The organism is Rhizobium sp. R339 (genome assembly GCF_002211395.1).
In the GTDB taxonomy this organism is placed as follows: Bacteria; Pseudomonadota; Alphaproteobacteria; order Rhizobiales; family Rhizobiaceae; genus Rhizobium.
On record NZ_LOKV01000023.1, the window covers coordinates 502139 to 558240 of the forward strand.

General features: G+C 61.1%; 55 protein-coding genes and 2 tRNA genes (1 of these 57 cut by a window edge). 38 read left to right on the forward strand and 19 right to left on the reverse strand.

The features are described from left to right. Together ATY76_RS21745 and ATY76_RS21750 are read left to right on the forward strand one after the other, a co-directional pair. A protein-coding gene (locus ATY76_RS21745; RefSeq protein WP_088676761.1) for a 3-hydroxyacyl-CoA dehydrogenase NAD-binding domain-containing protein crosses the window boundary here: on the forward strand, positions 1–970 show its end. 1247 nt of this gene lie to the left of the window's left edge; only the last 970 of its 2217 coding nucleotides appear in the window; the start codon falls outside the window, past its left edge; it ends in the stop codon at positions 968–970. Between the two features lie 308 nt (positions 971–1278). Then, positions 1279–1488, forward strand: coding sequence for a cold-shock protein (locus ATY76_RS21750; protein WP_003545273.1), 210 nt, complete (start codon positions 1279–1281; stop codon positions 1486–1488). A 240-nt stretch (positions 1489–1728) separates the two neighbouring features. On the opposite strand, the gene ATY76_RS21755 is transcribed toward ATY76_RS21750, so the two are convergent. Then, the gene (locus ATY76_RS21755; protein ID WP_088676762.1) at positions 1729–2172 is read right to left on the reverse strand and encodes a MarR family transcriptional regulator; all 444 of its coding nucleotides are present in this window, start codon (positions 2170–2172) and stop codon (positions 1729–1731) included. 115 nt (positions 2173–2287) lie between these two features. Here ATY76_RS21755 and ATY76_RS21760 point away from each other — a divergent pair, with 115 nt between their 5' ends. Together ATY76_RS21760 and ATY76_RS21765 are read left to right on the forward strand one after the other, a co-directional pair. Then, positions 2288–2692, forward strand: a complete 405-nt coding sequence (locus ATY76_RS21760; protein ID WP_088676763.1) for a GFA family protein — start codon at positions 2288–2290, stop codon at positions 2690–2692. A 107-nt stretch (positions 2693–2799) separates the two neighbouring features. Next, positions 2800–3243 carry a nuclear transport factor 2 family protein gene (locus ATY76_RS21765; RefSeq protein ID WP_088676764.1) on the forward strand — a complete coding sequence of 148 codons (444 nt, stop codon included), beginning with the start codon at positions 2800–2802 and terminating at the stop codon, positions 3241–3243. Between the two features lie 14 nt (positions 3244–3257). Here ATY76_RS21765 and ATY76_RS21770 read toward each other — a convergent pair whose 3' ends face one another. After that, positions 3258–4460, reverse strand: coding sequence for an MFS transporter (locus ATY76_RS21770; RefSeq protein WP_088676765.1), 1203 nt, complete (start codon positions 4458–4460; stop codon positions 3258–3260). A 188-nt stretch (positions 4461–4648) separates the two neighbouring features. Here ATY76_RS21770 and ATY76_RS21775 point away from each other — a divergent pair, with 188 nt between their 5' ends. Continuing rightward, positions 4649–5206, forward strand: coding sequence for a TetR/AcrR family transcriptional regulator (locus ATY76_RS21775; protein ID WP_088676766.1), 558 nt, complete (start codon positions 4649–4651; stop codon positions 5204–5206). Positions 5207–5215: 9 nt separating this feature from the next. Here ATY76_RS21775 and ATY76_RS21780 read toward each other — a convergent pair whose 3' ends face one another. Further along, entirely contained in the window at positions 5216–8719 is a 3504-nt protein-coding gene (locus ATY76_RS21780; RefSeq protein WP_088676767.1) for a PAS domain-containing hybrid sensor histidine kinase/response regulator, read from the reverse strand. Positions 8720–8940: 221 nt separating this feature from the next. On the opposite strand from ATY76_RS21780, the gene mscL reads away from it, so the two are divergent. The 6 genes from mscL to ATY76_RS21810 all read left to right on the forward strand — a co-directional run bounded on the left by mscL (position 8941) and on the right by ATY76_RS21810 (position 16341). Next, positions 8941–9378 (forward strand): large conductance mechanosensitive channel protein MscL, encoded by a 438-nt coding sequence (gene mscL, locus ATY76_RS21785; RefSeq protein ID WP_088676768.1) that lies wholly within the window; start codon positions 8941–8943, stop codon positions 9376–9378. Between the two features lie 122 nt (positions 9379–9500). After that, entirely contained in the window at positions 9501–10667 is a 1167-nt protein-coding gene (locus ATY76_RS21790; RefSeq protein ID WP_088676769.1) for a pyridoxal phosphate-dependent aminotransferase, read from the forward strand. A 196-nt stretch (positions 10668–10863) separates the two neighbouring features. After that, positions 10864–11898: a UDP-glucose 4-epimerase GalE gene (galE, locus tag ATY76_RS21795; protein ID WP_088676980.1), complete on the forward strand. Its 1035-nt coding sequence runs from the start codon at positions 10864–10866 to the stop codon at positions 11896–11898. Positions 11899–12021: 123 nt separating this feature from the next. Then, on the forward strand, positions 12022–13983 hold the full coding sequence (locus tag ATY76_RS21800) for an EAL domain-containing protein (protein WP_088676770.1): 1962 nt from the start codon (positions 12022–12024) through the stop codon (positions 13981–13983). A 124-nt stretch (positions 13984–14107) separates the two neighbouring features. After that, positions 14108–15160, forward strand: a complete 1053-nt coding sequence (locus ATY76_RS21805) for an enoyl-CoA hydratase/isomerase family protein (protein ID WP_088676771.1) — start codon at positions 14108–14110, stop codon at positions 15158–15160. 242 nt (positions 15161–15402) lie between these two features. Continuing rightward, a complete protein-coding gene (locus tag ATY76_RS21810; RefSeq protein ID WP_088676772.1) occupies positions 15403–16341 on the forward strand; it encodes an MBL fold metallo-hydrolase in 939 nt (312 codons plus the stop codon). A gap of 122 nt (positions 16342–16463) precedes the next feature. On the opposite strand, the gene ATY76_RS21815 is transcribed toward ATY76_RS21810, so the two are convergent. Both ATY76_RS21815 and ATY76_RS21820 read right to left on the reverse strand, forming a co-directional pair. Next, entirely contained in the window at positions 16464–18524 is a 2061-nt protein-coding gene (locus ATY76_RS21815; RefSeq protein ID WP_088676773.1) for an ATP-dependent helicase, read from the reverse strand. Positions 18525–18630: 106 nt separating this feature from the next. Continuing rightward, on the reverse strand, positions 18631–18897 hold the full coding sequence (locus ATY76_RS21820; RefSeq protein ID WP_088676981.1) for a membrane lipoprotein lipid attachment site-containing protein: 267 nt from the start codon (positions 18895–18897) through the stop codon (positions 18631–18633). A gap of 167 nt (positions 18898–19064) precedes the next feature. Here ATY76_RS21820 and ATY76_RS21825 point away from each other — a divergent pair, with 167 nt between their 5' ends. Further along, complete coding sequence (locus ATY76_RS21825; protein WP_088676774.1) at positions 19065–19331, forward strand: hypothetical protein; 267 nt, start codon at positions 19065–19067, stop codon at positions 19329–19331. Between the two features lie 220 nt (positions 19332–19551). Here the strand turns inward: ATY76_RS21825 and ATY76_RS21830 are convergent, their stop codons facing one another. Further along, positions 19552–19794 (reverse strand): DUF982 domain-containing protein, encoded by a 243-nt coding sequence (locus ATY76_RS21830; RefSeq protein ID WP_088676775.1) that lies wholly within the window; start codon positions 19792–19794, stop codon positions 19552–19554. A gap of 265 nt (positions 19795–20059) precedes the next feature. Between ATY76_RS21830 and ATY76_RS21835 the strand changes: the two genes are divergently transcribed. Beyond that, on the forward strand, positions 20060–20500 hold the full coding sequence (locus tag ATY76_RS21835; protein WP_088676776.1) for a hypothetical protein: 441 nt from the start codon (positions 20060–20062) through the stop codon (positions 20498–20500). 154 nt (positions 20501–20654) lie between these two features. Here ATY76_RS21835 and ATY76_RS21840 read toward each other — a convergent pair. Continuing rightward, positions 20655–20729 (reverse strand) — tRNA-Thr (locus ATY76_RS21840). Between the two features lie 156 nt (positions 20730–20885). Between ATY76_RS21840 and ATY76_RS21845 the strand changes: the two genes are divergently transcribed. The 17 genes from ATY76_RS21845 (at position 20886) to ATY76_RS21925 (ending at position 34320) form a co-directional block, all read left to right on the forward strand. After that, the gene (locus ATY76_RS21845) at positions 20886–21080 is read left to right on the forward strand and encodes a hypothetical protein (protein ID WP_088676777.1); all 195 of its coding nucleotides are present in this window, start codon (positions 20886–20888) and stop codon (positions 21078–21080) included. Between the two features lie 90 nt (positions 21081–21170). Further along, on the forward strand, positions 21171–22463 hold the full coding sequence (gene murA, locus ATY76_RS21850) for a UDP-N-acetylglucosamine 1-carboxyvinyltransferase (RefSeq protein WP_088676778.1): 1293 nt from the start codon (positions 21171–21173) through the stop codon (positions 22461–22463). 94 nt (positions 22464–22557) lie between these two features. Further along, on the forward strand, positions 22558–22989 hold the full coding sequence (locus ATY76_RS21855; RefSeq protein ID WP_088676779.1) for a DUF2948 family protein: 432 nt from the start codon (positions 22558–22560) through the stop codon (positions 22987–22989). Between the two features lie 58 nt (positions 22990–23047). Then, entirely contained in the window at positions 23048–24346 is a 1299-nt protein-coding gene (gene hisD, locus ATY76_RS21860) for a histidinol dehydrogenase (RefSeq protein WP_088676780.1), read from the forward strand. Between the two features lie 4 nt (positions 24347–24350). Then, the gene (locus ATY76_RS21865; protein ID WP_088676781.1) at positions 24351–24824 is read left to right on the forward strand and encodes a UPF0262 family protein; all 474 of its coding nucleotides are present in this window, start codon (positions 24351–24353) and stop codon (positions 24822–24824) included. Then, positions 24821–25306 carry a low molecular weight phosphatase family protein gene (locus ATY76_RS21870; RefSeq protein WP_190233707.1) on the forward strand — a complete coding sequence of 162 codons (486 nt, stop codon included), beginning with the start codon at positions 24821–24823 and terminating at the stop codon, positions 25304–25306. Before ATY76_RS21865 ends, ATY76_RS21870 begins: the two co-directional genes overlap by 4 nt. Before the next feature lie 123 nt (positions 25307–25429). After that, positions 25430–25648 carry a translation initiation factor IF-1 gene (gene infA / locus ATY76_RS21875; protein WP_003545338.1) on the forward strand — a complete coding sequence of 73 codons (219 nt, stop codon included), beginning with the start codon at positions 25430–25432 and terminating at the stop codon, positions 25646–25648. A gap of 37 nt (positions 25649–25685) precedes the next feature. Continuing rightward, entirely contained in the window at positions 25686–26306 is a 621-nt protein-coding gene (locus tag ATY76_RS21880; protein WP_010028866.1) for a Maf-like protein, read from the forward strand. 32 nt (positions 26307–26338) lie between these two features. After that, a complete protein-coding gene (gene yacG / locus ATY76_RS21885; RefSeq protein WP_088676783.1) occupies positions 26339–26551 on the forward strand; it encodes a DNA gyrase inhibitor YacG in 213 nt (70 codons plus the stop codon). A 169-nt stretch (positions 26552–26720) separates the two neighbouring features. Further along, a tRNA-Phe gene (locus ATY76_RS21890) sits at positions 26721–26796 on the forward strand. Positions 26797–26996: 200 nt separating this feature from the next. Further along, positions 26997–29087, forward strand: coding sequence for a carboxy terminal-processing peptidase (locus tag ATY76_RS21895; RefSeq protein ID WP_088676784.1), 2091 nt, complete (start codon positions 26997–26999; stop codon positions 29085–29087). A 230-nt stretch (positions 29088–29317) separates the two neighbouring features. Next, positions 29318–29707: a cytochrome c family protein gene (locus ATY76_RS21900; RefSeq protein ID WP_088676982.1), complete on the forward strand. Its 390-nt coding sequence runs from the start codon at positions 29318–29320 to the stop codon at positions 29705–29707. A 144-nt stretch (positions 29708–29851) separates the two neighbouring features. Then, positions 29852–30670, forward strand: a complete 819-nt coding sequence (locus tag ATY76_RS21905) for a cytochrome c oxidase subunit II (protein ID WP_088676785.1) — start codon at positions 29852–29854, stop codon at positions 30668–30670. Positions 30671–30739: 69 nt separating this feature from the next. Then, entirely contained in the window at positions 30740–32518 is a 1779-nt protein-coding gene (gene ctaD, locus ATY76_RS21910) for a cytochrome c oxidase subunit I (protein WP_088676786.1), read from the forward strand. Then, complete coding sequence (locus tag ATY76_RS21915) at positions 32515–33228, forward strand: cytochrome c oxidase subunit 3 (protein WP_088676787.1); 714 nt, start codon at positions 32515–32517, stop codon at positions 33226–33228. Before ctaD ends, ATY76_RS21915 begins: the two co-directional genes overlap by 4 nt. A gap of 11 nt (positions 33229–33239) precedes the next feature. Next, entirely contained in the window at positions 33240–33959 is a 720-nt protein-coding gene (locus tag ATY76_RS21920; protein WP_088676788.1) for a heme-copper oxidase subunit III family protein, read from the forward strand. Positions 33960–33966: 7 nt separating this feature from the next. Beyond that, a complete protein-coding gene (locus ATY76_RS21925; protein ID WP_088676789.1) occupies positions 33967–34320 on the forward strand; it encodes a cytochrome C oxidase subunit IV family protein in 354 nt (117 codons plus the stop codon). Positions 34321–34334: 14 nt separating this feature from the next. Here ATY76_RS21925 and ATY76_RS21930 read toward each other — a convergent pair whose 3' ends face one another. Beyond that, positions 34335–35033 (reverse strand): GntR family transcriptional regulator, encoded by a 699-nt coding sequence (locus tag ATY76_RS21930; RefSeq protein WP_088676790.1) that lies wholly within the window; start codon positions 35031–35033, stop codon positions 34335–34337. Positions 35034–35205: 172 nt separating this feature from the next. Here ATY76_RS21930 and ATY76_RS21935 point away from each other — a divergent pair, with 172 nt between their 5' ends. From ATY76_RS21935 to ATY76_RS21960, 6 genes are all read left to right on the forward strand, one after another. After that, complete coding sequence (locus tag ATY76_RS21935) at positions 35206–37143, forward strand: ABC transporter substrate-binding protein (RefSeq protein WP_088676791.1); 1938 nt, start codon at positions 35206–35208, stop codon at positions 37141–37143. Between the two features lie 75 nt (positions 37144–37218). Continuing rightward, positions 37219–38205, forward strand: a complete 987-nt coding sequence (locus ATY76_RS21940) for an ABC transporter permease (RefSeq protein WP_088676792.1) — start codon at positions 37219–37221, stop codon at positions 38203–38205. 59 nt (positions 38206–38264) lie between these two features. Beyond that, the gene (locus ATY76_RS21945) at positions 38265–39356 is read left to right on the forward strand and encodes an ABC transporter permease (RefSeq protein WP_245310028.1); all 1092 of its coding nucleotides are present in this window, start codon (positions 38265–38267) and stop codon (positions 39354–39356) included. Positions 39357–39358: 2 nt separating this feature from the next. Further along, positions 39359–41053: an ABC transporter ATP-binding protein gene (locus ATY76_RS21950; protein ID WP_190233712.1), complete on the forward strand. Its 1695-nt coding sequence runs from the start codon at positions 39359–39361 to the stop codon at positions 41051–41053. A 3-nt stretch (positions 41054–41056) separates the two neighbouring features. Further along, positions 41057–42265 (forward strand): D-mannonate dehydratase ManD, encoded by a 1209-nt coding sequence (gene manD, locus ATY76_RS21955; protein WP_088676795.1) that lies wholly within the window; start codon positions 41057–41059, stop codon positions 42263–42265. Positions 42266–42279: 14 nt separating this feature from the next. Next, positions 42280–43434, forward strand: coding sequence for a mandelate racemase/muconate lactonizing enzyme family protein (locus tag ATY76_RS21960; RefSeq protein ID WP_088676796.1), 1155 nt, complete (start codon positions 42280–42282; stop codon positions 43432–43434). A 119-nt stretch (positions 43435–43553) separates the two neighbouring features. Here the strand turns inward: ATY76_RS21960 and ATY76_RS21965 are convergent, their stop codons facing one another. The 4 genes from ATY76_RS21965 to ATY76_RS21980 form a co-directional block, all read right to left on the reverse strand. Continuing rightward, the gene (locus tag ATY76_RS21965) at positions 43554–44102 is read right to left on the reverse strand and encodes a nuclear transport factor 2 family protein (protein ID WP_088676797.1); all 549 of its coding nucleotides are present in this window, start codon (positions 44100–44102) and stop codon (positions 43554–43556) included. A 69-nt stretch (positions 44103–44171) separates the two neighbouring features. Continuing rightward, positions 44172–44975 (reverse strand): SDR family oxidoreductase, encoded by an 804-nt coding sequence (locus ATY76_RS21970; protein WP_088676798.1) that lies wholly within the window; start codon positions 44973–44975, stop codon positions 44172–44174. Positions 44976–45016: 41 nt separating this feature from the next. After that, the gene (locus ATY76_RS21975) at positions 45017–45418 is read right to left on the reverse strand and encodes a heme-binding protein (RefSeq protein ID WP_088676799.1); all 402 of its coding nucleotides are present in this window, start codon (positions 45416–45418) and stop codon (positions 45017–45019) included. 154 nt (positions 45419–45572) lie between these two features. Beyond that, complete coding sequence (locus ATY76_RS21980) at positions 45573–46463, reverse strand: AraC family transcriptional regulator (protein ID WP_088676800.1); 891 nt, start codon at positions 46461–46463, stop codon at positions 45573–45575. A 302-nt stretch (positions 46464–46765) separates the two neighbouring features. On the opposite strand from ATY76_RS21980, the gene ATY76_RS21985 reads away from it, so the two are divergent. Further along, positions 46766–47914: a NosD domain-containing protein gene (locus ATY76_RS21985; protein ID WP_088676801.1), complete on the forward strand. Its 1149-nt coding sequence runs from the start codon at positions 46766–46768 to the stop codon at positions 47912–47914. 43 nt (positions 47915–47957) lie between these two features. On the opposite strand, the gene ATY76_RS21990 is transcribed toward ATY76_RS21985, so the two are convergent. From ATY76_RS21990 to ATY76_RS22000, 3 genes are read right to left on the reverse strand one after another with little or no spacing between them, the layout of a single operon-like run. Further along, positions 47958–49076, reverse strand: a complete 1119-nt coding sequence (locus ATY76_RS21990) for an acyltransferase (protein WP_088676802.1) — start codon at positions 49074–49076, stop codon at positions 47958–47960. Next, a complete protein-coding gene (locus ATY76_RS21995; RefSeq protein ID WP_088676803.1) occupies positions 49063–50418 on the reverse strand; it encodes an O-antigen ligase family protein in 1356 nt (451 codons plus the stop codon). The genes ATY76_RS21990 and ATY76_RS21995 overlap by 14 nt, the downstream gene beginning before the upstream one ends. Before the next feature lie 39 nt (positions 50419–50457). Further along, complete coding sequence (locus ATY76_RS22000; RefSeq protein WP_088676804.1) at positions 50458–51192, reverse strand: GDSL-type esterase/lipase family protein; 735 nt, start codon at positions 51190–51192, stop codon at positions 50458–50460. A gap of 219 nt (positions 51193–51411) precedes the next feature. Between ATY76_RS22000 and ATY76_RS22005 the strand changes: the two genes are divergently transcribed. After that, positions 51412–52215, forward strand: coding sequence for a Ku protein (locus ATY76_RS22005; protein ID WP_088676805.1), 804 nt, complete (start codon positions 51412–51414; stop codon positions 52213–52215). A 4-nt stretch (positions 52216–52219) separates the two neighbouring features. Here ATY76_RS22005 and ligD read toward each other — a convergent pair whose 3' ends face one another. The 4 genes from ligD to ATY76_RS22025 are packed head-to-tail and all read right to left on the reverse strand — an operon-like array spanning position 52220 to position 56076. Continuing rightward, positions 52220–54691: a DNA ligase D gene (ligD, locus tag ATY76_RS22010; protein WP_088676806.1), complete on the reverse strand. Its 2472-nt coding sequence runs from the start codon at positions 54689–54691 to the stop codon at positions 52220–52222. 1 nt (position 54692) lies between these two features. Then, on the reverse strand, positions 54693–55532 hold the full coding sequence (locus ATY76_RS22015; RefSeq protein ID WP_088676807.1) for a Ku protein: 840 nt from the start codon (positions 55530–55532) through the stop codon (positions 54693–54695). A gap of 17 nt (positions 55533–55549) precedes the next feature. Next, on the reverse strand, positions 55550–55780 hold the full coding sequence (locus ATY76_RS22020; protein WP_088676808.1) for a DUF2188 domain-containing protein: 231 nt from the start codon (positions 55778–55780) through the stop codon (positions 55550–55552). Positions 55781–55815: 35 nt separating this feature from the next. After that, positions 55816–56076, reverse strand: coding sequence for a hypothetical protein (locus tag ATY76_RS22025; protein ID WP_088676809.1), 261 nt, complete (start codon positions 56074–56076; stop codon positions 55816–55818). Between the last annotated feature and the right edge of the window lie 26 nt (positions 56077–56102).

The following is a 56102-nucleotide window of genomic DNA, read 5'->3' on the forward strand; positions in this document are numbered from 1 at the left end:
AGATCGCGAAGTGAAGAAATCGGTCATCGAGGCGGTTGAAGCCGTGCTGCCGGAAGGGGCGATCTTCGCCTCCAATACCTCGACCCTGCCGATCACAGGTCTTGCGAAGAATTCCAAGCGCCCGGCCGATTTCATCGGCATCCACTTCTTCTCGCCCGTCGAAAAGATGATGCTGACCGAGGTCATCCTCGGCAAGGAGACCGGCGACAAGGCGCTGGCCGTCGCGCTCGATTATGTCGCGGCGATCAAGAAGACGCCGATCGTCGTCAACGACACCCGCGGCTTCTTCGTCAATCGCTGCGTGTTGCGCTACATGTCGGAAAGCTACGACATGCTGATCGAAGGCGTTCCGCCAGCCATGATCGAGAATGCCGCCAAGATGGCCGGCATGCCGGTCGGCCCGCTGGCGCTGAACGACGAAGTCGCGATCGACCTGTCGCTGAAGATCCTCAAGGCCACCGTCGCCGATCTCGGCGACAAGGCCATCGACCCCCGGCATATGGAGTTGATCTCGCGCATGGTGGAAAAGGAGGGCCGCTTCGGCCGGAAGAATTCCAAGGGCTTTTACGACTACCCGCCGAAACCGGCGAAGAAGTCCCTCTGGCCCGAGCTCAAGGATTTCTATCCGCAGAAGAAGGCGGACGAGGTCGATGTCGCCGTGCTGAAGCAGCGCTTCCTCGTCACCATCGCGCTCGAAGCCGCCCGCGCCGTCGAGGAAGGTATCGTCACCGATCCGCGCGAAGCCGACGTCGGTTCCATCCTCGGCTTCGGCTTCGCGCCCTATACCGGCGGGGCGCTGAGCTATATCGACGGCATAGGCGTGAAGGCCTTCGTCGAGTTGGCTGAGAAGTTAGCATCGGCTTACGGAGATCACTTCAAGCCGACGGCGCTGCTGAAGGAGATGGCCGCCAAGGGCGAGACGTTTTATGGACGGTTCGATCCCTATGCGAAGATAGGGGCGGCGGCGTAGGGCTGTTTCTCGCTCTTGGTTTGAGGGGACTATCTTTACCGTTGTGCCGTGTAAGCCTCTCTGCCCGGCAGGGGGTTACACAGCACAACGGTGGTGAACACCCGCCAAGCCGATTTCGACTTTCCCTTGCGGACGCCTTGTCGCGGACACAATTCCCGATTAAACGTTCTCGCATCGATCTTGCTAGATGAACTTTGAAACGGCGTTCGCGTCGTTCCTGGCGACCTTCCTCCAAAATCGGTTTTCATCGCCGCTTGGGCTTTGCCCGGGCTGCAATCTTCTATGAGCGATTCGAAAAGGATATCGTCATGAGCACAGGTACCGTTAAGTGGTTCAACGCAACCAAGGGCTTCGGCTTCATTCAGCCGGATGACGGCGCTGCCGACGTTTTCGTCCACATCTCGGCCGTTGAGCGCGCCGGCATGCGTGACCTCAAGGACGGCCAGAAGCTGTCCTACGAGCTCGTCCGCGACAACAAGTCCGGCAAGATGTCGGCAGACCGCCTCCAGGCGGCCTGAGCCATTATAGCGCCGCGCGTCTTTTAGACGCGCAAAGGACGCTGTAACACTTTGACTTGCTGCATAATTTTGTCCTTAAATCGATTCCGTTTTAAGGAATTATGCAGGAAGGCTTTGAATATCATCTCCGGATCGTGACCACGGATGTACTGGCACGGTTCGTCGAGATGGCAGGGAAGGTCGGGTTAGCCCGGCCTTTTTTTGTTTTGGCTTCGGTCGCATCCACTCAAGGCGAATTGCTCAGCCGCCCGACGCCTCATCCGCTTCCAGCAGCCCCATCACCCGCGCCATCACGGCCCGTGCCGCATCGAGCTCAGCCGATGTAAAGGCGGCGCCGAGCCCATCCGCCCATCCGGCCTGCGCCACCTCGATCATCCCCAGCCGCGCTGCCCCTTCCGTCGTCAGCCGCACCAGCTTGGCGCGTTGGTGCTGCGGATTGTCGGTATAGGTAATCAGCCCCTCGTTCTCCAGCACGTCGGCAAGCCGCTGCACACCCTGGCGGGCAAGGCCGAGCGCACGGGCGATCTGCGCCACCGACATGTCGCCGCTTCTCGCAGCCGCCAGCACCTGCCAGCGCGCGCTCGTCTGTCCCGCGGGCTTTGCCAGCCGGTCGCCCGCCGCGGTCAGATGTCCGGCGAGACGAAGGGCCGTCATCGCGAAAGCGGAAAAGGCATCCCCTTCCATCGTTCGCTCCGGTCGATTTTGTTTGACAACATGTTGTCTATTTTGTATCTCATCCATAATGACAATATATTGTCATATCGAAGGCCTTGATGCAACGCCGATAGAGGAGATCACCGTGAAGAAGACCTACAAGGGAAGCTGCCACTGCGGCAAAGTGCACTACGAGGTGGATATCGACCTCGAAGCAGGCACCGGCCGCTGCAATTGTTCGATCTGTGCCAAGCGGCGCTATTGGGGCGCCAACGTCGAGCCGGAGGATTTCCGGCTGATGTGCGACGAGGCGGAGATGTCAGACTACCAGTTCAACACGATGAGCGGCCATCACCGCTTCTGCCGCACCTGCGGCGTGCCCGCCTTCGGCGACGGTTATGTCGAGGCGATCGGCGGGGCCTATGTCTCGATCAACATCGCCTGCCTCGACGATATCACCCCTGAGGAACTGGCGGCCTTGCCCGTCCGTTATTCCGACGGCAGGCACGACGCCTGGTGGAACGAGCCGGCGGTGACGAGTTATCTCTGAAGCAATTCCAACGGTTTTGCGTTCGGAATTGCGCTAGCGGAATGCACCCTTGTCGGATCGTCGTCCTCCCGTTCGTCCTCTGTCCATAACGGAAAAGGAGAGCGAGCGTGAAAGACGAAGCGAATGTCAGAATTGAGGAAGAGGCGATCATCGCCATGCTGATGATGCGGGCCAAGGCGCTCGGCGAAAAAAACGCCGCGGAGGCGCTTTCCTATGAGGCCGAGGATTCCGTCGAGTTTTCGCTGGCGCCGCCGCTCGTCTCCACCGGCAAGGACGAGGCGGGCCTGCAGGCGTGGTTCGACACGTGGGAAGGCCCGATCGGCGGCGAAGTGCGCGATGCCAAATTGACGGTCGGCGGCGATGTCGCCTTCTGGAGCGGTCTCCTGCGCATGACCGGTACCAAGACCGATGGTACGGAAGTCGATCTCTGGTTCCGCCAGACCTTCGGCCTCGTCAAGCAAGACGGGCACTGGATCGTCGCTCACCAGCACGCCTCCGTGCCTTTCGCCATGGATGGCAGCGGCCGCGCATTGCTCGATCTCGAGCCGTGACGTGGCCTCGGATGTCAGGCCGCATTCTCCGCCATCTGCCGCCGGCCGGCGCGCACGGCGATGAGCCCGGCGCCCATCAGAAGCAGGATTACCGTCGCATAAATATCCGTCGTCACCTGGTAGCCGGCCGATTTCGCCAGGAAACCGGCAAGGATCGCCGGCAGACTGAAGGCGAGGTAGCTCTGGACATAGAAGGCGGCAAGCAGACCGGCCCGCTCCTCCGCCTTGGCGTGCGGCATGATCGTGCCGATCGAGCCCAGGAAATTGGTGCCGAAGCCGGCGCCGGTGAAGACGGTGCCGATGAGAAGCAGCGGCACATTGGCAAGATGCACGCCGGCGACGACGGTCAGGATGCCGAGCGTCTTGGCCGTCACGCCGAAGTTAAGGTTGGCCGAGACAGACTTGCCGCGCCTGAGATAGACTGTGACCGCTCCGCTCACCATCAGCGCCGTCACCACCGCCCCGCCCGTCAAGGGCGCGGTGCTGCCGGTGGTGCCGGCGACCAGCGAGGGGACCAGCGAAAGATAGAAGCCCGCGAGCGTCCAGTTGGCGATGTTGATCGGCGTTACCAGCGAGAGCGGCCGTTTCGCCTGCGGCGGAACGGAAACCCGCGGTACCAGCGAGCCGAGCGCGCCCGGCCGTGTGCCGCCCGTCTCGCGGGTAAGCCAGATAGCGCCCGCTTGCAGCGTGAAGGCCACGAGCAGCAGCGCATAGATGAGATGCATCTGAAAGGGACCGTATTGGATCAAGGCGCTGGTGCCGACCGCCCCCACCGCCATGCCGGAAAGCGGCGCGATCGAGTTGACGATCTGTCCCTTCGCCCTGTCGACATCAACGAGCGCTGCTCCGAGCGACGCTCCGGCAATTCCGGTCGCGACGCCCTGCACGATCCGCGCCGCGATTAGCCAGCCGGGGCCGCTCGCGACGACGAAGAGCCCCATGGCGGCGATTTCGAGCACCAGTGCGAAGAAGATCACCGGCTTGCGGCCGAGATGGTCCGAGAGCGAACCGGCAATCAGCAGCGCCGCCAAAAGGGCAAAGGCATAGACCGCGAAAATGACGGTGATCAGCACCGGCGAGACCGCAAAATTTTCCTGATAGATCCGATAGAGCGGCGTTGGCGCGGCGGAAGCGCCGAAGAAAGTGGCGAGTGTCAACGCGTGAAAGCCGATGGAGGGGCGCGGCGAATTCTCTGTGGCTTTGGCTGCGGCGAACATGTATAAGCCCCTTAAAGCTAAGTCGTTGCGTTAGTCCATGTAGAATGGGCGTGCAGCAAAAGCAAATTCTTTGCGTTAATGACTCTGTCAAAGTTTTTGAACCATTGGCACTGAGGGTCGCCTGGAGGCGTGCAGTGGTTTAAAGGCAGCGGCATGCTTAGAGCGAGGGGCGAAGTCAGGTTGAAGGCATGGCAGTAAAAGAGAACCTCCGTCCGGGAGGACGAAGCGCCAGGGTTCAGGCGTCTGTGCACAAAGCGGTTCGCGAACTCCTGGCCGAAATGAACCGCGCCGATGTGACGATCCCTCTGATCGCCGGCAAGGCAGGCGTGACGCCGTCGACCATCTACCGCCGCTGGGGGGACTTGCAGGAGCTTTTGGCCGATGTCGCCGTCGAGCGGCTGCGGCCGGATATGCAGCCGATCGATGCGGGCAGCGGCAAGGCCGATCTCGAAGCCTGGGCGGAGCAATATGCGGAGGAAATGTCCTCCGGGCCGGGCCGCGAAATGATCCGCGACGTGCTGGCGGCGCAGACAGGCGAAAATGCCTGTAAATGCTGCGAATATACGCGCCAGCAAATCGTCGCCATCGCCGACAGGGCGAAGGGCCGCGGCGAGGCCTTTCCTGACGTGGATCTCGTTATGGACCAGGTCGTGGCGCCGATCATGTATCGCATCCTGTTCGGCGACGTGCCGAACTCGGCGCGTGTGCGCGATCTCGTCTCGCGCATCATGAGCGCCGCCGGCTGAACTTGACCTCTACTCCGCGGCCGCGCGTTTCAGCCCTGAAATCTGTGTGATATAGGCGCGCAGCGCCGCCGGCCGCACCGGCTTGTGTTGAACGGCGATACCGTACCGCTCCGCCTCGCTGCGCACCTCAAGCGTGCGGTCGGCCGTGACCAGCAAAGCGGGGATGTCGGCGCCGAATTGCTGGCGCAGATGCAGGATCGCGGCCATGCCTGTGCCGTCGCCGAGATGGTAATCGGCAATGACGAGGTCGGGCGGCGGCCCGCGCAGATCGAACGCCATCGCTTCGGCAAGCGAGCTCAGCGCCCCTACTTCGCAGCCCCAGCCGCTGATCAGAAGCCGCATGCCTTCGAGGATCTTCGGCTCGTTGTCGATGCAGAGGATCTTCAGCCCCTTGAGCGGCTGTCCCGGCCGGTCGGCAGGGGCGATCGCCGCCACAGCTTCGGCAGGACGTGAGACGTCGAGCGGCATGGAGATGCGGAATTGCGTGCCCTTGCCATGCGTTGACTGCAGCTCGACTGGATGGTTGAGCACGCGGGCGATGCGGTCGACGATCGAAAGACCGAGCCCCAGGCCGGAGGCGGTCTTCGCGCCTTCATCCAACCGCGCGAATTCCTTAAAGACCGTGCGGAACTTCGACGGCGGAATGCCGATGCCGGAATCGAACACCTGGATGATCACCTGGTTGCCGCGCCGCCGCGCCCCGACCAGCACCTTGCCGGTGACCGTATATTTTATGGCATTGGAAACGAGGTTCTGCACCAGCCGGCGCAGCAGGTTCGGGTCGGAGCGGACGCGCAGCGATGTCGGCATGACCACCAGCTTGAGCTGCTTCTCGCGGGCAATCGGCGCAAAATCGGTCTCGATGCGTTTCAAGAGATCGGAGAGGGCAACAGAGGCGAGCCGCGGCCGCATCGCCCCGGTATCGAGCCTCGAAATATCGAGCACCGCACCGAGGATGGTCTCGACCGATTCCAGCGCGGAATCGATGTTGCGCACGATCGGGCTGTTGTCGGATTGCGCCATGCGCTCGACCAGCGCCGAGGAATAGAGCCTGGCGGCATTGAGCGGCTGCAGGATGTCGTGGCCGGCGGCGGCGAAGAAGCGTGTCTTGCCGATGTTCGCCTCGTCGGCGGCGGCTCGCGCCTCGGCGAGTTCCCGGTTGACGCGGGTAAGCTCGGCCGTGCGTTCGGCGACGCGCTGCTCCAGCGTCTCGTTCGCCTGCTTCAGCGCCTGATCGGCGTTCACGCGCTGGGTGATGTCGGTAAAGGTCGCGACGATGCCCTTGTCCGGCATGGCGTTGGAACGCACTTCGATGATCCGTTCGCCGCCGCCGAGCACCAGCGAGAAGGGTTTGTCGAGTGTCAGGAAATGCCGCACCGTCTGGCTGAGATCACCGGGCGCGATATCGCCGCGCTCGCTGAGCGTCTTGACGATATCGGACAGCGGAAAGCCGACCTGGCCGGCATTTTCCGGCAGGTCCAGCAATTGCCGGAAGCGGCGGTTCCAAATGGTCAGCCGGTTGGAACTGTCGAAAACCGCGATGCCCTGGTCCATCTGCGAAAGGGCGGTCTGCAGCATGTCCTGGTTATATTGCAGTGCCTCGCTCGCCTGGTCGAGCAGCCAGGCGGTGTCGGAAGAGGCGTCCTCGATCTTCTGCAGGATCAACGACAGCACCAGCCGGGCGGAGGAGGAGCCGATGGCGCTGCCGAGCAGCTGTTCGCTGAAATGGATGAGCGCCATGTCGGCGGGTTGCTCGTCTTCCAGTTTGCGGCCGGAGCTTTGCTCATAGGTCGTGAAAGAGCGCTGCATGCGCTCTTCGCCGAGATAGCGCGAGATTGCCGCCTTCAGATCGCCGACGCTGATGCGCGTCTTCCAGCCGCGCGTGGCGAATTGCGAGCGCGAATGCCGCTTGACGAAGATGCCGGCCTGGATCCGCTCCAGCGGCCTGGCGTTGCGGGTGAGCGATCCGACGATGACGAAGGCGGTGTTGACGAGCAGGCTCATGACGGTCGCATTGACCAGCGGATCGGCGTCGGGAGCGGTAAACAGCGTCGAGCCGGGGAAGATGAAGCCGAGCACGGCGCTTGCCACATGCGAATAATCGGGGCCGCCGAGCGACGGCAGAAACAGCAGGTAGATCCAGATCACGAAGCCGGACGTCAGCCCGAGGATGGCGCCGCGCGCATTCGCGCGGCGCCAGATCAGACCGATGAACAGGGCAGGGGCGATCTGCGCGATCGCGGCGAAGGAAAGAAGGCCGATCGAGGCGAGGCCTGCGGTGCTGTCGGTCGAGCGGTAATAGGCATAACCGAACAGCAGCACGGCAAAGATGGCGCTGCGGCGGATGTTGAGCAGCGTCTTGGCGAAATCGTCGCGCTGGCTGGCGCGGCCGGCGAGTTTGCGCCGGAGGAAGATCGGCATGATGATGTCGTTCGACACCATGATCGACAGCGCGACGGAATCGACGATGACCATCGCCGTCGCGGCGGAGAAGCCGCCGATGAAGGTGATCAGCGTCACCAGAGGCATCTGGCCGGCCAATGGCAGCGACAGCATGTAGAAATCGGCGTTGCCCGTGCCGCCGAAGGTCAGGAGCCCGCCGATCGCCACCGGCAGCACGAAGAGATTGATGGCGATGAGATAAGTGGGGAAGAGGAAGCCCGCGAGTTTCAGCTGTTTCGGCGTGCGGTTTTCGACGACGGTGACGTGGAACTGCCGCGGCAGCATGATGATCGCGAAGGCCGACAGGATGATCAGCGTGATCCAGCGGCTGATCGGCGTATGGTAAGCAAGCGCCGACATGACCAGGTCGTTTTCGACGGTCTTGCGCCAGAGATCGGCGGGGCCGTCGAAGAGAAACCAGATGACGCAGACGCCGGCCGTCAGGAAGGCGACGAGCTTGACGACTGACTCCATCGAGACGGCGAGGATCAGGCCGTCCTGATGCTCCGTCGCATCCGTATGCCGCGTGCCGAACATGATCGCGAAACAGGCGAGCACCAGTGTCGCGACGAGCGGCAAGTCGAGGAAGTAGAGATTGCCGCTGCCGATGCCGTAATCGGACGGGTTGACCATGGCGCTGACGGTGCTCGAGATCGCTTTCAGCTGCAGCGCGATATAGGGAATGGTGCCGATCAGCGAGATCAGTGCGACGATCGTCGCGACCGTCGGGTTCTTGCCATAGCGCGCGGCGACGAAATCCGCGACCGAAGTGAGTTTTTCCGCCTTCGCAAGCTCGATGATGCGGCGAAGCAGCGGCATGCCGAAGGTGAAGACGAGGATGGGGCCGATATAGATGCCGGCAAATTCCAGGCCGCGCTGCGCGGCAAGGCCGACGCTGCCGAAATAGGTCCAGGAGGTGCAGTAGATCGCCAGGCTCAGCGCATAGACCACCGGCCATCCGCCTTCCAGCGCGCCCGGGCCGCGGTTCTTGCGGTCGCCATAGCTCGCCACGGCGAAAAGCAGGAGCAGATAGCCGAAGGCAGACGCAAATATGACCCAGCCTGGAAGCATTGACCCTCCGCCGGCGGAAGGCCGCCGGGACCTCCCGCAACATCGATCAGCTTAAGTCATTTCAGGGGCGTTGGAAATTCCTGCCCGTCTAGGTCTTAAGTCAAAGGCGGCGAGGCGCATCGCCAATTAATTGCGATTGTCGATTGATTAATTGCAATGAAGATGTAGCTAATGAAATCCTTCGCATACTCTCTGAACTGGATCGAAGGGAGACGGATCCGATGCTCAACGAATTCAAGGCCTTTATCGCCCGCGGCAATGTCATGGATCTTGCGGTCGGCGTCATCATCGGCGGCGCCTTCGGCGGCATCGTCAAATCTCTGGTCGACGACCTCATTATGCCGATCGTTGGCGCCATTTTCGGCGGCTTCGATTTTTCGAATTACTTCCTGCCGCTCTCCTCGGCCGTCAACGCGCCGACACTTGCCGCGGCCCGCGCGCAGGGAGCGGTCTTTGCCTATGGCAGCTTCTTCACCGTTCTCATCAATTTCCTGATTCTTGCCTGGATCATCTTCCTGATGGTCAAGGCTGTGAACATCCTGCGCGCCCAGGTCGAGCGCCAGGAAAAGGCTGCGCCGGAAGAGCTGCCCCCGCCGCCCGCAGACGTTCAGCTCCTCACGGAAATCCGCGATCTTCTCGCCAAGCGCCCGACGGCTTGATCCGGGCTGGAGCCTGTCCGTTCCGGCCAGGCTCATTCATCACGAAAATCGATGTGCCATCACTGGATATCATGGGATTTGCCGGCGCAAATCTCTTATGAAGACAAAAACCGGAGATATGCATGTCGATCTTAAGCAGCCTTAGCCCGCGCGCCACTGCGGCGCCCGAAAGCGGGATCGTCGAAGTCGTCAATTATGCCCGCGGCCGCGAAGGCCTGCTGCCGCTCTGGGTGGGGGAGGGCGATCTGCCGACACCCGATTTCATCAGCCGGGCGGCGATGGAGGCGCTTGCCGCCGGCGAGACCTTCTACACCTGGCAGCGCGGCATTCCGGAGCTCCGTCAGGCGCTCTCGGATTATTACCACAGGCACTTTTCCGTCCGGCTGCCGGTCGAGCATTTCTATGTCACCGGCTCCGGCATGCAGGCGATCCAGCTCGCCGTGCAGTCGCTGACCTCGCCGGGTGACGAATTCGTCTACCTCACCCCCGCCTGGCCGAACATTGCCGCTGCCCTCGAAATAGCGGGGGCGCGCTCCGTGGGCGTCGAGCTGCAGTTCCAAAACGGCAAATGGGCGATCGATCTCAATCGCATCGAAGCCGCGATCACGCAAAAGACGAGGGGCATCTTCATCAACACGCCATCGAACCCGACGGGCTGGACGGCGACAAGGGAGGATCTCGGCCAAATTCTGGCGCTTGCCCGCAAACATGACCTCTGGATCATGGCGGACGAAATCTACGCCCTTTATTATTTTGCCGGAGGCCGCGCACCCTCCTTCCTCGACGTGATGGAGCCGGACGACAAGATCATCTTCGTCAATTCCTTCTCGAAGAACTGGTCGATGACCGGCTGGCGCGTCGGCTGGATCGTCGCACCGCCCGAGATGGGGCAGGTGCTCGAAAACCTTATCCAGTATTCGACGTCGGGTGTGGCGCAGTTCATGCAGAAGGGCGCTGTCGCCGCCCTCGATCAAGGCGATGATTTCGTGCGCGCCAACATCGCCAAGGCGGCCCGTTCCCGCGATATTCTCTGCGACGCACTTGTCGCCACCAACCGCGTCGAGACGCTGAAGCCGGACGGCGCGCTCTATGCCTTCCTGAAGATCGACGGCGTCACCGATAGCCGCAAGGCCGCAATCGACATCGTCGACAAGACGGGCGTCGGCCTTGCTCCCGGGGCCGCATTCGGCCGCGGCGGCGAACTCTTCCTGCGTGCCTGTTTCCTGCGTGATCCGGCCCAGGTGGCGGTCGCGGCCGAGCGCCTCTGCACCTATATCGCCAAACTCTGAAGTATCGGTGGTCCGGCCAATTTTGTGCCGGAATCGCCGGATCGATAAAACTCTAGCAAAGCCTGAAATCGGCCTCTAACCACGACTCCAAACATACCGGTTCAAAGCCTGCCAAACGACGCTCCGATAAGAAGATTGGAAAGAAAAACCGGCGCCTGATGCCCCTGCCTATAAAACGAAAGCAGGGATGCGGGACATGGCGGTTTTGGTGACGGGCGGGGCCGGATATATCGGCAGTCACATGGTTTGGGCGCTCATCGACGCGGGCGAGGACGTGGTCGTGCTCGACCGCCTTTCCACCGGCTTCCGCTGGGCGGTGGCGCCGGCGGCGCGTTTTTATCTCGGTGATATCGCCGATCCCGACATATTGAAGAAGATCTTCATCGAAAACGACATCGAGTCGATCATCCATTTCGCCGGCTCCGCCGTGGTCCCGGTCTCGGTCGCCGACCCGCTCTCCTATTACGACAACAATTCCGGCAAGACCCGCGCGCTTCTGAGCTCCGCGATCAAGGCCGGCATCCGCAATTTCGTCTTCTCCTCGACGGCGGCCGTTTACGGCCAGCAGAAGAGCGATCTGCCGGTGAAGGAGACGGCTTCCCTCAATCCGGAAAATCCCTACGGCCAGTCGAAGCTGATGACCGAGTTCATGCTGCGCGATGCCGCCGCCGCCTATGATTTCAACTATGTCGCACTTCGCTATTTCAACGTCGCTGGCGCCGACCCGCAACACCGCACCGGCCAGTCGACCTCGGGCGCCACGCACCTGATCAAGGTCGCCTGTGAGGCGGCTCTCGGCAAGCGCGACAGCGTCCATGTCTACGGCATCGATTATCCCACCCATGACGGCACCGGCGTGCGCGACTATATCCACGTCACCGATCTTGCCGATGCGCATCTGAAAGCGCTGCAGCACCTGCGCAAGAACAAGGGCCCGCTTGTCGCCAATTGCGGTTATGGCAGCGGCTATTCCGTCCTCGACGTGCTGAACATGGTCACGCGTCTGCACGGCCATTCATTCAAGATCCACATGGCGCCGCGCCGGGCCGGGGATTCGGCAAGCGTCGTCGCGGACGCTTCGCTCGCCAGGCAGGTGCTCGACTGGAAGCCCCGCTACGATTCGCTGGAAACCATCGTCCAGAGTTCGCTCGATTGGGAACTGTTCCTGTCGAACAAGAACGTCGACGACCTTCACAGCATCCACCGCGCACTCGCCGCTGCTTCCTTCTGAGCGGCGCACGCCGGCGGCAATAGCCTGTATACCATCCCCGTGCCTGCGGGGTTCGCATGACGCTACGTGAATAAGGAAACATCAAGCTTTCTCTGGCTGGCTTTTGCCGACGGAAAAGAAAACATGAAGAACTTTCTGGCGGCGCTGCAGCTGCGACGAGACAATCCGACCTTTCTGATGGCGCAGTTCCAGGCCCTGGCGTCGCAGATCCCCATTCTCTACGTCCTCCTGATCATAAACGCCCTCGCGGTGGCGATCACCCATGTCAAATCCGCGCCGCTGTGGCTCTCGCTTTACGTTCCCGTGGCCTTGAGCGTCGTCTGCGTCTTCCGTCTGTGCTGGTGGGAGGTCCGGGGCAAGGAAAACGTGACCGCCGAGCGGGCATACAGGCTGATGAAGGTCACCATATATGGCGCCTGCGTGCTCGCCGCCGCCTTCGGCGGCTGGGCCATCGCGCTTTACCAATATGGCGATGCCTATCAGCAGGGCCAGATCGCCTATTTCCTCGTCGTCACGGGCATTTCCTGCATCTTCTGCCTCATGCACCTGCCGATGGCGGCGGCGATCACCACGGTCATCACCTTTTCGGCGATGGTCGGGACTTTCATGTTTTCTGGCAATCCGGTTTTCGTGGCGACCGCCGTCAGCGGCCTCTTCCTGATCCCGCCCTTCCTCCGCGTGATCAACAGCTATTTCCAGAATTTCGTCGGCCTCGTGCAATTGACCGAGGAGCTGAAGCAGAAGCGGGTGGAAGCCGAGGAACTGAACCTCGTCAACAGTCGCAATGCGCTGCAGGATCAGCTGACCGGCCTTGCCAACCGCCGCAGCTTCTTCCTCTCGCTGGAAACGCGGCTGCAGGAGAATCCGGCCGCGCCGCCCGTCATCGGCATTATCGACCTCGACGGCTTCAAACCCGTCAACGATGTCTTCGGCCATGCCGCGGGCGATCTGGTGCTCTGGGAGACGGCCCGCCGTTTCACCGCGCTGGTCGGCGAAGAGGGCATCGTCTCCCGCCTCGGCGGCGATGAGTTCGGCATCATCTTTCCCTGCTCGATGACGCGGCAGGCGATTGCCGATCTCGGCCAGGCGCTCTGCGCCGCCGTGCGCGACCCTTTTGAAATCCCCGACGGCTCGGTGCGCGTCTTCGGCTCCTGCGGCATCGTCTATCCCGACGCCGGCAGCTATACGGCCGAGGATCTTTACGAGAAGGCGGATTTCGCCCTCTATCAGGTCAAGAGCAAGCGCAGCAGCGGCGTCGAGTTCTTCTCGGCCGATCATGAGAAGATCCTGAGCCAGCGCTACCTGATCGAACTCGAATTGCAGGCGGGAGATTTTGCCCGGGAACTGAAGCTCGATTATCAGCCGATCGTCGACTTGAAGAGCGGCCGCGTCGTCGGCTACGAGGCGCTCGCCCGCTGGGACAGCGCCCGCTTCGGCCGCATCAGCCCCGATGCCTTCATTCCGGCCGCTGAGCGTACGGCGGTCATCGGCCGAATGACCCGCATCCTCTTTGCCCAGGCGCTCGAAGCGCTGGCGATCATACCGAGACATCTGAGGCTCTCCTTCAACCTCTCGGCCCGCGATATTTGCGACCACGAGACCTCGATGGCGCTGCTCGCGATGATCACCCGATCCGGCGTCGATCCCAGACGGATCGAATTCGAAATCACCGAAACGGCGCTGCTTTCCGATTTCGACACCGCCGACCGGGTCATCTCGATGCTGCGCGCCGCCGGCATCTCGATCGCGCTCGATGATTTCGGCACCGGCTTCTCGAGCCTCAGCCATATTCATCGTCTCGCCTTCGACAAGCTGAAGATCGACAAGGGTTTCGTGATGAATTTCGATCGCGACGCCCGCTGCATGAACATCACCCGCTCGGTCGCCAATCTCTGCCAGAATCTCGGCATCGCCTCCGTCGCCGAAGGCGTCGAAAGCGAGGAAATTGCCGAGGGGCTGAAGGCGATCGGCGTTCGCCTGGCGCAGGGCTATTATTTCTCGCGGCCGCTGCCGCTGGAACTCGCCATCGAATATGCCGCCAGGTGCGACGGCGCGGCCTCCGCCCGCAATTCGCTTTCCGCCTGAACCGGTCCCCCCCTCGCAAATCGACTGGAGCGACGCTCCATCGTCGTCTATTCATGTCCTCGAGTTTTTGTTGGGCGGAGTGCTTCAATCTGACCAGTAAAGAATCCAACAGCGGAGGTGGATCATGCAGGACGGCGAAGTCATCATCGAGCGGCGGGGGACTGCCGGCATCATCCGGCTCAACCGGCCGCGGGCGCTGAACAGCCTGACGCTGCCGATGATCCGGGCGATCGCCGAGGCCCTCGATAACTTCGCCGGCGATGCCGAGGTGGCGAGCGTGGTCGTGACGGGGGAGGGCGAACGCGGCTTCTGTGCCGGCGGCGATATCCGCGCCCTGCATGAGAGCGCCCGCGCCGGCGATGGCCTCGCCGGAAGTTTCTGGCGCGAGGAATTCCGCCTCAACCACCAGATCGCCCTCTACCCGAAACCCTATGTCGCGCTAATGGACGGCATCACCATGGGCGGCGGCGTTGGCCTGTCCTCGCATGGCCGCCACCGCGTCGTCACCGAGCGTACGCGCCTTGCCATGCCGGAAACCGGCATCGGCTATCTTCCCGATATCGGCGCCACCTGGCTGCTGCCGAAGGCACCCGGCGAAGCCGGCACATGGCTCGGCCTGACCGGGCTCGATATCGGCGCGGCGGACGCGATCCATGCCGGCCTTGCCGATCTTCAGATCGCCTCGTCGCGGCTCGGCGAGGTGATCGATGCGCTGTCCGCCCTGCCGCGCGGCAGTTCGTCGATCGATGTCGATGCCGCCTTGGAGGCCTTCGCAGAGCCTCCGGATGAGAGCCGGCTGCGGCAGAACGCGGCAGTGATCGACCGTGCATTCGGTTTCGACAGTGTCGAGGAGATTCTGACGGCGCTCGCCCGGGAGGAGGGAGACTTCGCCGCCGAAACGCGGCGGGTGCTGCTGACACGTTCGCCGACCAGCCTGAAGCTCGCTTTGCATCTGCTGAGAGCCGGCCGCCGCAGCGCCTCGCTTGCCGAATGCCTCGGCCGCGAACTCGGCGCCTGCCTGCAGATGTTGCACAATCCGGATTTCTTCGAAGGCATCCGCGCCGCCGTCATCGACAAGGACCGCAATCCGAAATGGTCGCCGGCGTCAGTCGAGGCCGTCGAGCCGGCAATTGTCGAGCGCTTCCTGAAACCGGCCGAGCCGCCGCTTTCGCTCTGACGCGACACCCTCTGAATACCGAGTGCAGGCACAGTTCGGCAGGCGAGAACCGATGCTTCTTCACGCCAGTCTCTTCACCACCAAACCTTCGCGGTGGCCCGCTGAAGCTATAGGCTCGCCTATCCTAAGGCCTAGCTCTGCCTCTCCTTTGACCTGATCGACCGCCAAACACGCTTCGGCATAGTGTCCGCGACGTGAGCCCTAACCGGCACCTCTCGATCACGAAAAAACAGGAGCGCACCATGTCGCAGGCAGAAGCAAGACCCCGTATGACTGGTCAGCAGGAGACTGGCAGGCCGAAGCAGGAAGAATTGGTTCCGTCGCGTTATGCGGTGCGGATCGGCGAAATCGACGTGCTGATCATCAGCGACGGCGTGCTGCCGCTGCCGACCGCGATGCTGGGGCACAACGCCGACGCGGCTGACCGTGCCGTCTGGCTGGACGATATGTTCCTGCCGCGCGACGCTTTCGACTGGGCGCTGAACGTGGTCCTCGTGCGCAGCGGCACTCAGACCATCCTCATCGACGCCGGGCTCGGGCTGGATCCGGACCTGAACTTGCCGCGCGCCGGCCAATTGATCAAGCGGCTGGAAGGCGCCGGCATCGATCTTGCATCGGTGACCGACGTGGTGCTGACCCATCTGCACATGGATCACATCGGCGGCCTGCTGGTCGATGGGGTGAAAGATCGGTTGCGTCCGGACCTCCGGATCCACGTGGCGGCAGCCGAGGCCAAGTTCTGGGAGGCGCCCGATTTCAGCCACGTCTCCATGCCGCCCGGCTTTCCGGATGCGCTTCGGGCAACGGCAAAGCGGTTCCTCGGCGAATACGGCAGCCATCTCAAGCTGTTCGACGAGCAGTCCGAAGTGGCGCCGGGCGTGGTCGTCCGCCGCACCGGCGGCCACACGCCCGGCCATAGCGTGGTTCGCCTGGCATCGGGCGGCGACCGGCTGACATTCGCCGGCGACGCCGTGTTCGCGGTCGGGTTCGAGCATCCTGACTGGTACAACGGCTTCGAACATGATCCCGAAGAGGCGGCTCGTGTTCGCCTCGAACTTTTGCGGGAGCTGGCGGCGACCGGCGAACAGCTGGTGGCGACCCACCTGCCGTTCCCGTCCGTCGGCCGGGTGGCGGTCGAAGGCGAAGCCTTCCGTTGGGTGCCGGTATTCTGGGATTATTGAGCGCCAGCTCAAGACCGAACGAAAGCGCGTCGCATGGATCGGATTCCATGCGACGCGTTTAGCTCTTTGGTTTTATGCATGTCGTTATCCCGGAACCGCTGCACACTTCCGGGCGACATGCATTATCGCCACATGCCGCGCATGCGGGCGCCGACATCGATGCGCACCTGCCGTGCCTGGGCTTGAGCGGCGGATTCCGATTTCACCTGGGGCCAGCTGCAGGCCTCGAAGAACTGCAGCAGCGTTGCCGGAATGAAGCGGCTGCGCGAGGCATAGACGTGCCGGTCGCCCTGGGCATTCTGCCCATAGGTGAAGAAGCGCTGCGGCACGACGAGGTCGAGCCCGTCCCGGGCGCGCGTCATTGCCACATAGAGCAGACGCCGCTCCTCCTCGATTTCGGCCGTGGTGCCGACGGCGAGATCGTTCGGAATGCAGCCGTCGACGACATTCAGCATGAAGACCCGCGTCCATTCCTGGCCCTTGGCGGAATGAATTGTGGAAAGGATCAGATAGTCCTCGTCGAGAAGCGGCACGCCGGCCTGGTCGCTGGTCGCATCCGGCGGATCGAGGGTGAGTTCGGTGAGGAAGCGCTCACGCGAGGCATAACCGCCGGCGATCTGCTCGAGCTGTAAGAGATCGGCCTGCCGCGTCGAAGCGTCTTCATGCAGCCGTTCCAGATGCGGCGCGTACCATTGCCGCGCCAGGCCGATTTCCGCCGGCCAGCCGGCTTTGCCGGATTTCATCTCCTGCAGCATGGAAACGAATGCCGTCCAATCCTCGCCGGAGCGCGGTGGCGCCGGCATGGCGGCGAGCGCCGACAGCGGGCTCGCATCCTCGGCCATGAGGTCGAGCGCCTTCTGCGCCGTCGACGGCCCGACGCCCGGCAGGATCTGCATCAGCCGGAAACCGGCCACCCGGTCGCGCGGGTTCTGCGCGAAGCGAAGGGCGGCCAGCATGTCCTTCACATGCGCGCTGTCGAGAAATTTCAGCCCGCCGAACTTGACGAAGGGAATGTTGCGCCGGGTCAGCTCGACCTCCAGCGGCCCGCTGTGATGCGAGGCGCGGAAAAGCACGGCCTGCTGCTTGAGCTTGAGGCCCTCCTCGCGATTGTCGAGAACCTTGTCGGCGACATAGCGCGCCTGCTCAGCCTCATCGCGCACATTGACGAGGCGCGGCCGCTCGGCCGATTGCCGCTCGGTCCAGAGGTTCTTGGTGAAACGCTCCGCGGCGAGATCGATGACGGCGTTGGCCGCCGCCAGGATCGGCTGCGTCGAGCGGTAGTTGCGGTCGAGCGTGACGATATTGGCGGCCGGGCTGAAGGATGCGGGAAAATCGAGGATGTTGCGCACCGTCGCCGCACGGAAGGAATAGATCGACTGGGCATCGTCGCCGACGACGGTCAGTCCCTGGCCTTGTGGCTTCAGCGCCATCAGGATCGAGGCCTGCAGCCTGTTCGTATCCTGGTATTCGTCGACGAGCACATGGTCGAAACGGCTGCCGATATCCTCGGCGATCACGCTCTCGCCCACCATCTGCGCCCAGTAGAGCAGGAGGTCGTCGTAATCGAGCACGTTCTGGCTCTGCTTGGCCTCGACGTAGCAGGCGAAAAGCTCACGCAGCTGTTTCTCCCAGGCCGCGCACCAGGGGAACGCGTCGCGCAGCACGAGGTCGAGCGCCGTCTCCGAATTCACCGCCCTGGAATAGATGGCAAGGCAGGTGCCCTTGGCCGGAAAGCGGCTTTCCGTCTTGGAGAAGCCGAGATCGTGCCGGATGAGGTTCATCAGGTCGGCGCTGTCTTCGCGGTCGTGGATGGTAAAATCGGGATCGAGGCCGATCTGCTTGTTATAGTCGCGCAGCAGCCGCGCGCCGATGCCGTGGAAGGTGCCGGACCAGTTGAGCGCGTCGGCCATGACGCCGGCATTCGGCCCCAGCACATCGCGGCAGATGCGCTCGACCCGCCGCGCCATCTCGGCGGCGGCCCGGCGCGAGAATGTCATCAGCAGGATGCGGCGGGGATCGGCGCCTTTGACGATGAGATGGGCGACCCGGTGCGCCAGCGTGTTCGTCTTGCCGGAACCGGCGCCGGCAATGACCAGCAGCGGCCCGGCAATATGGCTGCCGTCGGTGAGCGTGCCATGCTCTACAGCCATGCGCTGCTGGGGATTGAGCTTTTCGAGGTACATCCAGCCGTCCGGTCGGGCTCCCGCAGAATCACCGGGAAAGATTAGATGTTCCTTGAATGTTCGCGATTTCAGCCTCTGTCAAGCGCCGCTGTGTCTGGAGCGAGTTTCAGTCGGGGAAATCCGGTCCGACCTCGCGCCGCACCAGTTTGAGGCTGCGATCCGGCTGCAGAATATAGGTCTCCTCCACGCGCTGGCCGCTCTCGTTGTAGAACTGATTGTAGACGGCGCTGCCGATGGGCGACTTGGTGAGCTTCGTGCGCGGCTGGCCGCCATAGGTGATGCTGCCGGGAATGGGTTCCAGCGCCGGGCTGTCGGCCGAAGAGCAGCCGGCCAGCAATGCTACGGCAAACAAGGCGGACAGAAGCACTTTCATCGTCGTCATCTCTCTCTGACTGCAGTGAGATATGGAAACAGCCACAGTTTCCGCCAAGGAGGTAACCCGTCGTCCGTGCGGAATCGCGCTCATATCCCCGCATTGACAAGGGAACCAAAGCGCCGCCCTGGGGGTTGTCATGCCGGATCTAAATGCTGGAGACCACCATGCAGCTCATTCTTCGCCTCTGGGCAGCGAGCCTGATAACAGGTTGCGGCGTCTTTGCCGGCTCCGCCTATGCCGCCCTGGAAACGACCGGCGCGGAGTATTCGGCTCTGCCGAAGGATCAGATCGCCCTCAACGAATATACCGGAACGCCCGCCTGCGATCAGATGGAACCGCACTATCTGCCGTCCTTCATCCGCGCGGCGGATGGCACCATCATCGGTGTCGGTTATGTCGAGGTGGAGAGCGAGGGCGGCACAGCCTGCTGAAATAGAGGCCGGCTCGGACGAGGCTCGCCTGCGTTTCCGGTGACGAGCCTCTCACCATCATCATGATGGCTGGGTGTTTCCTATCGAAGCATCCGCGTCAGGTGCAACGCCTTTTGACCCAAAACCCGGCACCTCATCGATGCAGGGTTAAGTGAAAATTAAACAATGTATCGTTCCGGCACGCTTTTATTCAGCGAGAGCCGGAAATCCTGCTAAACCGCTAATGCAGCTTCAGCTTCGCCTCTTCGGCCGCCGCCAGGAATTCGGCTCTCGCCTCTTCCACGCTTTTGCGCCCGTCGAGCGCTGCCCGGCAGGTGCTGCGAGCCTTGATATAATGCAGCCCGCGCGCGCTCGGCCAGAGATCCGCCAGGCATTTCAGGGCATCGAACGGCCCGTTGACGGTTCTGAGGTCGGTGTCTTCGAAACCGACCTTGACCGGGTCGTTCCATTTTTCAGTTGCCATCGACGCTCCTCCGCGATTTTCGACAGAACTAAGATGCCGCGCCTTCCCATTCTTCAAGGGAGACGCCGCCATGATAGGCATTCTAGCGAGATTTTTGCGGTCAACAATGGTGAATCGTTCGTTGCCGATGAGACGAAATATCAGCCTGCGGAAGGTGGTCGTCGGCGTTTGCATGCCAAAAGGAATTTTTCGCGGGTCGCACATGAGTTGTATGGCGCCGGCGCGCTGCCACCACTACCATGTGCGGGAAAGCTGAGGGCTCGACATGGGTTTCGATCGAATATGGATCCAGGCTGCTTTTCTCTGCTCGGCGCTGGCCATGCCGGGCCTCGGTCACGGCGCAGAGGCGTCCCCACAAGAGGCGTTCTTGACCCGCATTTCTACCGAGATCGTTCCAAGAATGCAGCGGGAATATCTGCGGGCTACCCTGCGCCGGTACGGTGAAGGCACGGTGATAGATCTTGCTGCCTACGCTTGGTCGGAGAACTTTGAGCGGTGGTATATCGAAGGCATGTTCGATGGGACGACTGCATGGCCTCACAAATCAATTCCAGGTGAGGAGCTGGTAACCGGAGAAGTGTTCGAGCTGTGGCAGTTTTCGCCGTTCGTACCCTATTATCTCGAGGTAACCGAAATTCCCGACTGCCCTGCAACGCTGTCCGATTCCTGCGGATGGGTGCCCCTCACCCTAACCCTCTCCCCGTAAACGGGGCGAGGGGACGTGGCCTATGCGAAGCCTGCGAGGAGCGGAAAGGTTGCAACTTGTTCCCTTCTCCCCGTTCACGGGGAGAAGGTGGCGGCAGCCGGATGAGGGGCCAGCCGAGTCCGCAAGAAATAATGTTGGAAATCTGAGAGAAAACTGGTGCTGCCGAGTGGGATTGAACCACCGACCTCACCCTTACCAAGGGTGTGCTCTACCACTGAGCTACGGCAGCAGGACCAGGACCCGTGCGAGCCGGGCGGCTCAATTGCGGGAACGGGGCGGCTATTGCCACAGCTTGACGACAAGCGCAAGCCGCAAAATCCAACTTCGCGTGGATTGCGATGCGAGGGACTTTTGGATCGGCGCGAATTCGGTTAATTCTGCTCATATGAACGAAAAGACCGAAACCGGCCAGCAGAGCCGCAAACAGGCGATCGAGGCACAGGCGAAACTGCGCCGTGAGCGCGCCGCCGAAAAGCTCAGGGAAAATCTTTCGAGACGCAAACAGCAGGTTCGTGCCCGCCGTTCCGGGCAGGCCGACGAGACAAATGGCCTGCCCGCCGCAAAAATGGACGAATCGTAATGTTCCGTCCGTCGCGAATTGAAGCGGCTTGATAAATCCCTTAAACACCACTCCTCCTTTCAAGGCAGAACTTTCAGGAAGTAAGCGCACATGGATCGTATCAGAATTGTCGGCGGTAATGAGCTGAATGGCATCATCCCGATTTCCGGCGCCAAGAATGCCGCACTGCCGCTGATGATCGCCTCGCTTCTGACCAGCGATACGCTGACGCTGGAAAACGTGCCGCATCTGGCCGATGTCGAGCTCCTGATGCGCATCCTCGGCAATCACGGCGTCGATGTCGCCGTCAACGGCCGGCGCGAGCGCCAGGAAGATTCCTACGCCCGCACGATCCATTTCACCTGCCGCACCATCGTCGATACCACCGCTTCCTATGAGCTGGTCTCGAAGATGCGCGCCTCTTTCTGGGTCATCGGCCCGCTGCTGGCGCGTGAAGGCCATTGCCGCGTCTCGCTGCCGGGCGGCTGCGCCATCGGCACGCGTCCCGTCGATCTCTTCATCGAAGGCCTGACGGCGCTCGGCGCGACCATGGAGATCGATGCCGGTTACATCAACGCCAAGGCGCCGAATGGCGGCCTGATCGGCGCGCGCTACACCTTCCCGAAGGTTTCGGTCGGCGCCACCCATGTGATGATGATGGCGGCAACGCTTGCCCGCGGTACGACTGTTATCGGCAATGCCGCCCGCGAGCCTGAAGTCGTCGACCTCGCCAACTGCCTGAATGCCATGGGCGCCAAGATCTCGGGCGCCGGCACGGCGACCATCACCATCGAAGGTGTCACCTCGCTCTCCGGCGCCCGTCACCGCGTCCTGCCGGATCGCATCGAGACCGGCACCTACGCCATGGCTGTCGCCATGGCCGGCGGCGACGTCGTGCTTGAAAATACCGATGTGGCGCTGCTCGACACCGCGCTGGAAACCCTGCGCCGCGCCGGCGCCGACATCTCCGCGACCAACAACGGCATGCGCGTCAGGCGCAATGGCGCCGGCATCAAGCCGGTCGATATCGTCACCGATCCGTTCCCGGGCTTCCCGACCGATCTGCAGGCGCAGTTCATGGCGCTGATGACCCGCTCCTCCGGCATTTCGCATGTCACCGAGACCATCTTCGAAAACCGCTTCATGCATGTGCAGGAGCTTGCCCGCCTCGGCGCCAGGATCACGCTCTCCGGCCAGACGGCGAAGATCGAGGGTGTCCAGCGCCTGCGCGGTGCCCCCGTCATGGCGACCGATCTGCGCGCCTCCGTCTCGCTCGTCATCGCCGGCCTTGCCGCCGAAGGCGAAACCACGGTCTCCCGCGTCTACCACCTCGACCGAGGTTTCGAGCGGCTCGAGGAGAAGCTGACCCGCTGCGGCGCCGTCGTCGAGCGCATCAGCGAGTAAGCCAGCTCATCCCGGTTGCGTAATTCGCCGCAGCATCTTATTTCCCTTGTCTGACGCATCGCCATTCCGGCGGTGCCTGCTGGGATAAGACTGAATGACCGATCTGAAGCTTGTTGCGCTCGATGACGAGGATCTTGCGATCATTTCCGCGCATGTGCAGGACAGCGTCTTCAAGGTCGGCGACATAGACTGGTCGCCGCGCGGCGCGCAGTTCGCCCTTGCCGCCAATCGTTTCGTCTGGGAAGGTGCCGAGCGCAAGCGGAGGGGTTTCGAGCGCCGCCGGGCTGCGCTGGTTTTCAAGCGCGTGCTCGCTGTGCGCTCGCTCGGCTTCGATCGCGGAAAACGTGACGAGGTGCTGTCGCTCCTGGCGCTGCGCTTCGAAAAGAAGGGCGAGGGGCCGGACGGCACGATCGAGCTGGCGCTGTCCGGAGCCGCTTCGATTGCGCTCGACGTCGAATGCATCGAGGTCCAGATGGCCGATGTCGGCGGCGCCTGGGCGGCGGTCGGCAAGCCTCGTCATCCGTGAAACGCGTGACGCCTGAAGTTTGAATATCGCGGTTTCGAGTTGAGAAGGAATATCGGTCTTGGCAATCTGGCTGGATCAGGCATCGGAAGGTTTCGAGCAGCATTTCGCTGCCTTTCTGACGACGAAGCGCGAAGTCTCCGAGGATGTGAACGCCGTGGTTCGCGCCATCATCGATGACGTCAGGGCGCGCGGCGATGCGGCGCTGGCCGAATATTCGCTGAAATTCGACGGCATCGATTTCGCGAAAGTCCCGATGCGTGTCACGCCTGAGGAGATCGATGCGGCAATCGAGGCGGTGCCTGCGGAAGTGCTGGGCGCGCTGAAGATTGCGGCACTCCGTATCGAGAGCCACCATCGCCGGCAGCTGCCGAAGGACGATGTTTACGAGGACGACATGGGCGTCGGCCTCGGCTCGCGCTGGACGGCGATCGAGGCGGTCGGCCTCTATGTGCCGGGCGGCACGGCGAGTTATCCGAGCTCGGTGCTGATGAATGCCGTGCCGGCCAAGGTCGCCGGCGTCGACCGCATCGTCATCGCCGTTCCCGCCACCGGCGGCGCCGTCAATCCGGCGGTGCTCGCTGCCGCCAGACTCGTCGGCGTCACCGAGATCTACCGTGTCGGCGGCGCCCAGGCGATTGCCGCTCTCGCCTATGGCACCGAGACGATTGCGCCGGTCGCCAAGATCACCGGCCCCGGCAATGCCTATGTCGCCGCCGCCAAGCGCCATGTCTTCGGCACCGTCGGCATCGATATGATCGCCGGCCCCTCCGAGGTACTCGTCATTGCCGATAAGGACAACAATCCCGATTGGATCGCCGCCGACCTTCTGGCGCAGGCCGAGCATGATGTCAGCGCCCAGGCGATCCTGATCACCGACGATGCCGCATTCGGCAAGGCGGTGGAGCAGGCTGTCGAGCGCCAGCTGAAGACGCTGAACCGCGCCGAGACGGCGGCGGCAAGCTGGCGCGATTTCGGCGCGGTCATCCTCGTTGCCGATTTGAGAGAGGCCATTCCGCTTGCCAACCGCATCGCCGCCGAGCATCTGGAGCTTGCCGTCGCCGATCCGGACCGGCTGCTCGACGGCATCCGCAATGCCGGTGCGATCTTCATCGGCGCCCATACGCCCGAGGTGATCGGCGATTATGTCGGCGGCTCGAACCATGTGCTGCCGACGGCGCGTTCGGCGCGCTTCTCCTCCGGGCTTTCGGTGCTCGATTTCGTCAAGCGCACCTCGATCCTGCGCCTTGGCCCGCAGCAGCTGCGCGACCTCGGCCCGGCGGCGATCGCGCTTGCCGTTTCCGAAGGCCTCGATGCTCATGCGCGGTCGGTTGCGATCCGCCTCAACCTCGAAAGGTGAGGGCATGGCGAAGGGCGATTTCCGGCTTTGCGACGTCGTCCTTGACGATACGATCGGCCGTTCGACGCCCGATGTCGAGCATGAGCGCGCGGTCGCCATTTTCGACCTGATCGAGGAAAACAGCTTCGCGCCGCTCGGCCATGCCGGCGGGCCCTATCGCCTGAGCATCTCGCTGGTCGATGCGAAGCTGGTTTTCGGCATCACCACCGAAGAGGGCGGCGACGTCGCCACCCATATCCTGTCGCTGACGCCGTTCCGGCGCATCGTCAAAGACTACTTCATGATTTGCGAGAGTTATTACGAGGCGATCCGGTCGGCCACGCCGAGCCGCATTGAGGCGATCGACATGGGCCGCCGCGGCATCCACAACGAAGGTTCGCAGACGCTGAGGGATAGGCTGGCCGGCAAGATCGAGGTGGATTTCGACACCGCCCGGCGTCTTTTCACGCTGGTCTGCGTGCTCTACTGGCGTGGATGACGGCCATGGAACTCGCCGCCGACGTCGAGGACGGAAAGAGACCGGGCGCCATCCTCTTCATGTGCGGGCTGAACGCCATCCGCTCGCCGATGGCCGAGATCATCGCCCGTAGCATTCTGCCAGCCAATACCTACATACGGTCCGCCGGCGTTCGCGCCGGCGAGCGCGATCCCTTCGTCGATGCCGTGCTCGATGAGATCGGGCTCTCCCTCGGGCGCCGCCAGCCGCAGACGCTCGATGAGCTCGAGGACGACTATTTCGATCTGATCATCACGCTTTCACCGCAGGCTCATCATGCCGCGCTGGAGCTGACACGGTCGAACGCGGTCGATGTGGTCTACTGGCCGACCATGGATCCGACGGTCGTCACCGGAACGCGCGAGCAGATTTTGGAAAGCTACCGCGAGGTCCGCAATCACCTCGCAGGCCTCATCGAAAGCCGGCTGCTGAAAAGAAAAGGCGTTGCCGCGCAATCGGCGTGAAAACAAATGACGGAAAGCCCGATCAACAAGGTTCACAAACCTGCCTTGATTGTGTAGTTTCCGCCCAAATTTTAAAGGCGCGCGTTGCGCTGCCTCTTCAACCCACAGGAAGAAAACCACTATATGCCGAAAGAAGAAGTCCTCGAATTCCCGGGAATCGTTACCGAACTTCTGCCGAATGCGACATTCCGCGTGAAGCTTGAAAACGAGCACGAGATCATCGCCCACACGGCCGGTCGCATGCGCAAGAACCGCATCCGCGTTCTCGCCGGCGACAAGGTGCTTGTGGAAATGACGCCCTACGATCTGACCAAGGGCCGCATCACCTACCGTTTCAAATAAGCTTACCCGGCCCCCGTCTGCCGATGGTCGAGGTTCCATGGCGCTGAAATACAAGCTCATTCTGGCCTCGGGCTCGCCCCGTCGCGTCGATCTGCTCAATCAGGCCGGCATCGAGCCTTCGCGCCTGATGCCGATGGATATCGACGAGACGCCGAAGAAGTCGGAGCATCCGCGCTCGCTCGCCCGAAGGCTTTCGGCTGAGAAAGCGGAAGCCGCCCTTGCCGCCATCAAGGGCGATATCACCTGGAAGGGCAGCTATATCCTCTCGGCCGATACGGTGGTCGCCGTCGGGCGGCGCATTCTCGGCAAGGCCGAGTTCGCCGATGAGGCGCTGAGTTCGCTGCATCTGCTTTCCGGGCGAAACCATCTCGTCTATACCGGCGTTTGCCTGGTGACGCCGGATCGCAAGATCCGCCAGAAGATCGTCGAGACCAAGGTGCGCTTCAAGCGTCTTTCCGGCTTCGAGATCGAAAACTACCTGGCGTCGGGCCAGTGGCGCGGCAAGGCGGGCGCCTACGGCATACAGGGTCTCGCCGGCACCTTCGTGCAGAAAATGGTGGGTTCCTACACCAATGTCGTCGGCCTGCCGCTTTATGAAACGATTGTGCTTCTGACCGGCGAAGGCTTCGACGTGCATAGCCGGTGGCCCGAGGGCTAAGCCCTACGGCCGATCCATAGGACGGACGAGATATGCCTGAAGAAAAGAAAGCAGCCGCCAAGGTCGAGCCGCTGCGCAAGACGCGCCCATGCCCCGAATGCGGCAAACCCTCCAGCCGCGAACACTATCCCTTCTGCTCCAACCGCTGCCGCGAGGTCGATCTCTCCCGTTGGCTGACCGGTTCCTACGCCATTCCGGTGGCCGACGATGAGACCAAGGCCGATTATCCGGACGAGGAAAACTAAAGAATTCCGCCCGCGAAGCTCTTATTTTTCCTCATGAATCCGCAAAACCGGCACGACCGTCAAAAAAGAGTCATTTGACGCTTGCCATGGCCGAACAAGATGCTATAACCCCGCTCGCTTCCGGGGCGAACCAAGGCCCCGCGGTAGAGATACCATCGGAAGCAGGTTAGCCCAGGTAGCTCAGTTGGTAGAGCAGCGGATTGAAAATCCGCGTGTCACTGGTTCGATTCCGGTCCTGGGCACCACATCACTTTTCCAAATCAGTCTCGGCTACTGCCCAGAACGAACAGGCTCTCGTCGAGGCTGGCGACTGCCCGGTTTTCAGCGTCGCTGCCGATGCTCGGGAAGATTTGGCACAAAAGACGCTTCCGCTTGCCAAAAAACCATAATTGTCTCACCTAGATATTATTTCGACCCCCGGCACTATGAATCGGATCAAGACTAAATGCGCATAGCCTATGTTTTTCTCGGTGCATTTCTTGCACTCGCACAGTCCGCATATGCAGAGGTCGCATCGCCGCCCGATCTGGCGCCGCTGAAGCGGCAGGCGCAAGCCGCTGAACTGAGCGCGGAATTTCTTTCGCGGTATAGCTATAAGCCTGTTCCGCTCGACGATGCCTTGTCGGCGCGGGTCATGGATCAGTTCATCAAGTCGCTTGATCCGGACCGCATGCTCTTCCTCCAGGCCGACGTCGACAAGTTCATGGCTGACCGCAACAAGATCGACGATGCCATCGAACGGCAGGACTTGAAGATACCGTTTGCGATCTTCAACGCTTACGAACAGCGTGTCGTCGACCGCATGACCTACGCGCGCGGCCTGCTGAAGCAGGGCTTCGATTTCGGTGCGCAGGAGAATTATTCGGTACTGCGCGACAAGGCACCCTGGCCGCAGTCGGAGGCAGAGAGCGACGAGCTGTGGCGCAAGCGCGTCAAGAGCGACTGGCTGCGGCTGAAGCTCGGCGGCAAGGCCGATGCGGCCATTCGCGAAACGCTCGACAAGCGTTATGAAAACACGCTCGAGCGCGCCTACAAGTTTAAGAGCGACGACGTTTTCCAATCTTTCATGGATGCCTATGCCACGTCGATCGATCCGCACACGGATTATTTCGGCGCGGCCGCGTCAGCCGACTTCAATGTTTCGATGAAGCTTTCGCTGTTCGGGATCGGCGCGGTCCTGCAGGAACGCGACGACTACACGACGATCCGTGAACTCGTGCCCGGCGGGCCGGCGCAGTTGTCCGGCAAGCTCGCCGTCGGAGACCGCATCACCGGCGTCGGCCAGGGCAAGGACGGTCCGATCAAGGAAGTGGTCGGCACGCGCCTCGATGAAGTCGTGCAGATGATCCGTGGGAAAAAAGGCTCCGTGGTGCGCCTGGATATCCTGCCGGCGGATGCCGGAGCCGATGGCACGCACCGCGTCGTCAACCTGGTGCGCGATAAGATCAATCTCGAAAAGCAGGCTGCCAAGAAGTCCGTGCTGTCCGTGAAAGCGGGCGAAGCCACCCGCAAGATCGGCGTGATCACTCTGCCGGTATTCTATGAGGATTTTGAAGCCAGGCACAAAGGCGACAAGGACTATAAGAGTGCAAGCCGTGACGTTGCCAAGCTTCTCGGCGAACTGAAGCAGGAAAAGGTCGACAGCGTTCTCATCGACCTGCGCAACAATGGCGGCGGTTCGCTGGACGAGGCGATCGATTTGACGGGCCTGTTCATCGGTAAGGGGCCGGTGGTTCAGCAGCGCAGCAGCGACGGCAAGGTCGAGGTCAAAAGCGCCGAGTTTGCGGCGCCTGCCTGGGACGGCCCCATGGGTGTCCTGATTAATCGCGGCTCGGCCTCGGCTTCGGAGATTTTCGCCGCGGCAATCCAGGATTACGGCCGCGGCGTGGTCATCGGCGAACCCAGTTTCGGCAAAGGGACTGTCCAGACGGTCGTCGATCTCGACCAGATCGTTCGCAACAGCAAAGCCGAATATGGTGAGCTGAAGGTGACGATCGCCCAGTTTTTCCGGGTCAACGGCGGCACGACGCAGCTGCACGGCGTGACGCCGGACATCAGCTTGCCGGGACTTTCCGATCCGACCCTCTTCGGTGAGACCAGTTACGACAATGCCCTGCCGTGGGCGGAGATCAAGCCCGCGAAATACGCCCCGGCCGACACCGTCGCGAAGCTGCTGCCGACATTGCAAAGCCGCCATGAGGCGCGGGTCAAGGGCGATCCGGATTTTCAACGCCTGGTACAAGACATCGCCGACCTGAAGGCGCAGCGCGAGAAGGGCGTCATCTCCTTGAACGAGGCGGAACGCCGCAAGGAAGCGGCCGCTCGTGAGGCCCGGTTCAAGTCCCGGGCGCAGGCAAGCGGCGAAGATCCCGGCGAAGATGATGGCCTGGAGTCGGGCGAGCGCAGCCTGAGCGCCGATATCGCCATCGAAAATGCCCGCAAGAACGCAAAAGACGTCCTGCTGGACGAAGCCGCCGCCATCGTTGGCGACGAGGCGGATTTGCAGCAAAGCGTGCTCAACGCAGCGACCAAATAACGGGCAAACGGACGCAAGGCACTCATGCCGGCCGGCGCAAGGATATGCGCCGGCTTGCGTCGCCTCATCAGAGCCGGTGGCGCGAAGCCATCCCGGAATCCATGCCAGAATTGTGAAGCCTTGACTTGCACACGCGAAAGGCTAAACTTTAAGCATCGCTAACATACTCCGCACGCCAAGGCAGCGGAGATGCGAGTGGCTGGGCAACCTTGAGGAGGATGAGGTTTGCCGTGGATTACCGTGTTGTTCTGCTGATTGCCGTACCCGCCATTGCCCTTTCCCCTGCAGTCGCGGGGGCGCAGGAGGGTGATGCGACGGCAGGTGCCACCGTTTTCAAGAAATGCGCGACCTGTCATGTCGCCGATTCCGATACGAACAAGGTCGGTCCGTCCCTGAACAAGCTTTTCGGCCGCACGGCCGGGACGCATCCGGGCTTTGCCTATTCGAGCGGGATGAAGGCTGCCGGTGAGGGCGGCCTCGTCTGGGACGAGGCGACGCTGCGCGACTATCTGCACAATCCGAAAGCGAAGGTGAAGGGCACGAAGATGGCCTTCGCAGGGGTCAAGGATGATCAGGAGATCACCAATCTCGTCGCCTATCTCAAGCAATATTCCAAATGAAGGGCAATACCCCAAATGATCAGTTCCGGCTAACGGCGCCTGCTTAAATCGCCGTAATTGCCGAGATTTTCTATCTGTGCGATAATAAACTCGACATTTTTGTGGAATGAGGTTTCGCGGTCGCTCAGCCCAGGAGGGGCGGAAATGGCTGTTGTGCTGATTCTCGTCCTGCTTGTCGTCGGCTCCGTGCTCTTCCATGTGCTGAGCCCTTGGTGGTGGACGCCGATCGCGTCCAACTGGACCTATATCGACAGCACCCTTGTCATCACCTTCTGGATCACCGGCATCGTCTTCGTGGCGGTGATTTCCTTCATGGCCTATTGCGTCTACCGCTTCCGCCACCGACCGGGCAACCGGGCGCATTATGAGCCCGAGAACCGCAGGCTGGAGTGGCTGCTGGCGGGGGGAACTGCGGTCGGCGTCGCAGCCATGCTCGCGCCGGGTCTCATCGTCTGGAACCAGTTCATCACGGTGCCCGACGATGCCGTGCCGGTCGAGGTCGTCAGCCAGCAATGGCTGTGGAGCTTCCGCCTGCCGGGCGCAGACGGCAAGCTCGGCCGCGCGGAGACGCGCGACATCACTGCCGAAAATCCGCTCGGGCTGGACAAGAACGATGCAAGCGGGCTCGACGACGTGATCGTCGAGGGCGGCGAATTGCATCTGCCGGTCGGCAAGCCGGTGCGCATATTGCTGCGATCGGTCGATGTCCTGCATGATTTCTATGTGCCGGAATTCCGTGCCAAGATGGACATGATCCCCGGCATGGTCACCTATTTCTGGTTCACGCCGACGCGTACGGGAACGTTCGAGGTTCTTTGCGCCGAACTCTGCGGCGTCGGCCATCCGCAGATGCGCGGCACCGTCATCGTCGACAATGACGCTGACTACCAGGCCTGGCTCGGGCAGCAGCAGACATTCACCCAGCTGACGGCGTCCTCGGGAGACGCGCCGCCGGCGAACTGAACCGTCGGGAAGAGGGAAGGCCGCGTGCCGGTTGAAACCAACCGGCGGGAAGGAAACGGAGGAGATATCATGGTCGAGATTCCGTCCAGCGGCGCAGGCGCCATCCCAGCCGCCGAAGTCGAGGATGTCGAGCTCTATCATCCCCACAGCTGGTGGACGAAATATGTGTTCAGCCAGGATGCCAAGATCATTGCCGTTCAATATTCGCTCACCGCCATCGCGATCGGGCTGGTGGCGCTGGTGCTCTCCTGGCTGATGCGGATTCAACTCGCCTTTCCCGGCTATTTCACCTTCATCGATGCCGATCACTATTATCAGTTCATCACCATGCACGGCATGATCATGGTGATCTATCTCCTGACCGCGCTGTTTCTCGGCGGCTTCGGCAACTACCTCATTCCGCTGATGGTCGGCGCCCGCGACATGGTATTCCCCTATGCGAACATGCTGAGCTACTGGATCTATCTGCTCGCTGTTCTGATCCTCGCCGCCGGCTTCTTCGCGCCCGGCGGCCCGACGGGGGCAGGCTGGACGCTTTATCCGCCGCAGGCTGTTCTGTCCGGCACGCCCGGCGGCAAGGATTGGGGCATCCTGCTCATGCTCTCCTCGCTGATCGTCTTCATCATCGGCTTCACCATGGGCGGGCTGAATTACGTGGTGACCGTGCTGCAGGGGCGGGCGCGGGGCATGACGCTGATGCGGATGCCGCTCACCGTCTGGGGCATCTTCACCGCCACCGTGATGGCGCTGCTTGCCTTTCCCGCACTCTTCGTCGCCTGCGTCATGATGATGTTCGACCGCCTGCTCGGCACCAGCTTCTTCATGCCCGCCATCGTCGAAATGGGCGAGCAGCTGAAACATGGCGGCGGCAGCCCGATCCTTTTCCAGCACCTGTTCTGGTTCTTCGGGCATCCCGAAGTCTATATCGTCGCCCTGCCTGCTTTCGGCATCGTTTCCGACCTGATCAGCACCCATGCGCGCAAGAATATCTTCGGCTACCGCATGATGGTCTGGGCGATCGTCATCATCGGGGGCTTGAGCTTCGTCGTCTGGGCGCACCACATGTATGTCAGCGGCATGAACCCGGCCTTCGGCTTCTTCTTCGCCACGACGACGCTGATCATCGCCATCCCGACGGCGATCAAGGTCTACAACTGGGTGCTGACGCTCTGGCGCGGCGACATCCATCTGACGCTGCCGATGCTCTTTGCGCTCGCTTTCATCGTTACCTTCGTCAATGGCGGCCTGACCGGCCTCTTCCTCGGCAATGTCGTCGTCGACGTGCCGCTGTCGGATACGATGTTCGTCGTCGCGCATTTCCACATGGTCATGGGGGTAGCACCGATCCTCGTCATCTTCGGGGCGATCTATCACTGGTATCCGAAGGTCACAGGGCGCATGCTGAATGAGGCGCTCGGCCAGATCCATTTCTGGGTCACCTTCCTCGGCACCTATGCGATCTTCTTTCCGATGCATTACCTCGGCCTGCTCGGCGTGCCGCGCCGTTACTTCGAGCTCGGAGAGATCACCTTCGTTCCGCCTTCCGCCCATACGCTGAACGTCTTCATCACCGTCATGGCGCTCGTGGTCGGCGCGGCGCAGATGGTCTTCCTGTTCAACCTGGCCTGGAGCCTTTTCCGGGGCCGGCAGGCGGGCGGCAATCCATGGCGGGCGACGACGCTCGAATGGCAGACGCCGCAGACGCCGCCCGCGCACGGCAACTGGGGCAAGGATCTGCCTGTCGTCTACCGCTGGGCCTATGACTACAGCGTGCCTGGCGCGGCGGAGGATTTCATTCCGCAGACGGTGCCGGCAGATGGCAGCGCAACCCGGGAGAGCCCGGCATGAACGTCACGCTAATTTTCCTTGCCGCGATCGGCGCCATCATCGTCTGGTGGCTCGCCGGACAGCGGCTGACCTCGAAGCCCTGGCTCGAAACCGGATCGGTGCAACTGCCGCACCATGACAGCGCCGACCAATCGCCCGTGCCGGCCGTGAAAATCGGCCTCTTCGTGTTTCTCGGCGTTGTCGGCGCCGTGTTCAGCCTCGGCATCAGCGCCTATTTCATGCGTATGGCGTCGGCGGACTGGTGGGCGACGCCGATTCCGCGCCTGCTCTGGGTGAACACCGCCGCACTCGCCCTGAGCAGCGTTTCGCTGGAATGGGCAAAAAGCGAGGCGGGGCATGGCCACATGCAGCGCCTGCGGCCCGCACTTGCCGCTGCCCTTGCTCTTGCCGTCTTCTTTCTCGCCGGACAGATCCAGGCTTGGCGGGAGCTCGCGGCGGCGGGCTACGTGCTGGCCGACAATCCCGCCAACAGCTTCTTCTATATGCTGACTGGCCTGCACGGCCTGCATATTCTAGGTGGGCTCGCCGTGCTCGCGCACACGACGGTGAAGGCCTTTGCAAGCGAGGTCGCGACGGACAGGCTCAGCCTCAGCGTCGAGCTTTCCGCCATCTATTCGCATTTCATGCTCGCCGTCTGGCTGCTGCTCTTTTCGCTCTTTGCCGGATGGGCGAACGATTTCGTCGATCTCTGCCGCACATTGCTGAACTAGGAGATTTGTTGATGGCACAGACTGTCGAGACACATGGCGAAGCCGCTCTCAGGCCGGCAGGCCTGCGCGGTGTCGCCGCCGATTTCAGCTCGGATCAGCGTGCCTTCAAAACCGCCTCCTGGGGCAAGGCGATGATGTGGATCTTCCTGTTGAGCGACACCTTCGTCTTCGGCTGTTTCCTGATCGCCTACATGACCGCCCGCATGTCGACGCCTGTTCCATGGCCCAATCCGAGCGAGGTCTTCGCGCTGCATATCGGCGGCCAGGACGTTCCGCTGATCCTGATCGCGATCATGACCTTCGTCCTGATCTCGAGCAGCGGCACCATGGCGATGGCGGTCAATTTCGGCTATCGCCGCGACCGTCATAAGACCGCAATGCTGATGCTGCTGACGGCCCTTCTCGGGGCGACGTTCGTCGGCATGCAGGCCTTCGAATGGACGAAGCTGATCACCGAAGGCGTGCGCCCCTGGGAAAATCCATGGGGGGCGGCGCAATTCGGATCGACCTTCTTCATGATCACGGGCTTTCACGGCACTCATGTCACGATCGGCGTCATCTTCCTCCTGATCGTCGCCCGCAAGGTCTGGCGGGGCGATTTCGATGAGGAGCGGCGCGGTTTCTTCACCAGCCGGAAAGGCCGCTATGAGGCCGTCGAGATCATGGGCCTCTACTGGCACTTCGTCGACCTGGTTTGGGTCTTCATCTTCGCATTTTTTTATCTGTGGTGAGGTCGTCATGAGCGAGACAACGGCGCATGCGCAAGCCCAAACGGCACACACCGGGCAGCAGCACCCGATCCGGCTCTATCTCGTCGTCTGGGGCCTGCTCTTCGTGCTTAGCGCCTTTTCCTATATGGTCGATTATCTCGGCATCCAGGGTTATATCAGATGGACGCTGATCCTCGTGTTCATGATGCTGAAGGCCGGCCTGATCGTCGCCGTCTTCATGCATATGGCCTGGGAACGGCTGGCGCTCGTTTATGCCATCCTGCTGCCGCCGCTGCTGGTGCTGGTTTTCGTCGCACTGATGGTATCGGAGGCGGATTACACTATCCTCACCCGGCTCGCCTTCTTTGGCGCTACGCCTTGAGGCGCTCCCCGAACTTAGGACCGCCGCCTGTCGAGCCGCATTCTCTCGACGATGTGGCGGCCTGAGCCTTCCACATGCCGGGCGATGGCGCGCGCCGCGCCGTCGGCATCCTGTGCCCTGATGCAGGCGATCAATTCGCGATGTTCCTCCAATACGCTCGACTGGCGGCTGAGCGAGGTCGGAAAACCGCGGCTGATCGCCCAGAGGATCTGGCGATGGCGCACCCAGAGATCGACGGCATGGCGATTATAGTGGCGATCGTACATTAAGCGGTGAAACTGCAGATCGAGATTCGAGTGCTTCATCTCGTCGAGGAAATTTAGATCCTCTATTTCGGCCTGGATCCGCTCCAGTTCTTCGATATCCGCCATTGTGGCAATGCCGACGAACCAGCGCGTGAGCGCAGGTTCGATCAGCACTTCGATCTCCCAGATGTCCCGCACGAATTCCTGGTCGATCGGCCGCACGCGGGCGCCACGGTTCGGCGTCATGATGACGAAGCCTTCGCCGCGCAATTGCTGCAGTGCCTCGCGCACCGGATTGGTGGAGGTCCCCATGCGGCTCGCCAGCTCGGCAACCTTCAGGCGTTCATTGGCCTTCAAGCGGCCGTGAATGATGTCGTCGCGAAGGCGCTCGTAGACGGAGACATTTCCATCTTCAGCCAGTTCATCACCCTCGTAAACCGACGATTTCATGTCCGCTACCGTGCTCATGATCTTGCTTTTAATGCACTTTCCAGCCGGTTGCCAAGAGGAAAAGAACAATTTCATACACTGACGTTGACAAATAATGTACGATCTGAAAGTTTTCGTCCACACAGCCACGGGTGCTGTCGTGAAGAAGATGGACGCCGGCGGAGAGGGTCGGCCATCAGGAGGAGAAAATATGGGATACCAGCAAACGCTGCGTGGCCTCGTCCTTTCGACGGGACTCTTAGGCGCCGTCATCTTGGGACCAATGGTCCCGGCCTGGGCGGCCGATTTCAAACAGGCGCCGATGCTTGATGAGCAGGTCAAAAGCGGCAAACTGCCTGCTGTAGCCGATCGCCTTCCAGACAATCCCTTTGTCGAAACGATGATTGACGGTGTCGGCAAGTACGGTGGCACGTTGCGCACTACGATCCTTGCCAATGGCGATCAGTACAATCTGACCCGCACCATCGCCAACGAGCTGCTGGTTCGCTGGGATCCGGCCTGGCAGAAGGTCGTGCCCTCGCTGGCTGAGGAATTCACCGCGTCTGAAGATGCGACCACCTACACTTTCAAGCTGCGCAAGGGTCTGAAGTGGAGCGACGGTCAGCCCTTTACGGCCGACGACATCATGTTCTGGTACGAAGACGTATTCATGAACGACGCACTCTCGCCGGCCAAGAACCCGACCTTTACGGTCGCCGGAAAACCGGTGAAGGTACGCAAGATCGATGATCTGACGGTCGAATTCAAATTCGATTCACCCTACGGCCTCTTCCTGCAGCAGCTCGCCTATGGACAGGGCCATCTGCCGGTCATCTACCCCAAGCACTATCTGCAGCAATTCCACGAGAAGTATAACAAGGATGGCATTCCGGCGCTGTTGAAAGCCAATCCGGCAGCAGGCGACTGGGTGGCGCTCTTCAATTCGAAGGTGTCGCTGACCTTCCAGCCGCCTTACTGGCAAAACCTCGAACTGCCGACGATGAACCCATGGGTTCTGACCGTACCCTATGCCGACAGCGAGCGCGTTGTCGCGACCCGCAATCCCTATTACTGGAAAGTCGATCCTGACGGTAATCAGCTTCCCTATATCGATGGTGTTACCTGGGCCAAGCTCGACGATCCGCAGCTGATGGCGCTGAAGATGACCTCGGGCGAGTTCGATTTCGCCTTCCGTCACATCAACAACTCGACCTTCAAATCGGTGCTGTTCGACGGCCAGGAAACCGGCAATTACCGTTTCGTCGACGTCAAGGATCTGCCGGCCAACGATGCCGTCATCCTGCTCAATCTCAACTCGACCGATGATGTGAAGCGCAAGCTCTTCCAGAACAAGGACTTCCGCATCGCGCTCAGCCACGCCATCAACCGACAGGAGATCATCGATCTCGTCTATGTCGGCCAGGGCGCGCCGGCTCAGGTCGCACCCCAGCCGGAACACGAGCTCTTCAACGAGCGCGAGGCGACGCAATACACGGAGTTCGATCCGAAGCTCTCCAACGAGATGCTCGACAAGATCATGCCGAAGAAAGATGCCGAAGGCTTCCGCCTCGATGAGACGGGCAAGCGCTTCACCATCAACTTCATGGTCGCCGACGTCTTCGGTCTGTCCTATCCCGATGTCATGCAGATGGTGCAGAAATATGCCAAGGATGTCGGCATCGATATCCAGCTGCGCACCACCGATCGCGCCCGTCTGAACACGATGTGGGCAGCCAATGAGCAGGACGCCTATATCTGGAACTGTGTCGGCGGCCTCTCGGAAGTCTATACCGATCCGCGCTGCTACATGCCTTTCCAGAAGGCTGACATCTTCTTCGCGATGCGCTGGAGCGAATGGTATTCCAATCATGCGACGGGCGAAGAGCCGCCGGAGCAGATCAAGGCGCTGATGGCGGCCTATGACAAGGTCAATGCCGCCGTCACCGATGACGACCGGCGCGACAAGATGAAGGAATTCCTCAATCTGTCGGCCGACAACTTCCTCAACATCGGCATTTCGCGCCCCATGCCGAAATACATGATGGTGTCGAAGAACCTGAAGAATGTCGTCAACGGTATCCCGATCACCGGCAACCTCTGGCATCCGGCTCCGACGCTGACCCAGTGGTACTTCGACAAGGCCAATTAAGGCTCCTCCCAGAGCCGGTGGAGGTATTGTGCCTCCGCCGGCCGCCCCTTCGATCCTATCGAACGGTCTGAGATCATGCTCCGTTTTATCGCCAGGCGGCTGGTGTTCGCGATTCCGACACTCTTCGCCGTCTCCATCATCGCTTTCATCATCATCCAGTTGCCGCCGGGAGACTATCTCACCACCCTGATGGCTGACTGGGCAAGCCAGGGCGGCGCCGTGGAAGAGGGGACCGTCGCCGCCATGCGCGAGCGCTACGGCCTCGATCAGTCCATCTACTTTCAATATTACAAGTGGATTGCCGGCATCCTGTTGCATGGCGATTTCGGCATCTCTTTCGAGCTCGGCAAGCCGGTGACGGAACTCATCTGGGGCCGTCTGGGTTTCTCGCTGCTGCTTTCGTTCCTGACGCTCTGCTTCGTCTGGGCCGTTGCGATCCCGATCGGCATCTTATCGGCGGTGCGGCAATATTCGATCTCGGATTATTCGGCGACTTTCCTCGCCTTCTTCTTCCTTGCGGTGCCTGACTTCTTGATGGCGCTTTCGGCCATGTATGTGATGTCGGCCTATTTCGGCCAGAGCGTCGGCGGTCTTTTCTCGCCTTCTTACATCGATGCGCCATGGAGCTTCGGCAAGCTCATCGATTTCGCCCAGCATGTCTGGCTTCCGGTCATCGTCATCGGCCTTGGCTCGCTCGCAGCTCTTGTCCGCATCATGCGCGCCAATCTCCTCGACGAGCTGTCGAAGCCCTATGTGACGACGGCGCGTGCCAAAGGCATGTCCGAATTCGAGCTTCTGATCCGTTATCCGGTACGTCTCGCTCTGAACCCGCTGATCTCGACGCTCGGCTGGATCCTGCCCGCGGTCATCTCGGGCGAGATCATCGTCTCCGTCGTCATGAGCCTGCCGACCACGGGGCCATTGCTGCTGCGTGCCCTGCTTGCTCAGGACATGTATCTCGCCGGCTCCCTCATCCTGTTGATTTCGGTGCTGACAATCATCGGCACGCTGATTTCCGACATCCTGCTCGCCATCACTGACCCGCGGATCCGGTTGCAATGACTGATATCACCCATCTCCCGCCGGAAGCCGGCCCATCCGTCAATCTCGGTGGCAGGGACATGGCCGTCGCCGGCCAGTGGCGTCTGTTCTGGTTGAAATTCAAGAAACACAAGATCGCGTTGGCGAGCCTCGTCGTCATCGTCTTCATGTATCTCATTGCGGCTTTCGCGGACTTCATCGCACCCTTCGATCCGAACGCCACCAATGCGCGGTTCACCTATGCGCCGCCGCAAGGCCTGTCTCTGCTCGTCGATGGCTCCTTCCGCCCGCATGTCAGCCAGCTCAAGATGACGCTGAATACGGAATCCATGCGGCGCGAATTTGCACCCGATCCGGCAAAGCCCGTCGATGTCGGCTTCCTCGTCAAGGCGCCGCAGCCCTACTATCTGCTCGGCTTCATCCCGATGCAGACCAAGCTATTCGGTCTGAAGAGTCCGATGCCCGGCGATAGCATGTATATCTTCGGCGCTGACCGCCTCGGCCGCGATATTTTCTCGCGTGTCGTTCACGGCGCCAAGATCTCGCTGTCGATCGGCCTCGTCGGTGTCTTCATGAGCCTTTTGCTGGGCGTCACCATCGGGGGTATCTCAGGCTTCTTCGGCGGCTGGATCGACCTCGGCATTCAGCGCATGATCGAGCTTCTACGCTCCATCCCCACGATCCCGCTATGGATGGGCCTTGCCGCTGCCATTCCGGTCGGCTGGCCACCGCTTCGCACCTATTTCGTCATCACGCTTATCGTCTCGCTGATCGGCTGGACGAGCCTGGCGCGCGAAGTCCGCGGCAAGTTCCTGTCTCTGCGCAACGAGGATTTCGTCATCGCCGCCCGTCTCGACGGCATGAGCGAGGTCGGCATCATCTTCAATCACCTTGTTCCGTCCTTCATGAGCCACATCATTGCGACCCTGACGCTGGCGATCCCCTCCATGATCCTGGCGGAAACGGCGCTTTCCTTCCTCGGCATCGGGCTGCAGCCGCCGATCATTTCCTGGGGCGTGCTCTTGCAGGAGGCGCAGAATATCCGTGCCGTGGCGCAGGCCCCCTGGCTTCTGTTCACGCCTGCGGCGGCCATCGTCATCTCGGTTCTTTCCCTCAACTTCCTCGGCGACGGTCTTCGCGATGCCGCAGATCCCTACGAGTCGGTTTCGTGACCATGACAAACGATACGATCCTCAAGGTCGATGACCTCAAGACCTACTTTCCGACCCGCACCGGCGTATTCAAGGCGGTCGACGGCGTCTCTTTCGAGCTGAAACGTGGCAAGACGCTCTGTGTCGTCGGCGAGTCCGGTTCCGGCAAGTCGGTGACGGCCCGCTCCATCCTGCAGATCGTCGACCGGCCCGGCCGGATCGAAGGCGGCTCGGTGGTCCTGACACGGGCAGACGGCACGTCGACCGATCTCGCAAAGCTCGATCCGCGCGGCAAGGAGATCCGCGGCGTACGCGGCAAGGAGATCGCCATGATCTTCCAGGAGCCGATGAGTTCGCTCTCGCCGGTCCACCGTATCGGCACGCAGATCGGCGAAGCGCTCAGGATCCATTTCGGCATTCGCGGCGAGCAGCAGCGCGAGCGGGTGCTGGAGCTGTTGCGGCAAGTGGAAATCCCGCGGCCGGAAACGGCGATCGACCGTTACACGTTCGAATTCTCCGGCGGCATGCGCCAGCGGGTGATGATCGCCATGGCGCTCGCCTGCAACCCCTCGGTTCTCATCGCCGACGAGCCGACGACGGCGCTCGATGTGACGACGCAGGCCGAAATCCTCGACCTGATCCGCAAGCTGCAGCAGAGCCACGGCATGGCCGTGCTCTTCATCACCCATGACATGGGCGTCGTTGCCGAGATCGCCGACGAAGTGCTCGTCATGTATCGCGGCAAGGTGATGGAGAAAGGGCCGGTCGAGCAGATCTTCCACACCCCGCAGGACGATTATACCCGCGGGCTGATCGGTTCCGTCGTCAAGCTGGAGCGCAAGGCGGAAGTGCGTCTGTCGCGGCCGCCGATCCCGGTCGAGGCGCCGCCGCTATTGGAGGTGAAGAACCTCTCGCTAACCTTCCCGTCCGGCCTGCGCGCCGTCGATGACGTGTCGCTGATTGTCCGGCCTGGCGAAACGCTCGGCATTGTCGGCGAATCCGGCTCCGGCAAAACGACGATGGGCCGCTGTCTGCTGCGCATCTACGATCCGCAATCCGGCGCCATGGATTATCGCCGCAAGGACGGCAGCACGGTGGAGCTGCGCACCACCGACAAGGCAACGCTCAAGGATGTCCGCCGCGATATCCGGATGATCTTCCAGGACCCTGTCGGATCGCTCAGCCCCCGCAAGACTGTCGGCCAGATCATCGCTGAGCCGCTGAAGCTCGCCGGTATGAAAGGCAGGCCGCTCGAGGATCGGGTATCCGAGCTCATGCAGCAGGTCGGTCTCGAGCCCTCCTGGCGGGAGCGCTATCCGCATGCCTTCTCCGGCGGCCAGCGCCAGCGTATCGGCATCGCCCGTGCCATCGCAGTCAAGCCGCGCCTGATCATCGCCGACGAGGCGACCTCGGCGCTCGACGTCTCGCTGCGCTCGCAGATGCTGGACCTGATGATGAAGCTGCAGGACGAGCTCGGTCTCTCCTATGTCTTCATCTCGCACGACATGTCGGTCATCCGCTACATGTGCGACCGCGTCGCAGTCATGTATCGCGGCAAAATCATGGAAGCAGGCGAGACCGACCAGGTCGTCAACAATCCGGCGCATGATTATACGCGCGCACTTCTCTCTGCCATTCCCCATCCCGACCCGCGAAACCGGCGTATTCACAACCGGTTCCGCTACGACCCCACACGCACAGTTTCAGCCAACGGATAAGTCATGAAAATTACCGACGTCAAAATCATCGTCTGCTCGCCGGGCCGGAACTTCGTCACCGTCAAGATCTTCACAGATGAAGGCCTGACGGGCGTCGGTGACGCCACGCTGAACGGCCGCGAGAAGGCTGTCGTGGCCTATCTGCAGGATCACCTGGCGCCGCTTCTGATCGGCCGCGATCCTTCACGCATCGAGGACATCTGGCAGTATTTCTACAAAGGTGCCTATTGGCGCCGCGGCCCGGTGACGATGGCTGCTATCGCCGGCATCGACACGGCACTTTGGGACATCAAGGCCAAGGCCGCCAACATGCCGCTCTATCAGTTGCTCGGTGGCGCGAGCCGCGAGAAGGTGCTCTGCTACACGCACGCCCAGGGCACGGACATTGCGGAAGCCGTCGAGGCGGTCGGTCGCCGGATCGAGCAGGGCTACAAGGCGATCCGTGTACAGGTCGGCATTCCCGGTCTGCCGGATGTCTATGGAACGGGAAAGAAATCCGTCACCAACAATGCGGCCGACGATGCGGTTCCGCATGAAGAGGTATGGTCGACCTCGAAATATCTGCGCCATATCCCGAAACTGTTCGAAGCCGTTCGCGAGGCCTACGGTCCCGATGTCGAATTGCTGCACGATACGCATCACCGCCTGACGCCCATCGAGGCGGCCCGCCTCGGCAAGGATCTCGAATTTGCTCGTCTCTTCTGGCTGGAAGATACGGTCGCTGCAGAACATCAGGAAGGCTTCAGGCTCATCCGCAAACACACGACGACGCCGCTGGCCGTCGGCGAAGTGTTCAACACGATCTGGGACGCACGCCTGCTGATCGAGGAGCAGCTGATCGACTATATCCGCACGACGACCGTGCATGCCGGCGGCATCACGGCGCTCCGTCGCATCATGGATTATGCCGGCGTCTACAATGTGCGCACGGCTTGCCATGGCGCCATGGACATGTCGCCAATCTGCCTTGGCGCAAATCTGCATCTCGATCTCTGGGTGCCGAACTTCGGCATCCAGGAATATTCCGGCTATCTGCCCGAAATTCTGGAAGTCTTCCCCGGCACTTGGACCCTCCACGGCGGTTATCTGCATCCGGGCGAAGCCATCGGGCATGGCGTCGATATCGATGAGAAACTCGCCGAAAAATATCCATACCAACGCGCCTACCTGCCGGTGAACCGTCTGGAAGACGGCACCCTGTGGCATTGGTGAGAAGAGGGGATGACATGAAGATCACAGCGATCAAGTCCTATGCCGTCAAGGTCGGCATTCGCAACCAGCTTCTGGTGAAGGTCGAGACGGACGAGGGCATTTTCGGCTGGGGCGAGAGCGGTCTTTCCGGCCGCGAGAAGGCCGTGGTCGGCGCTCTCGAACATTATGCGGAATTCCTGCGTGGCCGCGACCCGTTCAAAATCGGCGCGCTCTGGCAGGAAATGTATCGCAGCCAGTATTTCGAAGGCGGCCGCGTGCTGCAGGCGGCGATCTCGGCGATCGACATTGCGCTGCATGACATCAAGGGCAAGGCGCTCGGCGTGCCGGTCTACGAATTGCTCGGCGGAAAGCAGCGCGACCGAATCCCAACCTTCGCGACGACCTTCGCCGAGCCCGGACCGGCGATGATCGAACAGGCGCAGATGCTTGTTGAACATGGATGGACGGCGATGCGTCTGTCGCCCGCCGGTCACGAGAACAAGGAAACCTATGAGCCGCGTGAACACATCGCGACGACCGCCAAGTGGTGCGTCAAGGCGCGCGAAACGCTCGGAGAAGACGTTGTTCTCGGCATCGATTATCACCACCGACTGACGGTGGCCGAGGCCGCGAGCTTCTGCCAGAAGATGCCGAAGGGCACGCTCGACTTCCTCGAAGAGCCGATCCGCGACGAGACGCCAGGTGCTTATGAGGCGCTGAGGCGCATGACCGACATTCCCTTTGCGATCGGCGAGGAGTTTTCCTCGAAGTGGCAGTTCCTGCCCTATATCGAGCGCGACATTCATCAGTTCAACCGTCTCGATGTCTGCAACGTCGGGGGTCTCACGGAGTCGATGAAGGTCGCGGGCTGGAGCGAGACGCACTATGTCGACATGATGCCGCACAATCCATTGGGCCCGGTCTGTACGGCTGCGACCATCCACTTCGCAGCCGCGGTTGCAAATTTTGCCTGGCTGGAAACCCGGGCGAGCCCGGCCGAGACCCACCTCGGTTTCGACAATTCCGAATTTTTCCCTGTCCAGCCACGGCTGGAAAAGGCGCATTACGCTGTCTCCGACGCGCCCGGTCTCGGCATTGAAGTCAATGAGGAATTGATCGCGAAGCAAAGCTTTGAATTTTGGGAGGCGCCGCATCTCAAGCGTCGCGACGGTTCGGTGACAAACTGGTAGCCGGCCACGCAAGGTTCTGAGATCAAAGAGGTTGGCGCTGCGATCTCCCCGTGTGGCGAAGCGGACATCCCAACCGTAGTTCGATACGGGATGTCCGCCTCTTCCTCAAAGGCACGTGCCTATTCAGACGGCGTCACACGCGTCCAGAGCTCGTTGAATGCCACTGAATCGAAGAAGGCCGAGGCGCGCACGATGCGTCCGTCGCGCATGTCGAGGAACCAGGCATAGGTGTTGACGTAGGGCTTTCCATCGCGGGCGATGCCGCGGGCGTCGAAAAAGACGATCACGGTGTCGCCATCGGCATAGACGTTGCGGATGACGGGCTTCAGCGGCGCTTGCATGCGCGCGTTGAAGGGGCGGATCACCTCTCGCAGGAACGCCTCGCGGTTCGGATAGGTTTTCGATGCCAGCGAGTAGCCTTCGATCGTCCAGCGGGCGTCGTCGGCAAGCAGGTCGTAAGGGCTGCCGGTGCCGGCTGCCCATCCCTCAAAGCCGGCCTCGACGACCGTCTTGTTGCGGCGTTCGGTTTCGCTCAGCGTCGGCGACGCAGCGCGCGCTTCCAGGCCGGTCAGGGCCAGAACGGTGGCGGCGATGCCGAAGGCAGCGTTGACGATGCGGCGACCGGTTGAATTGGGACTGCGGATCGCTGCGTTTGAGGTGGCAGACATGGCTTGCTCCGAAGATTGAGTTATCGAGCGGTACCGCCGGTCGGGCGCCGCTCGCCGCAAGAGGCCTGTTCAGATCTCGTTTTCCCAGGCCTTGAGCTGGTGATCCTTCAGCATGTCCTCGATGACCTTCGGAACCACATTGCGGAACTTGCCGGTGTCGGCCGGGACGATCTCGATCATGCGGTCGATCATTTCCTTGGGATCCATCTTGCCTTCCGGGGTGGCGAAGAAGTCGTCGAAGCCTTTGCGCAGGTCGGCGCGCTTGGTGAAATTCCTGTTGTCATCGAGCCAGCGGAAGGGATTATCGGCCATTGTCTCGTTATAGCCGGTGTAATAGGCGCCCGGATTGATCGTCTGGATCTTGATGCCGTAGCGGCTGAGTTCTTGCTGCAGCGCTTCCGCGATCGATTCCAGCGCGTGCTTGGTGGAGACATAGGTGCCCCAGTTGGCGGGGGTGAACAGTCCGCCCATCGAGGACGTAAAGACGACCTTGCCCTTCCTGCCTTCGCGCACCCACTTCTGGACGACGCTCTGGGTCAGCACCAACGGCAGGAAGACGTTGATCTCATAGTTCTTGCGGACGAGTTCGATCGGAATTTCCCAGACCGGGCCGGCTTCGCCCATCCCGGCATTGTTCCAGAGCACATCGAAATCCCAGCCCTGCGCCTGCTGGATATCGTAATGGTCGGTGAGGTCGAGACGTTCGACGCGGAAATTCTTGAGGCCGAGGGCGGCGGCTTCTTCGCGCAGGGGCGTGACCTGCGATGAAGCCTGCGTGGTTGCGATGATGCTGTGGCCGTTCCTGGCCATGCCGAGGGCGGCGCCCTTGCCGAATCCGGAGCCTGCGCCGGTGATCAGAATCGTCTTGCTCATGCTCATTTCCTTTCGATCTGCTTGGGTTTGAAAACGGCCGTTCAGCGCGCGATGGCGGCGGCCGCGGCCTGGGCAATTTCAAGGTCCTGGGATACGGCCCCGCCGGATACGCCGACGGCGCCGATCAGGAGCTTGTTCGTATCGGTGAGCGGGATGCCGCCGGCGAAGACGACGAGGCCGCCATTGGTCTGCTCCAGGCCGAATGAGGTGCCGCCTGGTTTGCAGAATTCGCCGATCGCTTCGGTGCGCATGGAAAACAGCGCGGCCGTCCGGGCCTTGCCGACGGCGATATCGATCGAACCGAGAAGGGCGCCGTCCATGCGCGCGAATGCCTTCAGGTGCGCGCCGGCATCGAGGACTGCAATATTGACGGCGATGCCGATTTCTCTTGCCCGCGCCTCGCCTGCGGCGATGATCCGGCGGGCCTCGTTGATGGTCATCATCTCCCGTCTCCTCTTTTCGTTCGGGCTAAAATTCCCGTTCGACGAGACAGGTGTAGGGCGCAAAGGCGGCGCAGTATTTTCAGTTCTTGCGGCGCTGTTTGCAGATCTTGCGCTGTTCCGCGCGCATATGGCTGGCAACTCGCGACGGTGGGCGCTATTGGCCCCTGAGGAGGGCGCGGTACTGGCCGGGCGTCAGGGCGGTCATCTTGCGGAAGACGCGCGTGAAATTCGCCTGCGAACCGAAGCCGGTGTCGAGCGCGATCTCCACGAGCGAGGATCGCCCGAGCCGCAGCTTCTCCTTGGCCGCTTCGATCCGCCGCTCCGTGACGTAGCGATGCGGGGCCATGCCGGTGGCCTTGCGAAACATCCGGGCAAAATGAAAGGGGCTGAGGCAGGCTTCGGCAGCAAGGTCGTCCAGCGAAATTTCCGCAGCGATACGGGCTTCGATGAAATCGAAGACGCGCTGCAGCCTTTTGGGGCCGATGGTCGGCGGCCGGGCGGCGTCCTGCCATCGACCGGACGAATAGGTGCCGAACAGGTGCGCCGCCAGCGTCAGCTGCAGCCCATCGAGGAAGAGCCGATCCGTCGGCTCCAGGGTGCGATTGAGCAAGCCGCGAAAGAGCTGGCCGATCTGCAGCACCATGGGATCGGGCACACCGCCCGCATAAGCGAGCTCCACCCTTGCCGGGTCGATGTCGAAATTCGAAAGCGCGGTCTGCCCGACGAGCGAGGGCGGCAGGAAGATATGCAGGGATTCCGGCATCGTGCCGACCACCTCCACGCCGCTCTCATGGACACCTGCAGGACATACCCACGCGACGCCGGGGCGGGCGATCGCCTCCCGCCGGTGACCGTCCCCCGTCCACCTGATTTTCGATTGGCCTGAAAGCAGCACCGCTATCTCAGTACATTCGAGGGTAAGGTCCAACTGCCAGCCCGGATCGAAACGCCGGAGTTCGACCTGCAGCGACGAGCATTCCACGAGCTCGCCCACCCGCTTGCTGGTCCGGTATTTTCGATCCCCTTGCGACTCCACGAAGGTCATGTCGCGTCCCCGCCGCAAAACCGGTTCGAGATTTTGAAGTCTTCAGACTGGCGGACCGATTTCCGCCGCCTTCAATCCGCAATCATTTCTAACTTAACAATATTATGCCGTGAGCCAAGCCGAGGTTGGGACAGCCCATGAATTGCAGTATGGATTGTGGCGAAAGTTCACGCAGGCAGCAAGAGCTGCCGTCGCGAAGGTTTTCATATTGCCTGCGCATCGGACCGGGAGCAAACCGTCAAACTCCTGCCATATGCGCTTCCTTAATTCGCTGAGCGATGATCCTGCCGATTGGAGACCCGATGCCCGCCATCTCTCGAAAGAAAGTTCACGGCGCCCGCACGCAAGGGCAGGTCATAGACGGCGCTGAGGATATCGGTGTCGCCTACCAGGTGTTTTCCGATACGGTGATTGAGGACGTCATCGTCAAGAATTCCCCGCGCGGCTTCAAATTTCACAACGGCAGAAATCTCGTCATCAGGCGCTGCGAAACCCAGAATGTGAAGGGCGACGGCATCTACCTGACGAAGACGGTGGACGTGCTGCTGGAAAACAACCGCATCGGAGCAGCCACCGGGCAAGGTGCCGACTGCTGCCAGTTCGCCTATCAGAACAGCGACACCAATATCAGTTCCGACGTCGTGATCCGCGGCAATCTCTTCCTGCAGTCGCCCGACAGCGCTTCGAACAAGGGCGCCCTGGTTTGTGATAGAACCCGAAAATACCGCGTCGAATACAATTTCATCGGCGGCAAGAATTTCTCCTTTTCGTCGATCGGCGATGATGCCGTCGTGCGCAGCAACATTATGCGCGATGGCAGGATGAACGACTATTCCTTCGGCTACGGCATCGGCGACAAGGCCGACCATGCCGGCCACCACGTTTATGACAACTGGATCGAGAACAACAATCGCGGCGTGGCCCTGAGCGGTTTTTCCGACCAGGAGCTCGCATTCCGCAAAGATATCGACATCCACGACAACGTGATCAGCGGATGCGACATCGCCTTCTTCGCCAACCGCGCATGGTCCGGGAGCTTCCGGCGCAACATATTCCTGCGCTGCAAGCAGGATATTGTCCTGAAAGGACCCGGCAAAGAGACAGCCGGCGAAGTCGAAGGCAATTATGCCAATGACGGCAGCTTTCTGAATGTCACGCCGCCGCCGCTTCGCTTCCGGCCCGACGACGGAAAAGCCTCCGTCGCCTCCGGCGAATGGACATCCGAGCCGGACGAGATCCGCATCCAGTGGCGCGACAAGGGGATAGATATCCCCGGCGCCAATCGGCCTTCCATTGCTCCCGAACCCGGCATGGAATTGTCATGCGTCTTGCTCGCCCGCAAAGGCCAGAACTGGATGCTGGCGATCGCGGAGACCGCCTACGACGAATTCACGCCGCGCGCATGGCAGGAGCATATGCTGCCCTGGCAGAAGAGGTATCTCTCGATTTAAGCGGCGGTCGTGCGGGCTGCCGCGCTGGGCATTGCGCCAAAGTTCAGGATCGGCGCCACTTGAGCCACCGGAGTCCGATTGTATTTTTGCCGCTGATCGCCTTTCGCACCGGCTCGTCGTAGAGCCGGGTAACGACGATTGCCAGAAGGACGATAAGCGGAAGAACAATGGCAAAAATTGCCCAAGCCGGTGGTTGTCCCATTCCGGCTGCCTTCCAGGCGCCGAGCATCAGCCCGATCAGCGGCACGTGAATGGCGTAGAGCGCATAGGATGCCTCTCCGGCAATGAGAAGTGGCTGCCGCAATATCCCGTCGAAGTTGGATGCGTAAAGAACAAGCACCGCAACAGGAAATAAAACGGAGATAACAATCAGGTCTTTGATGCCGATGAAGGCCGCTGGTGTCTGAAAGATGAGAGAAGCGGTTGCAATAACGATCGTCGCCAGCGCGATTGCCTTTCCGAAACCAGAACCCGGCGAAAGCCGCTGCCGATAGCGGTACATCAAGATGCCAATGGTGAAGGAAAAGAGAACGCGCGGAAATCCGGAGAGCAAAGCGCCGTCGAGCGGGATCAGATCGGCGCTTCCATGGCTCAGCGTCTGCGCCGCCAACCAGATCCATGACGCAATGAGGATAAGGATGAGCACACCGCTGGAGAGCAATCTGGCCGCATAACCGTAAGCCAGGTTGATCACAATTTCCAGGAAGAGGGACCATGACGGACCGTTGAAAGGAAAGAGGTTCGGGGCCTTCAGTGACGTTCCGCCAATCGCCGGCAAGAAGAACATCGAGGCGGTCAGAGAGGCAGCGAACAGTACGGGGTCGATCTGCTGATTTCTGCTGAGCGACATGCCTGCGTAAGCTAATACGCCCAGCACCAGGCCAAGCAGATAAAGTGGATATAAGCGGATCAATCGTTTGAGAGCAAAATCATTGGCAGACAGCGACGATTCCTGGATCAGTTTCCTTTCATAGGCATGACCAATCACAAACCCGCTGAGACAAAAGAACAGGTCGACGGCGAGATAGGCAGCAGGCGCCGCATCGAAACCGACAAATCCTTCTGTATGATGGACCGCCACACAGATAGCCGCCAAGCCACGAATCCCGTCGAGGCCAACAAGTCTACGATTGCCTGAACTCATATTCTTAACCTGATGCATGTTGTTCGCCGGCCTGGGTCGGTTTGCGGAAGCGGGACAGGAATTCCGGGCCCAGGCCCACAAGCGCGATCACGGTATGAGGCCACAAGATGAAGGGGGCGAGCATCATTCCAGCTTCGGTGAACGCGCCGATCAAGATCAGAAGGATTATAACGACCTCCTTTCTCTTCGTGATGGCGAGGGCTTGATTCAAGGGCGACGAGGTCATTTTCGTCACCAGTCGCACCACGACGAACGAGGTCCAGATCACAGTGGCAGGTATGCCCATATTCAGCGCGAGTTCGATGTAGGTATTATGCGTGGACTGAGCGTCCCAGGTAAGACGGACATATTGCTCCATGATTTCCGGCTGTCGGAACAAGGCAAATCCCCAGCCCGAAAGCGGCCGCTCGAAGATCAGAGGCAGCAATTGTTCCCAAACATTCGTACGTCCGCTGAGCGTTAGATCTTTCCCGAACGACTCCGCAACCGCCTGCGCCACACCCATCAAAGCGATGGAGACAACAAAGCCCAGCAAGGCGAAGGCTAGAAGAACGATGAAGGATCGCAGGATGCGACCGGGAAAGCGCTGGATGAAACGCATCCCGTAGAACACCGCTATTCCGATCGAAAGCAGAATGACGGCAGTTGACGACTTCGCCAGCACGATGAGCACGAGGTAGAGCAGCATTGCCGTCCATCTCAGTAGGTCATAGTAGCGCAGTCGGCGTGTCGAAAAGACTGGAAGCAGCAATATGAAGTTCGTTGCCGAAAACTGGCCGAGCATATTTTTGTGATAGAATGCCCCTTTCACCATCCCGGCATAACTGCCTCTCATGACGGCGAATTGAGGAAAGGCTGCTGTGTAAAGAATATTTATGAATGCCGTCGCAATCGCAAACTTTGCAAGACTTTCAAACGTTTCGACCGCTCCGTAACGGGCTCTGTAAAGAATTGGGCCGGCTGACAGCAGCGCTACGGCTACGAAAGCACGGAATGAAGAGCCAGGGCTGACGGAAAATACAATCGACAGAAAGCAGCATAAGCAGATTATACCAACGAGCGGCGAGGCATTGCGTATCAGTTCGACGACTCGCTTGGGCTCCAGCAGGCAGTAGAGCCCGATGAGGGGAACGAGCGACATCAGCAACAGTCGCATCGGCATCGGATCTTTGCCGGCACCCTCCTGGAAGTCGGCCGGCAGCCCATACCACATGCCGGTTGCCCGCCACAGCGTGATGTAAAATATTGCCGTGAGGACGATCCGAACAGCGGTTTCGCGCTTGATGCGGTATTGCGCCCGAGCCCTGGGCTTGTGTCTTTGCAGGCCGATCGGCTGGTAGCTGTCGAATGAGGTGCTCATGACACTCCGCTTACTTTTGCTGTCCCCGGGGGACAAAGATCAGAGCCGCAGACCCGCTGCGGCAAGGAAGCTCCCGATCAGATTGTATGCCCCTTCCTCGAAATGAAGATGGTCGGGCTTGTAGTTGGAACACTCTTTATCGCTTGGCTTGCCGCACCGCAACATATCATCGTGCATTTGAATAAAAGTGACACCCGGCAATTCGGCTAGTGAAGATGCGATGAGCTTGTTGGCTGAAACGCGTATGTCCTCATAAGAAGCGTACTGTTTGCCGCGAGGCGGTATGGACAAGGAATAAATATGGGCGCTCGGCCACAGAGACCGGACTTTTTCGACGACCGCCGTAACTCCCGCCACGACGGAACAGGGATTTGTCTTCGGACCCAGATTGTTGGTGCCGACGAGGATGACGACATCGGCCGGATGAAAATCTGGAAGATTTAGGTTGTCGAGCCGATAAAGCGCATTTTGCGTGGTGTCGCCGGCAACACCGAGATTCATCGGACGGCGCGTGGGGAAGCTGTTCTTGACCCACGGCTGCCAGAGCTCGACAAGAGAATCCCCGACAAGAGCCAAGTCATATCGGGACGATCTGTCGCGATAGCTTGGAAGGGCTCGATTATATCTCCTGGTCGAAGGTTTCGGCTGGGCCGATGCCGTCGTCGCTATTGCGGGTTCGGGGCATTCTTGCCCGAAAGACAGGTCGGCAGTGCCGATAACCAGAACGAAATTGAAGACGAAAACGACGGCTATTTTGGCGAGAAGCCTCAACATTCAGCGTACCATGTCCTGAAAATCTTTGGGCCACATTATTGAGTAGGATAGCGGGCGTGACAAGGGAGGAATGGCTCGGCACTCGGCCTGCGGCACTGAAGCGCGGTTTGCAGCGGCCGTGAACGATACCATCTGATCCGCGAATTCCGCATTCTCGGAACCAAAACGCAGGTCCACCGTTCACTGCCATGTCCACAGGTGTGCGGCAGGTGGGAACACATGGCACGTCAGACATTCTGGAGAGGCTACCTCAAGCTTTCGCTCGTCACCGCCGCCGTCTCGCTGACGCCGGCGACGACGGAGAGCAACAAGGTGCGTTTCCATGTTCTCAATCGCCAGACGAAGAACCGCGTCGAAAGCCGCTATGTCGACAGCGTCACGCACAAGCCGGTGGCCGAGCGGGACCAGGTGAAGGGCTATCCGCGCGGCGAGGACGATTATGTTCTTCTGGAGGACGAGGAGATCGAGGAGGTTGGGCTCGAAAGCACCCGCACCATCGATATCGACAGCTTCGTGCCGCGCGGCTCGATCGATTGGATCTGGTACGACAAACCGCATTTTCTGGCGCCCGAGGACAAGGTTGGCGTCGAAGCCTTCTGCGTCATCCGCGAGGCGATGAAGGCGAACGACGTCGTCGGCATCGCCCGGCTGGTTCTCTATCGGCGTGAGCGGGCCGTGCTCCTGGAGCCTCAGGGCAAAGGCATCATTCTCTGGACCCTGCGGTACGGCGAGGAGGTGCGCGAGCCGGTGGCCGAGCTTGACGGCGGGGCCAAGATCGACAGCAAGCTGCTGGCTTTGATGAAGCAGCTGGTGAAGGAAGAGACCAAGGATTGGAGCCCGGCTATGGTGCAGGATCCGATCCAAAAACGGCTGAAATCGATGATCCGCGGCAAGCAGAAGAGCCTGAAGAAGGCCGCACCCGCCAAAAAGCCGGCGCCGGTGAAATCGACCGGCAATGTCATCAATATCATGGATGCGCTGAAAAAGAGCCTGGCCGCGGAAGGCGGCCGGAAGCCGAAGTAGCTCCCTATCGCTTCTTCTTTTCCAAAGGTTTGGCCGCCGCGAAGAACCCGTCCCAGGGGTCTTTCGGCAATGCATCGAGCCGCGTCGGCGTGTTATCAACGGTGAAATAGGCGGGCCCGATGTCGGCGCCGAGCTCGCTCCATTCCAGCGGCATTGAGACCGCGGCGCCGGGTCTCGCTCGCGTCGAATAGGGCGCGACCGCCGTATTGCCGCGGCCGTTGCGGAGATAATCGATGAAGATCCTGCCCTTGCGCTTGGCCTTGGTCGCCGTTGCGAGATATCCGGGATCGTCGGATGACATGTTGTCGGCAAGCCATTTGGCGAACGCCTTCACCTCCACCCAGCCGGCCTTCGGCGCAAGCGGCGTCACGACATGCAGGCCTTTGCCGCCCGATGTCTTGACGAAGGCCGCGAGACCTTCGGCCTCCAGCCGCTCCTTCAGTTCGTAAGCGGCCACGATCACATCCTCCCATTCCACGTCCTCGCCGGGGTCGAGGTCCATGGTGATCATGTCGGGTTTTTCCCAATTGTCCGTCGTCGCACCCCAAGGATGGATTTCGAGCACGGCCGATTGCACCAGGGCGACGATGCCGTTGAAATCGGTGATGCGCAGCAGCTTTTCTCCCTGCTTGTCCTTCGGATCGATGATCTCGCCGATATGCTGGTTCATGCCCTTCCAGGCATGTTTCTGGAAAAACCGCTGGCGGCCGTTGATGCCGTCGGGCAGGCGCAGCAGCGCCAGCGGCCGGTTGACGACATAGGGGGCCATGAAGCGCCACACCTGGGCGTAATAATTCGCCAGCCCTTCCTTGGTCACGCCCTCGTCCGGCCAGTAGATGCGGTCGGGATGGGTGAGCGTCACGGCTGATTTCGGCAGCTCGCGTGTTGTCGTCTTTTCCGTCTCGCGCGTCACGCCCTTCGCCGGCTTGTCTTCGCGCAGGCCGCGAAAGGCGGCATGGCGCAGATTCCCGTCGGCCGACCAGGCGCGGAATTCCACCTCGCCGACCAGCTGCGGCTTCACATAGATCAGCCCGCGCCGCTCCTCGGCCGTCAGCTTGTCGTCGAATGATTTTTCATTTTGCTGAAGCTGCGACAGTCTTTCATAGAGCATCTGTGCCGTTGCCGCCGTATATCCGGTGCCGACCCGGCCGACATGCTTGAGCTCGCCGTTCTCATAATAGCCCATGGCCAGCGAGCCGATCGCGTTCTTCATCGCCGTCGAGGGCACATAGCCGCCGATGACGAATTCCTGGCGGTGCGAACATTTCGATTTGATCCACTCGCCCTTGCGTCCCGACGTGTATTTGCTGTCACGCTGCTTGGAGATCACGCCCTCCAGGCTGAGCCGGCAGGCATGGTCGAGCACCAAGCCGCCGCTTTCGTTGAAATGCGCACTGTAGCGCAGTTTGTCGCCATCGCCGGAGAGCAGGGTTTCGAGCAGGCGCTTGCGATCGATGAGCGTCGCGTTCAAAAGACTGTGGCCATCGATATAGAGAAGATCGAAGGCATAGAAGACGAAGCGATCGTAGCGGCCTTCGCTGAGATCGTGCTGCAGCGCCGAGAAGTCCGAAGCGCCGATATCGCGCTCCACGACGATCTCGCCATCGATCATCGCCGATTGCACCGGCAGCGCGGCAAAGGCATCCAGCACGTCCTTGCCGAATTTCTTCGTCCAGTCGAGCCCGCTGCGGGTGAGCATCCTGACATCGCCATCCTCGATCCTGACCTGCAGGCGGTAGCCGTCGAATTTGATCTCATGGATCCAGCGGTCGCCGGCCGGCGGCTTCGGCTTCAGCTTGGCGAGCGCCGGCTCGATGAAATCGGGCAAAATTGCCTTTCGCGCCCCCTTCGGCCAGTCGCGTTGCTCGGGTGCCGGGGCTTTGGCTTTTCGCGCCGGCTTTTTGGCGGCGACCGCCTTGCCGTCCTTCGACTTGGAATTCCAGGTCGCGTCCGGGTTTTCCGCCACCTCTTCGAGTTGCCGGCCGCCATCGTGGCGCGCCTCTGCGTCGTCCCCCTTGATCAGCAGCCAGTTTTCGCGTTTTTCGCCGGGCCGGCCGTGCATGCGCACAAGATGCCAGCGGCCTTTCAGCTTCTCGCCGTCGAGTTCGAATTCCATATGGCCCTTCTGATAGGCCTTGCGGGCATCGCCATGCGGCGTCCAGGTACCGCGATCCCAGACGATGACAGTGCCGCCGCCATATTGCCCTTTCGGGATGATGCCCTCGAAATCGCCGTAGGAGAGCGGGTGATCCTCGACATGCACGGCCAGCCGCTTGTCTTCGGGATTGAGGCTCGGCCCTTTCGCTACCGCCCAGCTCTTCAGCACGCCGTCCATCTCCAGCCGGAAATCGTAGTGCAGCCGGGTCGCATCGTGCTTCTGGATGACGAAACTGTTGCCGCTCGTGCGCGCCTTTCGGCCGCGCGGCTCCGGCGTGAGCTTGAAATTGCGCTTCGCCTGATAGGTTTCGAGAGCCATCTCAGCTTGCCTTTTTCCTGCCGCTGTCGCTGCGCGCCGGCGCCTTCTTCTTCGCAGGCGGCTTGCCGCTCATCTTTGCGCTCTGGCGCAGCGCCTCCATCAGGTCGACGACCTTGCTTTCCCTAGGCGCTTTCTTCTTCGGCGGTGCACGGCCTTCGATCTTCGCTTTCACCAGCTCGACGAGCGCGTGCTCGTAGCGATCCTCATATTTGCTCGGATCGAAGCTGCCGTGCTTGGTCTCGATGATATGGCCGGCGAGCTCGAGCATTTCCTTATCGAACTTGATGTCGGGGATATCCTTGAAGACGCTGTCGGCCGAACGAACTTCGTAATCGAAATTCAGCATCGTCGCGACGATATAGTCGTCATGGGGACGGATCAGCAGCGTCCGGTTGCGCCGGAAAAGCACGGCTTCGGCGAGCGCCACGACCTTGCCGTCGCGCATGCCCCGGCCGATCAGCGCCAGTGCTTCTTCATCATGGGGGTCGGCGGGCGCGAGGTAGTAGGGGCGGTCGAAGTAAAGCTTGTCGACGGCGTCACAGCCGATGAAAGCCTTGACATCCAGCACCTTGTCGCTTTGCGGCATGATTTCGGCGATCTCGTCGCCTTCGATGACGATGTAATCGCCATTCTCCATCTGGTAGCCCTTCACCTGGTCGTCGCGTCCGACCGGCTTGCCCGTCTCGCTATCGACGAACTGCCGTTCGACCCGGTGACCGGTCCTGCGGTTGATGAGGTTGAAGGAGACGCGGTCGGAAGAGGAGATGGCGGTGTAAAGCCCAACGGCGCAGGCGAGGTCGCCGACTTTCAGATAACCTTTCCAGCTTGCCCGAGCGGCCATTCCCTCCTCCGTCGCATTCAGAGCCGACTGTTGCTCTTGTCGGTTTCGAGTTCCTGGAATGCCCAGCCGCCATCGGGTGAGGGATAGGCGAGCAGCGCATCGCCGTCACCGATTTTCTGACGCGATGCGGCGTCCTTGGCGCGGATAATCGCTTCATCGGCAGTGGCATAGGTTTCAGAAAGCGTGTCCCCGAGCTTATAGGCCCAGCCATTGTCGTGCGGCACGACCTGATAGGTGATATCGGCCATTTCGGATCTCCTCTCGTCATGGAGCATCATGCTCTCTAGTTCCGATTTGGTTTGCGCCTTTCGTCGAGCGCGATGATCTTCTCCAGGGAAGCAATATCCTCGCTGGTAACGACGGGGACGGGGTCGGCCGCAATCGCCTCCAGCACCTCTTGAGATATGGCGCCGTTGCGGATTGCCCATTCCAGGGTTTCGCGTGTTTCCCGCTCCGCCTTCAGCTGGGCATAGAGCGCGACGATCAGCCGATCGCGAGCGTCCATCCGTCGGCCCTGGCGGTCCATGCTGCGGACATCAGGCATCGCAATCCACCTTTGTCACTGATTTC

Excerpts from the sequence above, each read along its gene's own strand:
- ATY76_RS21980 (WP_088676800.1), bottom strand. The coding sequence starts at position 46,463 with ATGACCTTCGTGGAGTCGCAAGGGGATCGAAAATACCGGACCAGCAAG.
- ATY76_RS21905 (WP_088676785.1), top strand. The coding sequence starts at position 29,852 with ATGGCTGTTGTGCTGATTCTCGTCCTGCTTGTCGTCGGCTCCGTGCTC.
- ATY76_RS22015 (WP_088676807.1), bottom strand. The coding sequence starts at position 55,532 with ATGGCCGCTCGGGCAAGCTGGAAAGGTTATCTGAAAGTCGGCGACCTC.
- ATY76_RS22020 (WP_088676808.1), bottom strand. The coding sequence starts at position 55,780 with ATGGCCGATATCACCTATCAGGTCGTGCCGCACGACAATGGCTGGGCC.
- ATY76_RS21920 (WP_088676788.1), top strand. The coding sequence starts at position 33,240 with ATGGCACAGACTGTCGAGACACATGGCGAAGCCGCTCTCAGGCCGGCA.
- ATY76_RS21950 (WP_190233712.1), top strand. The coding sequence starts at position 39,359 with ATGACAAACGATACGATCCTCAAGGTCGATGACCTCAAGACCTACTTT.
- ATY76_RS21770 (WP_088676765.1), bottom strand. The coding sequence starts at position 4,460 with ATGTTCGCCGCAGCCAAAGCCACAGAGAATTCGCCGCGCCCCTCCATC.
- ctaD (WP_088676786.1), top strand. The coding sequence starts at position 30,740 with ATGGTCGAGATTCCGTCCAGCGGCGCAGGCGCCATCCCAGCCGCCGAA.
- ATY76_RS21855 (WP_088676779.1), top strand. The coding sequence starts at position 22,558 with ATGACCGATCTGAAGCTTGTTGCGCTCGATGACGAGGATCTTGCGATC.
- ATY76_RS21750 (WP_003545273.1), top strand. The coding sequence starts at position 1,279 with ATGAGCACAGGTACCGTTAAGTGGTTCAACGCAACCAAGGGCTTCGGC.
- galE (WP_088676980.1), top strand. The coding sequence starts at position 10,864 with ATGGCGGTTTTGGTGACGGGCGGGGCCGGATATATCGGCAGTCACATG.
- ATY76_RS22005 (WP_088676805.1), top strand. The coding sequence starts at position 51,412 with ATGGCACGTCAGACATTCTGGAGAGGCTACCTCAAGCTTTCGCTCGTC.
- ATY76_RS21835 (WP_088676776.1), top strand. The coding sequence starts at position 20,060 with ATGGGTTTCGATCGAATATGGATCCAGGCTGCTTTTCTCTGCTCGGCG.
- ATY76_RS21790 (WP_088676769.1), top strand. The coding sequence starts at position 9,501 with ATGTCGATCTTAAGCAGCCTTAGCCCGCGCGCCACTGCGGCGCCCGAA.
- ATY76_RS21810 (WP_088676772.1), top strand. The coding sequence starts at position 15,403 with ATGTCGCAGGCAGAAGCAAGACCCCGTATGACTGGTCAGCAGGAGACT.
- murA (WP_088676778.1), top strand. The coding sequence starts at position 21,171 with ATGGATCGTATCAGAATTGTCGGCGGTAATGAGCTGAATGGCATCATC.
- ATY76_RS21940 (WP_088676792.1), top strand. The coding sequence starts at position 37,219 with ATGCTCCGTTTTATCGCCAGGCGGCTGGTGTTCGCGATTCCGACACTC.
- ATY76_RS21915 (WP_088676787.1), top strand. The coding sequence starts at position 32,515 with ATGAACGTCACGCTAATTTTCCTTGCCGCGATCGGCGCCATCATCGTC.
- ATY76_RS21865 (WP_088676781.1), top strand. The coding sequence starts at position 24,351 with ATGGCGAAGGGCGATTTCCGGCTTTGCGACGTCGTCCTTGACGATACG.
- ATY76_RS21830 (WP_088676775.1), bottom strand. The coding sequence starts at position 19,794 with ATGGCAACTGAAAAATGGAACGACCCGGTCAAGGTCGGTTTCGAAGAC.
- ATY76_RS21985 (WP_088676801.1), top strand. The coding sequence starts at position 46,766 with ATGCCCGCCATCTCTCGAAAGAAAGTTCACGGCGCCCGCACGCAAGGG.
- ligD (WP_088676806.1), bottom strand. The coding sequence starts at position 54,691 with ATGGCTCTCGAAACCTATCAGGCGAAGCGCAATTTCAAGCTCACGCCG.
- ATY76_RS21995 (WP_088676803.1), bottom strand. The coding sequence starts at position 50,418 with ATGAGCACCTCATTCGACAGCTACCAGCCGATCGGCCTGCAAAGACAC.
- yacG (WP_088676783.1), top strand. The coding sequence starts at position 26,339 with ATGCCTGAAGAAAAGAAAGCAGCCGCCAAGGTCGAGCCGCTGCGCAAG.
- ATY76_RS21935 (WP_088676791.1), top strand. The coding sequence starts at position 35,206 with ATGGGATACCAGCAAACGCTGCGTGGCCTCGTCCTTTCGACGGGACTC.
- ATY76_RS21960 (WP_088676796.1), top strand. The coding sequence starts at position 42,280 with ATGAAGATCACAGCGATCAAGTCCTATGCCGTCAAGGTCGGCATTCGC.
- ATY76_RS21965 (WP_088676797.1), bottom strand. The coding sequence starts at position 44,102 with ATGTCTGCCACCTCAAACGCAGCGATCCGCAGTCCCAATTCAACCGGT.
- ATY76_RS21800 (WP_088676770.1), top strand. The coding sequence starts at position 12,022 with ATGAAGAACTTTCTGGCGGCGCTGCAGCTGCGACGAGACAATCCGACC.
- ATY76_RS21990 (WP_088676802.1), bottom strand. The coding sequence starts at position 49,076 with ATGCATCAGGTTAAGAATATGAGTTCAGGCAATCGTAGACTTGTTGGC.
- ATY76_RS21925 (WP_088676789.1), top strand. The coding sequence starts at position 33,967 with ATGAGCGAGACAACGGCGCATGCGCAAGCCCAAACGGCACACACCGGG.
- ATY76_RS21805 (WP_088676771.1), top strand. The coding sequence starts at position 14,108 with ATGCAGGACGGCGAAGTCATCATCGAGCGGCGGGGGACTGCCGGCATC.
- ATY76_RS21755 (WP_088676762.1), bottom strand. The coding sequence starts at position 2,172 with ATGGAAGGGGATGCCTTTTCCGCTTTCGCGATGACGGCCCTTCGTCTC.
- ATY76_RS21870 (WP_190233707.1), top strand. The coding sequence starts at position 24,821 with ATGACGGCCATGGAACTCGCCGCCGACGTCGAGGACGGAAAGAGACCG.
- ATY76_RS22025 (WP_088676809.1), bottom strand. The coding sequence starts at position 56,076 with ATGCCTGATGTCCGCAGCATGGACCGCCAGGGCCGACGGATGGACGCT.
- ATY76_RS21815 (WP_088676773.1), bottom strand. The coding sequence starts at position 18,524 with ATGTACCTCGAAAAGCTCAATCCCCAGCAGCGCATGGCTGTAGAGCAT.
- ATY76_RS21975 (WP_088676799.1), bottom strand. The coding sequence starts at position 45,418 with ATGATGACCATCAACGAGGCCCGCCGGATCATCGCCGCAGGCGAGGCG.
- ATY76_RS21775 (WP_088676766.1), top strand. The coding sequence starts at position 4,649 with ATGGCAGTAAAAGAGAACCTCCGTCCGGGAGGACGAAGCGCCAGGGTT.
- ATY76_RS21945 (WP_245310028.1), top strand. The coding sequence starts at position 38,265 with ATGGCCGTCGCCGGCCAGTGGCGTCTGTTCTGGTTGAAATTCAAGAAA.
- ATY76_RS21825 (WP_088676774.1), top strand. The coding sequence starts at position 19,065 with ATGCAGCTCATTCTTCGCCTCTGGGCAGCGAGCCTGATAACAGGTTGC.
- ATY76_RS21820 (WP_088676981.1), bottom strand. The coding sequence starts at position 18,897 with ATGAAAGTGCTTCTGTCCGCCTTGTTTGCCGTAGCATTGCTGGCCGGC.
- manD (WP_088676795.1), top strand. The coding sequence starts at position 41,057 with ATGAAAATTACCGACGTCAAAATCATCGTCTGCTCGCCGGGCCGGAAC.
- mscL (WP_088676768.1), top strand. The coding sequence starts at position 8,941 with ATGCTCAACGAATTCAAGGCCTTTATCGCCCGCGGCAATGTCATGGAT.
- ATY76_RS22000 (WP_088676804.1), bottom strand. The coding sequence starts at position 51,192 with ATGTTGAGGCTTCTCGCCAAAATAGCCGTCGTTTTCGTCTTCAATTTC.
- infA (WP_003545338.1), top strand. The coding sequence starts at position 25,430 with ATGCCGAAAGAAGAAGTCCTCGAATTCCCGGGAATCGTTACCGAACTT.
- ATY76_RS21880 (WP_010028866.1), top strand. The coding sequence starts at position 25,686 with ATGGCGCTGAAATACAAGCTCATTCTGGCCTCGGGCTCGCCCCGTCGC.
- ATY76_RS21895 (WP_088676784.1), top strand. The coding sequence starts at position 26,997 with ATGCGCATAGCCTATGTTTTTCTCGGTGCATTTCTTGCACTCGCACAG.
- ATY76_RS21930 (WP_088676790.1), bottom strand. The coding sequence starts at position 35,033 with ATGAGCACGGTAGCGGACATGAAATCGTCGGTTTACGAGGGTGATGAA.
- ATY76_RS21970 (WP_088676798.1), bottom strand. The coding sequence starts at position 44,975 with ATGAGCAAGACGATTCTGATCACCGGCGCAGGCTCCGGATTCGGCAAG.
- ATY76_RS21845 (WP_088676777.1), top strand. The coding sequence starts at position 20,886 with ATGAACGAAAAGACCGAAACCGGCCAGCAGAGCCGCAAACAGGCGATC.
- ATY76_RS21780 (WP_088676767.1), bottom strand. The coding sequence starts at position 8,719 with ATGCTTCCAGGCTGGGTCATATTTGCGTCTGCCTTCGGCTATCTGCTC.